At 73.3% G+C, this 56848-nt stretch carries 46 protein-coding genes (1 of these 46 running past the window's edge); 23 read left to right on the forward strand and 23 right to left on the reverse strand.

Features of this window, described 5'->3' with window-relative positions:
• The first annotated feature begins 181 nt into the window (after positions 1-181).
• From ACZ7G1_RS24310 to ACZ7G1_RS24340, 7 genes are all read left to right on the forward strand, one after another.
• Positions 182-1360: an aminotransferase class I/II-fold pyridoxal phosphate-dependent enzyme gene (locus ACZ7G1_RS24310; RefSeq protein ID WP_470875583.1), complete on the forward strand. Its 1179-nt coding sequence runs from the start codon at positions 182-184 to the stop codon at positions 1358-1360.
• Complete coding sequence (locus tag ACZ7G1_RS24315) at positions 1350-1883, forward strand: DUF6190 family protein (RefSeq protein WP_470875582.1); 534 nt, start codon at positions 1350-1352, stop codon at positions 1881-1883. Before ACZ7G1_RS24310 ends, ACZ7G1_RS24315 begins: the two co-directional genes overlap by 11 nt.
• A 92-nt stretch (positions 1884-1975) precedes the next feature.
• A complete protein-coding gene (locus ACZ7G1_RS24320) occupies positions 1976-2779 on the forward strand; it encodes a dihydrodipicolinate synthase family protein (protein ID WP_470875581.1) in 804 nt (267 codons plus the stop codon).
• A complete protein-coding gene (locus ACZ7G1_RS24325; RefSeq protein ID WP_470875580.1) occupies positions 2776-3642 on the forward strand; it encodes an iron-containing redox enzyme family protein in 867 nt (288 codons plus the stop codon). Before ACZ7G1_RS24320 ends, ACZ7G1_RS24325 begins: the two co-directional genes overlap by 4 nt.
• A complete protein-coding gene (locus ACZ7G1_RS24330; protein WP_470875579.1) occupies positions 3639-3953 on the forward strand; it encodes a Rieske (2Fe-2S) protein in 315 nt (104 codons plus the stop codon). The genes ACZ7G1_RS24325 and ACZ7G1_RS24330 overlap by 4 nt, the downstream gene beginning before the upstream one ends.
• Positions 3950-5401 (forward strand): purine-cytosine permease family protein, encoded by a 1452-nt coding sequence (locus ACZ7G1_RS24335; protein ID WP_470875578.1) that lies wholly within the window; start codon positions 3950-3952, stop codon positions 5399-5401. Before ACZ7G1_RS24330 ends, ACZ7G1_RS24335 begins: the two co-directional genes overlap by 4 nt.
• Before the next feature lie 4 nt (positions 5402-5405).
• The gene (locus tag ACZ7G1_RS24340; RefSeq protein WP_470875577.1) at positions 5406-6326 is read left to right on the forward strand and encodes a PDR/VanB family oxidoreductase; all 921 of its coding nucleotides are present in this window, start codon (positions 5406-5408) and stop codon (positions 6324-6326) included.
• A gap of 49 nt (positions 6327-6375) precedes the next feature.
• Here the strand turns inward: ACZ7G1_RS24340 and ACZ7G1_RS24345 are convergent, their stop codons facing one another.
• Positions 6376-7455 (reverse strand): Zn-dependent alcohol dehydrogenase, encoded by a 1080-nt coding sequence (locus ACZ7G1_RS24345; protein WP_470875575.1) that lies wholly within the window; start codon positions 7453-7455, stop codon positions 6376-6378.
• 18 nt (positions 7456-7473) lie between these two features.
• Positions 7474-8865, reverse strand: coding sequence for an aldehyde dehydrogenase family protein (locus ACZ7G1_RS24350; protein ID WP_470875573.1), 1392 nt, complete (start codon positions 8863-8865; stop codon positions 7474-7476).
• Between the two features lie 355 nt (positions 8866-9220).
• Here ACZ7G1_RS24350 and ACZ7G1_RS24355 point away from each other — a divergent pair, with 355 nt between their 5' ends.
• From ACZ7G1_RS24355 to ACZ7G1_RS24365, 3 genes are all read left to right on the forward strand, one after another.
• Positions 9221-11803, forward strand: a complete 2583-nt coding sequence (locus ACZ7G1_RS24355) for a S8 family serine peptidase (RefSeq protein WP_470875571.1) — start codon at positions 9221-9223, stop codon at positions 11801-11803.
• Positions 11803-14760: a PQQ-binding-like beta-propeller repeat protein gene (locus tag ACZ7G1_RS24360; RefSeq protein ID WP_470875569.1), complete on the forward strand. Its 2958-nt coding sequence runs from the start codon at positions 11803-11805 to the stop codon at positions 14758-14760. The genes ACZ7G1_RS24355 and ACZ7G1_RS24360 overlap by 1 nt, the downstream gene beginning before the upstream one ends.
• Positions 14761-14870: 110 nt before the next feature.
• On the forward strand, positions 14871-18236 hold the full coding sequence (locus ACZ7G1_RS24365; protein WP_470875567.1) for an ATP-binding protein: 3366 nt from the start codon (positions 14871-14873) through the stop codon (positions 18234-18236).
• Between the two features lie 93 nt (positions 18237-18329).
• Here the strand turns inward: ACZ7G1_RS24365 and ACZ7G1_RS24370 are convergent, their stop codons facing one another.
• From ACZ7G1_RS24370 to ACZ7G1_RS24405, 8 genes are all read right to left on the reverse strand, one after another.
• Positions 18330-19070: a class F sortase gene (locus tag ACZ7G1_RS24370; RefSeq protein ID WP_470875566.1), complete on the reverse strand. Its 741-nt coding sequence runs from the start codon at positions 19068-19070 to the stop codon at positions 18330-18332.
• Complete coding sequence (locus ACZ7G1_RS24375) at positions 19057-19716, reverse strand: hypothetical protein (RefSeq protein ID WP_470875565.1); 660 nt, start codon at positions 19714-19716, stop codon at positions 19057-19059. The genes ACZ7G1_RS24370 and ACZ7G1_RS24375 overlap by 14 nt, the downstream gene beginning before the upstream one ends.
• A 194-nt stretch (positions 19717-19910) precedes the next feature.
• Positions 19911-21332, reverse strand: a complete 1422-nt coding sequence (locus ACZ7G1_RS24380; RefSeq protein ID WP_470875563.1) for a CitMHS family transporter — start codon at positions 21330-21332, stop codon at positions 19911-19913.
• A gap of 119 nt (positions 21333-21451) precedes the next feature.
• Positions 21452-23653, reverse strand: a complete 2202-nt coding sequence (locus ACZ7G1_RS24385; protein ID WP_470875561.1) for a molybdopterin-dependent oxidoreductase — start codon at positions 23651-23653, stop codon at positions 21452-21454.
• Positions 23654-23919: 266 nt separating this feature from the next.
• Positions 23920-24744 (reverse strand): TetR/AcrR family transcriptional regulator, encoded by an 825-nt coding sequence (locus ACZ7G1_RS24390; RefSeq protein ID WP_470875560.1) that lies wholly within the window; start codon positions 24742-24744, stop codon positions 23920-23922.
• A gap of 37 nt (positions 24745-24781) precedes the next feature.
• Positions 24782-26227, reverse strand: a complete 1446-nt coding sequence (locus ACZ7G1_RS24395) for a hypothetical protein (RefSeq protein ID WP_470875559.1) — start codon at positions 26225-26227, stop codon at positions 24782-24784.
• A complete protein-coding gene (locus ACZ7G1_RS24400) occupies positions 26224-27027 on the reverse strand; it encodes a hypothetical protein (protein ID WP_470875557.1) in 804 nt (267 codons plus the stop codon). Before ACZ7G1_RS24400 ends, ACZ7G1_RS24395 begins: the two co-directional genes overlap by 4 nt.
• On the reverse strand, positions 27024-29225 hold the full coding sequence (locus tag ACZ7G1_RS24405; protein WP_470875556.1) for a right-handed parallel beta-helix repeat-containing protein: 2202 nt from the start codon (positions 29223-29225) through the stop codon (positions 27024-27026). The genes ACZ7G1_RS24400 and ACZ7G1_RS24405 overlap by 4 nt, the downstream gene beginning before the upstream one ends.
• Positions 29226-29461: 236 nt before the next feature.
• On the opposite strand from ACZ7G1_RS24405, the gene hmgA reads away from it, so the two are divergent.
• The 3 genes from hmgA to ACZ7G1_RS24420 all read left to right on the forward strand — a co-directional run bounded on the left by hmgA (position 29462) and on the right by ACZ7G1_RS24420 (position 32948).
• A complete protein-coding gene (gene hmgA / locus ACZ7G1_RS24410) occupies positions 29462-30799 on the forward strand; it encodes a homogentisate 1,2-dioxygenase (RefSeq protein WP_470875555.1) in 1338 nt (445 codons plus the stop codon).
• A 40-nt stretch (positions 30800-30839) separates the two neighbouring features.
• Positions 30840-31589: a GntR family transcriptional regulator gene (locus ACZ7G1_RS24415; RefSeq protein WP_470875553.1), complete on the forward strand. Its 750-nt coding sequence runs from the start codon at positions 30840-30842 to the stop codon at positions 31587-31589.
• A gap of 132 nt (positions 31590-31721) precedes the next feature.
• Complete coding sequence (locus ACZ7G1_RS24420) at positions 31722-32948, forward strand: type ISP restriction/modification enzyme (RefSeq protein WP_470875552.1); 1227 nt, start codon at positions 31722-31724, stop codon at positions 32946-32948.
• A 42-nt stretch (positions 32949-32990) separates the two neighbouring features.
• Here the strand turns inward: ACZ7G1_RS24420 and ACZ7G1_RS24425 are convergent, their stop codons facing one another.
• Positions 32991-33710 (reverse strand): TetR/AcrR family transcriptional regulator, encoded by a 720-nt coding sequence (locus tag ACZ7G1_RS24425; RefSeq protein ID WP_470875550.1) that lies wholly within the window; start codon positions 33708-33710, stop codon positions 32991-32993.
• Positions 33711-33773: 63 nt separating this feature from the next.
• Here ACZ7G1_RS24425 and ACZ7G1_RS24430 point away from each other — a divergent pair, with 63 nt between their 5' ends.
• The 3 genes from ACZ7G1_RS24430 (at position 33774) to ACZ7G1_RS24440 (ending at position 36766) form a co-directional block, all read left to right on the forward strand.
• Entirely contained in the window at positions 33774-34712 is a 939-nt protein-coding gene (locus ACZ7G1_RS24430; RefSeq protein ID WP_470875548.1) for an ATP-binding cassette domain-containing protein, read from the forward strand.
• Positions 34709-35485: an ABC transporter permease gene (locus ACZ7G1_RS24435; RefSeq protein WP_470875546.1), complete on the forward strand. Its 777-nt coding sequence runs from the start codon at positions 34709-34711 to the stop codon at positions 35483-35485. Before ACZ7G1_RS24430 ends, ACZ7G1_RS24435 begins: the two co-directional genes overlap by 4 nt.
• A gap of 84 nt (positions 35486-35569) precedes the next feature.
• Positions 35570-36766, forward strand: coding sequence for a CaiB/BaiF CoA transferase family protein (locus ACZ7G1_RS24440; RefSeq protein WP_470875545.1), 1197 nt, complete (start codon positions 35570-35572; stop codon positions 36764-36766).
• Between the two features lie 282 nt (positions 36767-37048).
• Here the strand turns inward: ACZ7G1_RS24440 and ACZ7G1_RS24445 are convergent, their stop codons facing one another.
• Complete coding sequence (locus tag ACZ7G1_RS24445; RefSeq protein ID WP_470875543.1) at positions 37049-37321, reverse strand: hypothetical protein; 273 nt, start codon at positions 37319-37321, stop codon at positions 37049-37051.
• 312 nt (positions 37322-37633) lie between these two features.
• Between ACZ7G1_RS24445 and ACZ7G1_RS24450 the strand changes: the two genes are divergently transcribed.
• Positions 37634-38725, forward strand: coding sequence for a serine/threonine-protein kinase (locus tag ACZ7G1_RS24450; RefSeq protein ID WP_470875542.1), 1092 nt, complete (start codon positions 37634-37636; stop codon positions 38723-38725).
• Here ACZ7G1_RS24450 and ACZ7G1_RS24455 read toward each other — a convergent pair.
• On the reverse strand, positions 38709-39515 hold the full coding sequence (locus tag ACZ7G1_RS24455; protein ID WP_470875541.1) for an SGNH/GDSL hydrolase family protein: 807 nt from the start codon (positions 39513-39515) through the stop codon (positions 38709-38711). The two genes, ACZ7G1_RS24450 and ACZ7G1_RS24455, sit on opposite strands and share 17 nt — an antisense overlap.
• 168 nt (positions 39516-39683) lie before the next feature.
• Here ACZ7G1_RS24455 and ACZ7G1_RS24460 point away from each other — a divergent pair, with 168 nt between their 5' ends.
• A complete protein-coding gene (locus ACZ7G1_RS24460) occupies positions 39684-40802 on the forward strand; it encodes a DUF5925 domain-containing protein (protein ID WP_470875539.1) in 1119 nt (372 codons plus the stop codon).
• 89 nt (positions 40803-40891) lie between these two features.
• On the opposite strand, the gene ACZ7G1_RS24465 is transcribed toward ACZ7G1_RS24460, so the two are convergent.
• Positions 40892-41266 (reverse strand): GntR family transcriptional regulator, encoded by a 375-nt coding sequence (locus tag ACZ7G1_RS24465; RefSeq protein ID WP_470875537.1) that lies wholly within the window; start codon positions 41264-41266, stop codon positions 40892-40894.
• Between the two features lie 74 nt (positions 41267-41340).
• Between ACZ7G1_RS24465 and ACZ7G1_RS24470 the strand changes: the two genes are divergently transcribed.
• Together ACZ7G1_RS24470 and ACZ7G1_RS24475 are read left to right on the forward strand one after the other, a co-directional pair.
• Positions 41341-42264 (forward strand): GNAT family N-acetyltransferase, encoded by a 924-nt coding sequence (locus tag ACZ7G1_RS24470; protein ID WP_470875535.1) that lies wholly within the window; start codon positions 41341-41343, stop codon positions 42262-42264.
• A complete protein-coding gene (locus tag ACZ7G1_RS24475; protein ID WP_470875533.1) occupies positions 42245-42724 on the forward strand; it encodes a ribonuclease FAU-1 family protein in 480 nt (159 codons plus the stop codon). The genes ACZ7G1_RS24470 and ACZ7G1_RS24475 overlap by 20 nt, the downstream gene beginning before the upstream one ends.
• Before the next feature lie 33 nt (positions 42725-42757).
• Here the strand turns inward: ACZ7G1_RS24475 and ACZ7G1_RS24480 are convergent, their stop codons facing one another.
• From ACZ7G1_RS24480 to ACZ7G1_RS24495, 4 genes are all read right to left on the reverse strand, one after another.
• Complete coding sequence (locus tag ACZ7G1_RS24480; RefSeq protein ID WP_470875532.1) at positions 42758-43174, reverse strand: DUF6299 family protein; 417 nt, start codon at positions 43172-43174, stop codon at positions 42758-42760.
• Positions 43175-43299: 125 nt separating this feature from the next.
• A complete protein-coding gene (locus tag ACZ7G1_RS24485; RefSeq protein WP_470875530.1) occupies positions 43300-44790 on the reverse strand; it encodes a tripartite tricarboxylate transporter permease in 1491 nt (496 codons plus the stop codon).
• 3 nt (positions 44791-44793) lie between these two features.
• Complete coding sequence (locus ACZ7G1_RS24490) at positions 44794-45288, reverse strand: tripartite tricarboxylate transporter TctB family protein (protein ID WP_470875528.1); 495 nt, start codon at positions 45286-45288, stop codon at positions 44794-44796.
• Complete coding sequence (locus ACZ7G1_RS24495; protein ID WP_470875526.1) at positions 45285-46268, reverse strand: Bug family tripartite tricarboxylate transporter substrate binding protein; 984 nt, start codon at positions 46266-46268, stop codon at positions 45285-45287. The genes ACZ7G1_RS24490 and ACZ7G1_RS24495 overlap by 4 nt, the downstream gene beginning before the upstream one ends.
• Positions 46269-46398: 130 nt before the next feature.
• Here ACZ7G1_RS24495 and ACZ7G1_RS24500 point away from each other — a divergent pair, with 130 nt between their 5' ends.
• On the forward strand, positions 46399-47067 hold the full coding sequence (locus ACZ7G1_RS24500) for a response regulator (protein ID WP_470875525.1): 669 nt from the start codon (positions 46399-46401) through the stop codon (positions 47065-47067).
• An 11-nt stretch (positions 47068-47078) separates the two neighbouring features.
• Here the strand turns inward: ACZ7G1_RS24500 and ACZ7G1_RS24505 are convergent, their stop codons facing one another.
• Positions 47079-47696 carry a hypothetical protein gene (locus ACZ7G1_RS24505; protein ID WP_470875524.1) on the reverse strand — a complete coding sequence of 206 codons (618 nt, stop codon included), beginning with the start codon at positions 47694-47696 and terminating at the stop codon, positions 47079-47081.
• A gap of 148 nt (positions 47697-47844) precedes the next feature.
• Between ACZ7G1_RS24505 and ACZ7G1_RS24510 the strand changes: the two genes are divergently transcribed.
• Positions 47845-48792, forward strand: coding sequence for a lytic polysaccharide monooxygenase auxiliary activity family 9 protein (locus ACZ7G1_RS24510; RefSeq protein ID WP_470875522.1), 948 nt, complete (start codon positions 47845-47847; stop codon positions 48790-48792).
• Here the strand turns inward: ACZ7G1_RS24510 and ACZ7G1_RS24515 are convergent.
• The 3 genes from ACZ7G1_RS24515 to ACZ7G1_RS24525 form a co-directional block, all read right to left on the reverse strand.
• The gene (locus tag ACZ7G1_RS24515; RefSeq protein ID WP_470875520.1) at positions 48789-49658 is read right to left on the reverse strand and encodes an esterase/lipase family protein; all 870 of its coding nucleotides are present in this window, start codon (positions 49656-49658) and stop codon (positions 48789-48791) included. The genes ACZ7G1_RS24510 and ACZ7G1_RS24515 overlap by 4 nt on opposite strands.
• Before the next feature lie 174 nt (positions 49659-49832).
• A complete protein-coding gene (locus ACZ7G1_RS24520) occupies positions 49833-50792 on the reverse strand; it encodes a DNA polymerase Y family protein (protein ID WP_470875518.1) in 960 nt (319 codons plus the stop codon).
• Positions 50789-54274, reverse strand: coding sequence for a DNA polymerase III subunit alpha (locus ACZ7G1_RS24525; protein WP_470875516.1), 3486 nt, complete (start codon positions 54272-54274; stop codon positions 50789-50791). Before ACZ7G1_RS24525 ends, ACZ7G1_RS24520 begins: the two co-directional genes overlap by 4 nt.
• A gap of 149 nt (positions 54275-54423) precedes the next feature.
• Between ACZ7G1_RS24525 and ACZ7G1_RS24530 the strand changes: the two genes are divergently transcribed.
• Positions 54424-55461 (forward strand): ABC transporter permease, encoded by a 1038-nt coding sequence (locus ACZ7G1_RS24530; protein ID WP_470875515.1) that lies wholly within the window; start codon positions 54424-54426, stop codon positions 55459-55461.
• 75 nt (positions 55462-55536) lie between these two features.
• Here ACZ7G1_RS24530 and adhE read toward each other — a convergent pair whose 3' ends face one another.
• Positions 55537-56848: the 3' portion of a bifunctional acetaldehyde-CoA/alcohol dehydrogenase gene (adhE, locus tag ACZ7G1_RS24535; RefSeq protein ID WP_470875513.1), read on the reverse strand. 1283 nt of this gene lie beyond the right edge of the window; the window shows 1312 of its 2595 coding nt (coding positions 1284-2595); its start codon lies beyond the right edge, outside the window; the stop codon is at positions 55537-55539.

Raw genomic sequence — 56848 nt, forward strand, 5'->3', positions numbered from 1 at the left:
CGGTCAGGCATTCCCTTTCGCGGAATGCCTGGCCGTCGTTTCTTTTTTCGCCGCGCAGAACATCGCGGTGATTATTAATTGCGTGACCCTGCCGTTATTCGAAAGGCAGGTCGAACCTCATACAGTCATTCCCGCCACCGGAATTCCGGATGGAGCTTCGTATCGAAATCGGGAGTTCTTCATGTCACTGACCGAGAAGGCGGACGTCAGCACCTTCGTCGACCTCACCCAGCACGAGATCGAGGCCCTCAAGACCCGGTTCAACCTCGCCGACGCGCACACCCACCAGCGGCAGTCCGCCTCCCAGGAGCGGATCGTCTCGCGGCTGCCCGAGCTCTGGCACGAGTCCGAGTCGAAGCAGCAGGCGCACTTCGAGCGCCGGTTCCTGGACGCCTTCTTCCGCCTGCACCAGCAGCCCACCGCACGGGCGATGGACCGCACGCTCCTGTCGTACTCCGCCAGCGTCTCCACCATGGTCGCCGGCATGTTCCTGAAGCAGCGCGGGATGTCGGTGCAGCTGGTGGAGCCCTGCTTCGACAACCTCGTGGACCTGCTGCGCAACATGCAGGTGCCGATCTCCCCGCTCGCCGAGTCGACCCTCCACGACAAGGACCTCATCCACCAGCGGCTCACCGAGCAGGTCGACGCGGACGCCCTCTACCTCGTCGACCCCAACAACCCCACCGGCTTCACCTTGCTCGCCGAGCAGCTGGAGGGCTTCCGCGAGGTCGTCCGCTACTGCGTGGACCACGGCAAGGTCCTGGTGATGGACTTCTGCTTCGCCTCCTTCGCCCTCTGCGACGAGGGGATCGGCCGGGTCGACATCTACCGGCTCCTGGAGGAGTCCGGCGTCACGTACATGGTCATGGAGGACACCGGCAAGACCTGGCCGATCCAGGACGCCAAGTGCGCCATGATCACCGCCAGCCGGGACATCCAGGAGGAGGTCTACAACCTCCACACCAGCGTCCTGCTCAACGTCTCGCCGTTCGTCCTCAACATGGTCACGGAGTACGTCGAGGACTCCATCGCCGACGGCTTCGCCTCCGTGCGCGACATCATCACCACCAACGGCGAGGCCGCCCGGGCCGCGCTGCACGGCACCATCCTGGAGTTCCAGGAGCCGGTCGTCGGCACCAGCGTCGCCTGGTTCCGGATCAAGCCCGAGCACCTGACCGCCACCCAGCTGCAGGCCGTCCTCTTCGACGAGGAGGTGTACGTCCTGCCGGGCACCTTCTTCTACTGGAACACCCGCGAGAAGGGCGAGCGCTTCCTCCGGCTCGCCCTGGCCCGCGAACCCGAGCTGTTCGCCGGCGCGATGGAGCGGATGCGGAAGGTGCTCGAGCGCTATGCCGGCTGACACGACTCCCGCCCTCTTCATCGACGCCACCCTCTTCATGGGCATGCACAGCGCGGACGAGGCCGTCCGGATCGCCTCCAAGGCCTTCTTCGCGGACCGGCTCGCCGCCGGTGACGCCGGCCGGATCGTCATGAGCTGGGAGCAGGTCGGCCGCTGCGACGACCTCGTGTGGTCCTATCCGCGCGCCGAACAGGACGCGTACTACCCCTTCATGGACGTCCTCCACACCGACCTGGCCGTCGACCGGGTCGGGTACGAGGAGGGGGACGTCCGCCGGGCCTTCACCGCACCCGGGCTCGACGGACTTCCCACTCATGAACGGCTCGTCCTCGCGCAGGTCATCGGCAAAGGGGGTCTGCTCCGCACAGCGAGCCCCCGGCTGCTCCGTACACCCGGACTTCCCGTCGAACCGATCGTGCGGGAGGGCGCTCGCGGCCCGGTGGAGGAACCCTCGTTCCCCGCGTACCTGGAGGAGCTCTACCAGCGGTCGCTGGCCCTGAAGGTCGCCTCCGCACGCCTCTGAACGGCCCGCGCCACCCGCCTCCGCGCGCCTCTGAACGGCCCGCGCCACCCCTCCGAACCACCTCTGGACCCATTCCGAAGGGCACCCCACTCATGCCTGGCACCTACTCAGGGACCATCGTCCCGCTGATCACCCCGCTCGACGAGCACGGCACCGTCGACGAGCGGAGCCTGGTCCGCCTCCTGGACCACGTCCGTCCCGAGGTCTCCGGCCTGATGCCGGCCCTGACCTCCGGCGAGGGCTGGAAGCTCGACGCGCGGCAGTGGCACGACGTCGTCGCGTACACCGTCGAGCACGCGGGCGGACTGCCCGTCCTCGCCGGCATCCAGCTCCCCGACACCGAGGCGGTGATCGAACGGGCCCACACAGCCGCAAGACTCGGCGTCGACGCCGTCGTCGTCACCACGCCGTTCGGCGCCGACGTGACGCAGGACGGGATCGTCGCGCACTACCGGGCCATCCGCGCCGCCCTCGACCTGCCGGTCTTCCTCTACAACGAGGAGGCGCTGTCCGGCAATCGCATCGAGTTCGACACCCTGATCCGCATCTGCAAGGAGATCCCCGGGATCGTCGGCATCAAGGAGTCCAGCGGCGACGCCGCCTTCACCCGCGAGACGGCCGAGGCCGGCACCGGGATACCGGTCTTCGAAGGCTGGGAGAACCTGCTCGTCGACGCCCGCGGCATCCAGGGCTTCATCGGCCCGCTCGCCAACCTCGAACCCGGACTGTGCAACGCCATGCTCGTCGACCCGACCCCCGACCGGCAGGCCGAGATCAACAGCGTCTGCGAGCGGTACGGGGTCTTCCGCGACGACTGGTACCGCTGGGTCAAGCGGGAGCTGCACCGGCGCGGCGTGATCAGCTCCCCCACCACGCACGACGAGGCCGCGGCATGAGCGCCGCCCCCTCCCCCGTCCCGGTGGCCGCGCACTCGGTCGCGGCCCCGGCGGCGACCGCCCAGCGCGAGCTGCACGCCCTCTACCGGCGCATGCCGAGCCTGGGCGACCACGGTTCGATGACGGCGATCGAGGAGCGCTGGATCCTGCCGAAGGCCCGCGCCTACGAGGCCTCCGCGCCCCGCTTCGGCTCGGCCGGCGAACTGCTCCAGGCGCTCAAGGAGTTCCTCGCCGAGGAGGAGGCCGCGCTCCCGGAGAGCGCGACCTTCCTCGCCGAGCACGCGACGCTCGGCCAGTTCAAGTCCGTGGTAAGGGAGTTCGCCCTCGACGGCCTCACCGAGTCGGAGTCGCTGCTCCCGGTGGTCCCCCGGCTGCCGTACCGCTCGGCGATGGCGGTCTTCCGCGTCCTCATCGACGAACTCGGCTGCGGCAACGAGGAGAAGGCCCACTCCCAGCTCTACCGCAACCTGCTCACCGAGCTCGGCATGAGCCTGCGCCTGGACGACTACGTCGACGGGACGAGCCCGGAGTGCTTCGCCTACGTCAACATGTTCCACTGGCTGGCCGGCCGGGCGCCCTCACCCCAGTACTTCCTGGGCGCCTACGCCTACTTCGAGACGAGCGTGCTGTACGCCTTCCAGAGCTTCGCGCGGGCGGCGAAACGGCTGGGGATCGTCCAGGACGCCTACTACACCGAGCACCTCTACATCGACGCCTACCACAGCAACCACATGCGGACCGCGATCCGCGCCCTGGAGGAACCGGACCTGGCGAAGATCTGGGCCGGCGTCCGGCTGGCCTCCGAGATCGTCGGCGAGGCCACCGAGACGGCGATCGCCCGGGCACGGGAGACCGTCGCATGACGGCCGTGCCCGCCGGGCGTCGCCGGGAGGGCGGCGAGCCCACCGTCCGCCAGGTGACCGAGGACCTGGTCCTGGTCGAGGCAGGCGGCCGCAAGGTCCTCGCGGCCGCCGTCTGCCCGCACCGCGGCGGCCGGCTCAAGTACGGCCGGGTCGACGGGGACAGGCTGCGGATCACCTGCCCCCTGCACCACACGGTCTTCGACCTGAAGAGCGGTGAGCGGCTCTCGGGGGCGGCCTGCGCCGACCTCCGGGTGGTCGACGTGCTGCCCGGCGACCCCGGCGAGCGGGACCGGGCCGGGGGCGCCCCATGACCACCACACCGACCGGGGCGGCGTCCACCGTGACGCCGCCCCGTGCGGCCGCCGGCCACGACGGGATCGACCCGGTGCCCGCGGTCGAACGCACCTCTGCACCGGCCGCGTTCGGCTGGATCTGGCCGTCCGCGCAGTTCTCCTTCGGCACCGTCGTCCTCGGCGCGCTGCCGGTGGTCTTCGGACTCGGCTGGTGGGCGTCGGCGAGCGCGATCGCGGTGGGCGTCGCCGTCGGCACGGCGCTCCTCGCGCCCCTCGCCCGGTTCGGCGTCCGGACCGGCACCAACGACCCGGTGGCGAGCGGGGCGCACTTCGGGGTGCGGGGCCGGGTCGTCGGCAACGCCCTCACCGTCGTGACCGCGCTCGGCTTCTTCGCCATCGCCGTGTGGACCGGCGGCACCGCCGTCATGGTCGCGGGCCACCGGCTGCTCGCCACCCCGACCGGCCCGGGCGCGCTGACCGTCGCGATGGCCGTGACGGCCGCCGCGGTCGCGCTGGTCGCCGTCCGCGGCCACGAGACGCTGGTCCGTACGTACCGGATCACGGCGGTCACCGGCGGGGCGGTCCTGCTCGGCACCGTCCTGGTCCTCGCGCCCCGGTTCGACGCGGGGTACTCCGGCGGGACGCTCGCGCTCGACGGCACCGCGCGCACCTGGCTGCTCGCGGCGACCGCGTCCGCGACCGTGCCCCTGTCGTACGCCACCTTCCAGGGCGACTACACGCGCTTCATGCCGGCCTCCACCCCGGCCGGCCGGGTGGTGCGGGCGAGCGGGATCTCGATGTTCCTCAGCAGTCTCGCCGCGCTGCTCACCGGCGCCTATGTGACGACCCTGTTCCCGGTGCCCGACGAGCCGTGGCTCCAGGGCCTGACGGACGCGGTGCCCGGCTGGTTCGCGGGCGCCGTCGTGGTCTTCGGCTTCGCCGGCACCCTGCCGCAGGCCGGACTCTGCCTGTACGCGGCCGGGCTCTCCGCCAACTCGGTGTTCTGGCGCGCCTCCCGGGCCGCCGTGACCTCGGTGGTCGCGCTGCTCGCGGCGGCCGTCCTCTACCTGGGGGCGGTGGTGTACGACGCCATGGACGCGATGACGGCGTTCGTGACGCTGCTCCTCACCGTCGTGGCCCCGTGGGCGGCCGTGCTCTCCGTCGGTTACGCGCTCCACCGGGGCCGGTACGACGCCGAGGCGCTGCGCGCGTTCGCCACGGGCGGCGGCGGGCGCTACTGGTACACGGCCGGGGTCAACCCGAGGGCCGTCGCGGCCTTCGCGGCCGGTTCGGCCGTCGGGGTCCTGTGGGTCGACAACCCGCTGTACTCCGGGCCGCTGACCGCCGTCACCGGCGGCGTGGACCTGAGTCTGCCGGCCTCCTTCACGGTCGCCGCCGGCCTGTACGCGGCGCTGTGCCTGCGCTGGCCGGAGCCGCTGCTTCCGCCGTCCCCCACGCCGAGGTGATGCCATGTCCGCGGTCCGGCTCACGGTCCGTTCCGTCGTCCGCGAGGCCGAGGGGGTCCTGGGCCTGCTGCTCGCCGACCCCTCGGGGGCCGAACTCGCGCCCTGGGAGCCCGGCGCCCATCTGGAGGTGACGCTGCCGTCCGGCGCGGTCCGCCACTACTCGCTCTGCGGCGACCCCGCCGAGCGGAGCGCGTACCGGCTCGGGGTGCTGCGCGAACCCGCGGGCCGGGGCGGCTCCGAGGAGATCCACACCAGCGTCGGCGCGGGCACCGTCCTCGGTGTGCGCGGCCCCTTCAACCGCTTCCCGCTGGTGCCCGCCGAACGCCACCTGTTCATCGCGGGCGGCATCGGCATCACCCCGCTCCTTCCGATGGTCCGCGCCCTGCCGGCCGGTTCGTGGTCGCTGCTCTACGGCGGCCGGAGCCTGGCGTCCATGGCGTACCGCGAGGAGCTCGCCGGACTCCCCGGGGTGACGCTCGTCCCCCGGGACACGGCCGGACCGCTCGACCTGGACGCGGCCCTCTCCGGACTTCCGGCCGGGACCGCCGTCTACTGCTGCGGCCCCGAGGGGCTGCTGCGCGCGGTCGCGGAGCGGTGGCCCGGCGCGCTGCACGTCGAACGGTTCGGTGCGGCTCCGGTGGAACGGGAGTCCGGCGAGGGCGGGTTCGAGGTGGAGCTGCGGAGGTCGGGGCGGTGGGTGCGGGTGGCGGCCGGGCGGAGCCTGCTCGATGCCGTGCGCGAGGTGGTGCCGGGTGTCGCGTACTCCTGTGGGGAGGGGTGGTGCGGCACCTGTGAGACGAAGGTGATCTCCGGGACGCCCGAGCATCACGACTCCGTGCTCGGCGAGGAGGAGAAGGCCTCGGGGACGACGATGATGATCTGCGTCGGCCGCTCGCGCGGCGGCCCTCTGGTGCTCGATCTCTGAACCGCGCGGGCCCGTGCCGGTGCTCCGGTACGGGCCCGCGCGCCGAAGGTCAGAAGACGACCAGGGCGCGGCCGCCCTTGCCCGCGAGCATGTTGGCGAAGGCCCCGGGGATGCCGTCGAGGGTGATCCGCTCGGTGACGAGCGCCCCGAGGTCGAACCGGCCGGCCCTGATGTGCTCGGCGAGCACGGGCAGGTCCTCGGCCGGGTTCGAGTTCCCGTACACGCAGCCCGACAGGGTGCGGCCCCAGTGGAAGAGTTCCAGGGCGTTGAAGGTGACCTGCTGGTCCTTCCCGCCGATGCCGACGACCGTCGTACGGCCGCCGCGCCGGGTGGACTCCCAGGCGGTACGGATCGTGACGGCGCGGCCGACGCACTCGACGGCCACGTCGACGCCCTGCCCGCCCGTCAGCTTCCGGATCTCCTTCGCCGTGGTCTCGGACGCGACCACGTACTCGGTGGCCCCGGCCGCCCTCGCCAGCTCCTCCTTCTCCGGGGAGACGTCGACCGCGACGATCGTCGACGCGCCCGCGATCCGGGCCGCCTGGAGCGTCGCCAGGCCCACCCCGCCCACACCGAACACCGCGACGGTCTCTCCCTCCCGCACCCGAGCGGAGTGGTGGACCGCGCCCCAGCCGGTGAGCACGGCGCAGCCGAGCAGCGCCGCGTCGGTGAGCGGCACACCGTCGGGGACCGGCAGCACGCACTTCGCGTCGACGACCGTCTCCTCCGCGAAGGCCGCGACGTTCAGTCCGGGGTGGAGCTCGGTGCCGTCCTCGGTCCGGGCGTGCACGTTCGCCGCGCCGGTCAGGGCGTCGGCGCAGAGCCAGACCTCGCCGAGCGAGCAGGGGTGGCAGCTGCCGCAGGACGGCGCCCAGTTGAGGACGACGCCGTCGCCGGGTGCCACGTGCGTGACTCCGGCGCCGACCGACACCACCGTCCCGGCACCCTCGTGGCCGAGGACGGCCGGGACCGGCACGCGCATGGTTCCGTTCGAGAGCGACAGGTCGGAGTGGCAGACCCCGGCGGCGGCGAGCCGGACGCGGACCTGGCCGGGGCCGGGCTCGGGGAGTTCGATGCCGGTGATCTCCAGGGGAGAGCCGACGGCGGGCAGGACTGCGGCGCGGATCACGCGTCTCTCCTCGGATTCCTAGAACTGCAGGGACTTGGTCTGGAGGTACTCGGCGAGGCCGTGCGCGCCGAGCTCCCGGCCCACGCCGGACTGCTTCCAGCCGCCGAACGGCGCGAGCGGGTTGAAGCGGCCGCCGTTGATGTCGACCTGGCCGGTGTCCATGCGGCGCGCGAAGGCGACGGCCGCCTCGGGCTCGCCCCAGACGGCGCCGGCCAGGCCGTAGTCGGTGCCGTTCGCCAGGGCCAGCGCCTCGTCCTCGTCCTCGTACCGGAGCATCGAGACGACCGGCCCGAAGATCTCCTCCCGGGCGATGGTCATGTCCGGGGTGACGTCCGCGAAGACGGTCGGCGAGACGTAGTAGCCGGTCTCGCGCGGGGCCTCCGGGCCGCCGGCGACCAGCCGGGCGCCCTCCTCCACACCCTTCTGGATGTAGCCGCGGACGCGCTCCTGCTGCTTGGCGTTGACCAGCGGGCCGACGCGCTCGCCGGGCACGTACTTGGCGACGGCCTCCGCCGCGAGCGCCACCGCCTCCTCGTACCGGTCGGCGGGGACCAGCATCCGGGTCCAGGCGCTGCAGGTCTGGCCCGAGTTGGACATGACGTTGGCGATGCCGACGGCGACGGCCTTCGGGAGGTCGGCGCTCGGCAGGATCACGTTCGCGGACTTGCCGCCGAGTTCGAGCGCGACCCGCTTGATCGCGCCACCCGCGAGGGCGCCGATGCGGCGGCCGACTGCGGTCGAGCCGGTGAACGAGACCAGGTCCACGTCCGGGTGCTCGGCGAGCGCCTGGCCCGCGACCGGGCCCAGGCCGGTGACCAGGTTGAACACGCCGGCCGGAATGCCCGCCTCGTGGACCGCCTCCGCGAACAGCTGCGCCGTGAGCGGCGTGTCCTCGGCCGGCTTCAACACGGTCGTGCAGCCCGCCGCCAGCGCCGGTGCCACCTTCGCGACGATCTGGTGCAGCGGGTAGTTCCACGGCGTGATCGCGGCGACGACGCCGACCGGCTCCGCGTAGACGGTCGAGTTCCCGACCTTCTCCTCGAAGACGTGGGTCGCCGCGAGCTCCGCGTACGTCCCCGCCACGGCGATCGGCAGGCCCGCGTGGACCGCCGCCGCGAGCTGCGGCGGAGCCCCGAGCTCGGCCGTCACGGTCGCGGCGATCTCCTCCGCGCGCGCGGCCAGCGCGTCACGCAGCGCGGCGATACGGGCTCCGCGCTCGGCGGGCGCGGTCGCCGCCCAGCCGGGCAGCGCCGCCCGCGCGGCCCGCACGGCGGCGTCGACGTCCTCGGCCGTCCCGGCCGGGACCCGGCCGATGACCTGCTCGTCCGCCGGATTGACCACCGGGATCGTCTCCGCCGAGGACGCCGGCCGCCACTCCCCACCGATGTACATCGCGTCGCGCGCCTTCATCCGCTCTCTCCTCACCTCGCCGCTTCCCCGTCCCCCTCAAACTAGCGCTGATAGTTTTTCCGCGCCAGGGCCGGTGGACGTGCCCCGGGTCTCACCCGCGGCCCTCCGCACCGTCCCACCCGCGCCCCGGTCCGTCCGGCCCCACGAGTGCCGCTCGATCGTGCCGCCCGCGCCGACGCTTTGTCCACGGGGGCCGGGCGTGCCGTCGCCCACCCCCGTGCGGGCCACCGTCCCGCAGGGCGGCGGGCGTCCAGTAATTCCCCAGTAACGGCCCGGTCCTAGCGTCCCCGACCGAGCCCCGCCCCGACCCCGGGGGCGACGGCTTCCCCCCGTACCAGCGATGGAGGAGCCCCACATGCAGCTGCCCCGCTCGCCGCTCCGGTCACCACTCCGGCGCAGAACCGCCACGGCCGCCGCCGCCGGCGCGGCCGTCGCCACCACGGTGGCCTTGCTGACAGCCCCGGCCGTGGCCGCCGCGCCCGTCGCGAGGGCCGCGGCAACCGCGGCAACCGCGCCCGCGCACAAGGCCACCGTGGACGCGGATCTGGCCGCGGCCGTCGAGGGCGGAGGTGAGGCGACGTTCTTCGTGGTGCTCGCGGAGCGGGCCGATCTGTCGCGGGCCCGGTCCCAGCGCGGTCACGAGAAGAAGGCGCGGGCGACGTTCGAGACCCTGCGCGGCGAGGCCGGGCGCAGCCAGGCCTCGCTCACCCGGTTCCTGGACGGGGCCAAGGTCGGCTACGAGTCGTACTGGATCGCGAACGCCGTCAAGGTCACCGGCGACAAGACGCTGGTGACGAAGCTCGCCGCCCGCACGGACGTGGCCGCCCTCCGCAAGGAGCGGCATTACGCCCTCGACACGGTCGAGCAGGCGTCCGCGGCCGCCGGGGAGTCCGTGACCGCCGAGTGGGGCGTCAAGGACATCAAGGCGGACCAGGTGTGGTCCCAGTACGACAGCCGCGGCGAGGGCATCGTCGTCGCCAACATCGACTCCGGCGTCCAGTTCGACCACCCGGCGCTGAAGGGCAACTACCGGGGCAACCTCGGCGACGGCACCTTCAGCCACGACTACAACTGGTACGACCCGACCGGCCAGTGCGCCGGCGGCACGCCCTGCGACAACAACGGCCACGGCACCCACACGATGGGCACCATCGCGGGCGCGGGCGGCATCGGCGTCGCCCCGGGCACCCGGTGGATCGCCGCCAAGGGCTGTGAGGCCCGCAGCTGCTCCGACTCCTCGCTGCTCAAGTCCGGTCAGTGGATCCTCGCGCCGACGGACCGCACGGGCCAGAACCCGCGCCCCGACCTCGCCCCCGACATCGTGAACAACTCGTGGGGCGGCGGGAACACCACCTTCTACCAGGACATCATCACCTCCTGGAACGCCGCCGGGATCTTCGAGGCCTTCGCCGCGGGCAACTCGGGCAACGGCGTCAGCTGCTCCACCACCGAGGCCCCCGGCGCCCAGGCCCCGGCCTACGGCGTAGGCGCCTACGACGTCAACGGCAAGATCGCCGACTTCTCCGGTTTCGGCCCCTCCCTCGTCGACGGCTCCATGAAGCCGAACATCTCGGCCCCCGGCGTCGACGTCCGCTCCTCCTGGCCGGGCGGCACCTACCGCGCCATATCCGGTACGTCGATGGCGACCCCGCACGTCGCCGGCGCCGTCGCCCTGCTCTGGTCCTCGGCCCCCTCCCTCATCGGGGACATCGACGGCACCCGCGCCGCGCTGAACGGCTCCGCCCGTGACGTCGACGACACGCACTGCGGCGGCACCGCGGCCGCCAACAACGTCTGGGGCGAGGGCAAGCTCGACATCCTGGCCGCCGTGGACCGCGCCCCGCACACCGCGGCCACCGTCACCGGCACGGTCACCGACCGGGCCACCGGCGCCCCGCTCGCCGGCGTCACCGTCTCCGCCACCGCCGACGGGTCCGAGCGCTCGGTGACCACCGACGCCTCCGGCGCCTACCGGCTGACGCTCGCCGCCGGCACGTACACCCTGACCGCCGAGGGCTACGGCTACCGCGCGCTCTCCGAGGGCGGCCTCACCGTCACCACCGGCCAGGCCCTCGGCCACGACCTGCGCCTGGACGCCGTGCCCGCGCACGCCGTCACCGGCACCGTCCTCGACGTCACCGGAAAGCCCCTGAAGGGGGCCACCGTCCGCTTCACCGACGCGCCGCTCGCCCCGGCCGTCACCGACGCCTCCGGCGCCTTCCGCTTCCCGGCCGTCGCCGAGGGCTCCTTCACCCTCAGGGCGACCCCGGCCGCGCCCGTCCTCTGCAACGGCGTCTTCACCTCCGCCGTCGCCGTGGACGGCGACGAGAACGTGACGGCCGCGCTGCCCGCCCGTACCGACACCGCCGGGAACGGCTGCCGGCCCGCCGCGTACGCCTGGACCCCCGCGACGACGAAGCTCGCCCTCTCCGGCGACGAGAACGCGAAGACGATCGCCCTGCCGTTCCCCGTCTCCTTCTACGGCGTGAGCTACGGCCAGGCGAGCGTCACCACCAACGGACTGGTGAACTTCCTGGCGCCCCGGCTCGGCGACTACGCCAACACCGCGCTGCCCTCGCCGGGCCAGCCGAACGGCATCCTCGCCGCCTACTGGGACGACCTGACCCTGGACGCCAAGTCGGCGGTCAGGACCTCCGTGAGCGGCACCACCGGCCAGCGGCGGTTCGCGATCGTCTGGGAGAACGCGGCCTTCGCCGCCGACACCGCCAAGCGCGTCACCTTCGAGGCGGTCTTCGAGGAGGCGACCGGAGCGATCGTCCTGCAGTACCAGTCGATCGGCGCGAACGCCCTGGAGGCGGGCGGCGGCGCGACCGTCGGCATCGAGAACCAGGCGGGCACGGACGCCCTCCAGTACTCCTTCAACGAGTCGGTCCTCGCGGACCGTTCGGCCATCCGTATCTTCCCGAAGGCGGCGTGATGACCCACCGTTCCCGGCGCGGACCGCGCCTCGCCTCCGCGCTCGTCGCGGCCGGCCTCGCGCTCACCGCGCTCCCCGCGACCGTCGCCCACGCCGACGACACCCCTGCCCCCCAGGTCCTCACCGGACCCGACGGCGCCCGCGTCCTCACCGACGCGCAGGCCGACGCCCTGGAAAGCCGCGCCGAGGCCCCGGAGCCGCTCGACATCACTCCGCAGATCAGCCCACAGAACACTCCGCAGGACAGTCCGCAGAACGCTCCGCAGGGCAGTCCGCAGAACGCTCCGCAGGGCCAGGAGTCCTCCGGGTCCCTCCTCGGGGCCGACTCCGGCAGCGCCGCCACGGCCTCCGGTGTGGCCGTCGCCCAGGCCTCCGCCGTGGAGACCTACCGGGGCCTGGCGGACACCGCCCAGCTCGGCGGCGGGCGCGGCGACTTCCTCGCCGTGCACAGCCTCGGCACCGTCACACGGCTCACCGAGGACGGCCGCACCGTCTGGAAGCGGGACAACGCCTCGCTGTACGCGGACTGGCAGGTGAAGAACATCCGGCCGTGGCAGACCGACCCCTACCCGGCGCGGATCACCACCGGCTTCCACGCCAACAGCCCGTTCGCGGACTCCTCGGACCGGGGCTGGGCGCAGGGCGACCTGACGGGCGACGGCGTCGCGGACGTCGTCTTCACCGCCGACGTCGGCACGAGCCCGTACCGCCCGTTCACTTCCCCCGGCTCGACCCTGACCACCGGCACCTTCGTCACGGTCCTCGACGGCGCCACGGGCCGGACGCTGTGGTCGAAGCTGTTCGCGGACGCCCAGCAGGTGACGCTGGCCGGCGACACCCTGCTCGTCGGCGACCAGCCGTCCACCAACCTCAACTCGGCGAAGGACGCGACCGCGTCCCTCCAGGCCTTCCGCTTCTCGTACGCCGACGGGAAGCTCGCCGCGACGGCCGTCTGGACGTACCGGACGGACCAGCGCCACGGCCGGTGGGGCTCCACCCTGCCGCTCGGGAACGGGCGCGTCGCCGTCTCCTGGTACGTGAAGAAGACCGCGACCGCCCCGGCGGCCGGTCACACCCTGGTCCTCGACACGGCCGACGGCACGGTGGCCTGGCGGACGGACGACGAGCTGTACTCGCGCCAGCTGGCCTACGACCCGGCCCGCCACCGGATCGTCGCCGTCGAACAGGCCGACTACCGCGACGGCGTGCGGTACGAACTCGCCGCCTACGACCCCGCCGACGGCCGCCGCACCACCCTGGACACCCGGGTCAACGCGCTCGGCGTCGGCCTGCGGATCGGCCAGCTGCGCGGGGACGCGGCGCCGGAGTACGCCGTCAGCGAGTCGACGCTCGACGAGTACCTGTACGTCAACACCGCGACCGTCCGGGCCCTGGACGGCGGCGAGGCGACCGAGCTGTGGTCGCGGACGGTCAAGCGCGGCGAGGACGACGCCAAGGACGGCGACTCCGCGCTCGGGCTGCGGATCGTCGACGGCAAGGTGCTCGCCTCGTACTTCACGACCGTGGGCAAGGACACCGCCGCCAACCCGGGCGGCGGCCGCTACGGCACCCTGACCGCGCTGAACGGCCGGGACGGCGAGGTGCGCTGGCAGCACCAGGGCGCGAACGCCTCCCCGATCTACGCCCAGCCGTACCGCGAGGACGACGAGTGGCGGGTGCGGACCGTCGACAGCGAGCAGAACATCCGCTCGTACCGGCTCGGCAGCGGGCGTCAGGCCTCCGTCACCCCGCTCCAGGGCGACCTGAGCACCGGACTCGCGGCCGATGTCGACGGCGACGGGAACGAGGACGTCATCGTCGGCGGCCAGTCACAGGGCCTGTGGGCCTACGACGGCCCCTCCCTGGCCGCCGGGAAGCCCCGGGTGCTGTGGCGGGCCACCCTGCCCGGCTCCGTGCAGGGCGACATCCTGATCGCCGACACCGACGGCGACGGGCGGCGCGACGACCTCGTCGTCGCGGCCGACACGGCGGCGGCGGTCGTCGACGCCCGCACCGGCCGCGTCCGCGCCACCATCGACGGCAAGGGACAGTTCGTCCGCTCCGTGACGGTCGCCGACCTCGACGGGGACCGCGACGACGAGATCCTCGTCCCCACCGACGCGGTCCGCGCCTACAGCGGCAACGGGCGGGCCCTCTGGGAGTACGCCCCCGCCCCCGGCCTCGCCTTCTCCGACCTCGCCGTCGCCGAGGGCAAGGTCCTGGCCTCCTACCAGACGCGCGGGGTGAGCGACGGCACCGCCACGGTCGGCGGGACCGCCCTCGACACCCGGACGGGCAAGGTCCTCTGGTCGGCCGACCCGTCCTGGACCGGCGACGCGGACACCAAGGTGTACGCGGCCCAGCTCTACCACGGCGTCTACGCCTCCCCCGCCATCCCGTACGCCGACGGGCACGCGGTCGTCCACTCCTGGATCGTGAAGGAAGGCGCCTACTGGACCACCTACTTCGAGTTCCGCGACCTCCGCACCGGACAGGTCGTGCACACCGCGACCGGCGGCGGCGCCTGGACGGTCGGCAACTGGTTCACCGGCGACGAGGGCCTGGTCCTCGCCGGCACGGCCTCGCTGCGCACCTTCGCCAAGGACGGTGCCCAGTACGGGATCTTCACCCTGCCGACCCTGCACCGGGCCGAGTTCGCCACCGGCCCCGGCGGCCGCCGGGTGATCGTCGGCGGCACCGAGGGCGCCGCCTACCTGTGGGACCCGTCCGTCCTCACCGCCGGCCGCAATTACCCCGACCACACGGGCAAGCTGAGCGGCTACGCCACCCAGAACCTGGTCGTCGCCGACCTCGACGGCGACGGCGTCGACGAGGTCGTCGGACTCGGCAAGGACGACACCGGCTTCGACCGCACCATCGAACTCTCCGGCGGGCGCTACCTCCTCTCCGACGACGCCCTGCACGGCATGCTGACCGGCCGCCTCACCACCGGCTGACCGCCTTCCGACCAGTCGAGACCCCCGCCCGGAGCTCCGGGCGGGGGTTCCCGGCTTCTCTGGACCGCACCATTCCGGTGCACGGGGCACCCATTACAGTGGGCGCCCTCATGAGCGCAGACATACCAGCGGTCGCACCTCCGGTGCTGCGGGTGCACCTCCTCGGCGGGTTCCGGGTCGACCGGGACGGCGGGCCGCCGCTCTCCGAGCGGTGGCCGCGCCCGAGCGCCCGGACACTGGTGAAGCTGCTCGCGGTCTCCCCCGGCCACAGCCTCCACCGTGAGCAGGCGATGGAGATCTGCTGGCCGGACGCGGACCCGCAGGCGGCGCTCGGCAGTCTGCGGGTGGCGCTGCACGCGGCCCGCCGGGCGATCGAGCCCGAGCTGGCGCCCCGGGCCGCCTCCTCCTATCTGACCGGTGAGGGCTCGCTGTTGCGCCTCGATCCGCGGACGGTACGGATCGACGCCGACGAGGCCGAGGCCCTCGCGGAGGCGGCGCTGGCCCACGGCGGACGCTCAGGACTCACGGCCGCCCTGGAAGCGTTCACCGGCGAGCTGCTCCCCGAGGACCGCTACGCCCCCTGGGCCGAGGCCCGCCGCGAACGCCTGGCCGCCCTGCGGGAACGCACCCTGGTCACGCTCGCCGCCGCCCACCTCGAAGCCGGCTGCCCCGAGGAGGCCGTCGCCGCGGCCGAGCAGGTCCTCGTCGCGGCTCCCGCCGAGGAGGAGGCCCACCGCATCCTGATGGCCGCGTACGTCCGGCAGGGCCTGCGCCGCCGGGCGGTCGCCCAGTACCACCTGTGCCGGGAGGCACTGGACGCGGAGTTCGGCGTACGGCCTGGGCCGGAGACCGAGCGGCTGCACCGGGACGCCCTGGCCACGCCCCCACCGGCCTCCCGGTCGGTGGGCCCCGCGCTGCCGGCCGTGGTGCGGCAGCCGCCCGGCACTCCCCTGCGCGGCCGGGACGACGTCCTCCCCGGCCTGCTTGCCGCCGGCTCCCCGCCCGTGCTCCTGCTCACCGGGGAGGCCGGACTCGGGAAGACCCGCCTCGCCGGGGAGGCCGCCCGGCGCGCGGCCGCGGAGGGCACGGCGGTTCTGTGGGGTGCGGGCCACGACGCGGAGGGCCACACGCCGTACGGTCCGTTCGCCGAGGCCCTGGACGGCTGGCTGGCGGACCGGCCGACCGGGGAGCGGGCCAGGACGGGCGCGGAGTATCCCGAACTGGCTTCGCTGCTGCCGTCCTTGGGGCGAGTGCCCGCCCGGAGCGGGCGCAGTCCCGAGGAGGAGCGGGACCGGCTGTTCCGGGCGACGGCGGGGCTGCTCGGGGAACTGGCGGCGGAGCGGCCCGTGATGGTGGTGCTCGACGATCTCCACGCGGGGGACGCGGGTTCGTTCCAGCTCCTCAGCCATCTTGCCCGCCGGGCGCGGGAGGGCGGAAGGGCTTGGCGATTTCTCGCCACCGTCCGCCCGGAGGAACTGCCCGCGGCCGACCCGCGCCGCCAGGTCCTCGACGCGCTCGTGCGGCAGTCCCTCGCCACCGCCGTCGAACTCCCTCGCCTGTCCCGCGAGGCCTGCCTGGCGCTGACGGCGGACGCGCTGGGCCCCGGCGGAGCCGTACCGGAGCGGGTGTGGGAACTGTCCCTCGGCAACCCGCTGTTCGCGCTGGAGCTGGCCCGCGCGGTGCGCGACGGGGAAGAGGAAGGGGACGGGGACGGGGACGGCAAGGTCGGCGCCCCGGAGGGCGTACGCCAGCTGGTGGCCGAACGTCTGGCCCGCCTTGATCCGGCGGCCCGCCGGGTGGTCGACGCCGTCGCGGTCGCCGGCCAGGACGCCGCCCTCACCGAAGTACTCGACGTGGCCCGGCACGGCGGTCACCCCCGGCTGTCGGCGGCGGAGGCCGCCGAGGCGGTGGAGGCGGCCGTCGCCGCCTCGGTCGTCGAGGAGCGGCGGGTGGTCTCCGAGGGCCGGCCCGTCGCGGGCCTCGCCTTCCGCCACCCACTGGTCAGGCTGACCTGCTACGACGGACTCTCCGCCGCCCGCCGCCGCCTCCTGCACTCGGCCTACGCCGAAGCGGTGCTGCGCCGGCGGCCCGAGGCGGTGGACACCCTCGCCGCCCATCTGGCCCGGGCCGACGACCCGCGCGCCACCGGCTATCTGCGGCAGGCCGCCGAGCGTGCGGCGGCGCTCTACGCGAACGACACCGCCGACCGCTACTACGCCGAGCTCACCGACCGACTCGACGCCCTCGCCGCCGACTCCGCCCGCGCCCGCATCGACCGCAGCGCCGTCCTGCGCCGCCTCGGCCGCTTCGACGAGGCGGCCCGGCTGCTCGTCGAGGCGCTGGACGAGCTGCGCCGGCGCGGCGACGCGGACGGCCGTGTCCTGGCGGCCGCGCGGCTCGCGGAACTCATGCCGAAGACCCGCGGCACCGACGAGGGCTTCCGCCTCCTGAAGGCCTGCCCGCCCGGTCCCGGCACCCCGGCGGCGGTGGCGAGCGCCCACCATCTGGCCCGCGGCGTGCTGTGCTTCGTCGCCGGCCGGTACGAGGAGGGCGTCACCGCCGCGCGGGCCGCGGAGGACGCGGCGCAGGCGGTGACCGGACCCGAGCGGCGCGGCCTGCTGGCCAGGGCCTTGGCCGCGCAGGCCACCTCGCTCGGCCTCGCGGGCCGGTTCGGCCAGGCGGGGCCGGTCGCGGACCGGGCGCTGCCGCACGCGGAGGCGTACGGCGATCCCCAGCTGCTCACCTCGGTGCTCTCGGTGCTGCGCGAGACGGCCCGGCGCTCGGGTCGCCTGCGGGAGGCGATCGAGACCGGGCGCCGGGCGCTCGCCCTCGCCGAGCGCTCCGGCGATCCGACGGCGACGGTCTTCGAACGGGCCAACCTCGCCGAACTCCACCTCCTCATGGAAGAGGTCTCCGAAGCCCGCGAACTCGCCGAGACGGCCGTCCGCGACGCCCGGTCCTCCACCGGCTGGTGCGCCCCCTACGCCCTGGTGGCGCTCGCCCGCGTCCGCATCCGGGCGGCCGAACCCGGCGGCGCCGAACTCCTCGATCCCGCCGAGCGGATGGCCCTGGCCCAGGGCGACCACCAGGCCGGGTACGAGGTGCGTTCGGCCCGCGCCGAACTCGCGGTCCGCGAGGGCAGGCCCGAGGAGGCGCTCCGGCTGCTCGACGGATACCGGGAGTCCGGCGCCGCGCATCTCACGGCCTGGGCGCTCCTTGCCTGCGGCCGGGCCGCGGAGGCCGCCGGCGCGGCCGGCCGCGAGGTGATCCGCGCGGAGCTGGCCGGGGAGCGCCTCGCCGAGACGGAGGCCCGCGCCGCGCACGCCGCCGCGCTCGCCGCGCTCGGCCGGCCCCATGACTCCGCGGCCGAGTTCGACCGCGCGAGCGCCCTGGCCGATGCCCTCCCCTATCCGGCGGGCGCCCGCCGGGTGGCCTGGGCCCGCCGGGGCGGACCCGGCGACCCGGGGCGGACCTGACCCTGCGCCCCGCCCGACGGAGCGGCTGGCTTCCGTCGGACGGGGCGCGGCACAGGGGCCTCGGGGGCCGGGGCACGGCGGTGCGGACCGGGGTCAGATCTTCTGGGCGAGATCGGTGAGATGGGCGAAGACGACGATGTTCGCCTCGTAGCCGTTGCGGCGGTCGAAGGCTCCGCCGCAGGTGAGCAGCCGCAGTTCGGGCCGCCCGGTCGGGCCGTACACCTCCTTGTCGGGGAAGTCGGCCTTGGCGTACGTCCGTACGTGGTCGACCGTGAAGACGGCGACCTTGCCGTCGGCGCGGGCGACCCGGATGGTGTTCCCGGCGCTGAGGGAGTCGAGGTTCAGGAAGACGGCGGGGCCGGTGCGGGTGTCGCGGTGGCCGACGACGACGGCGGTGCCGCGCTCGCCGGGGGTGACGCCCTTCGCGTACCAGCCGACGACCCGCGGGTTGTCGACGGGGGGTGTGGCGAGCCGTCCCGCGGCGTCGGTGCCGAGTTCGGTCACCGGGGCCTCGATGGTGATGGCCGGGACGGCCAGGGTGGTGGGACGCGAGCGGGACAGCGGCGCGGGCGGGGGCGTGGGCCGGGGTGGCGGGGTGGCCTTCGCCCGCGCCCTGGGCTTCGCCTTGTGGTCGAGGGCGGCGGGCGCCCCGGCCGCCGCCGGGCCGGCCCGGCCGGGGGCGGCCGGGCCGACGGCGAGCGGCTGGTCGGCCGGCTCGCCGTCGTCGGCCCACCAGATGCCTCCGGTGACCAGGACCGTGGTCACCGCCACGGTCCTGGTGAGCCGGAGGATGCGCCGCCTGCGACGCGTGAGGCGGGACCTACGCGGCGCCATTGTCGCGGCGGCGCGAGCGGCGGATCAGGACCAGTCCGGCCGTGCCGGCGAGGCCGGCCGCGACGGCCGCCCCGATGCCGAAGGCGGAGGAGTCGTCGGCGGCGATCTCCGCGCTGCCGCCGCCGCCCGCGCCGACCGGTCCGTGCGGGCCGTGCGGGGGCTTGCCGTGGCCGTTGCCGCCGGGGCCGCCGTTGGGGCCGCCGGTCGGCGGGTTGCTCGGGTTGGTGATGACGTCACCTGGGCATTCGACCTTGAAGACCTTGTGCTTTCCGGCCCCGTTCTCGCCCTCGAAGGTCCACACGAGCTTGTACTGGCCGCTCGGCAGCGACAGCTGGCCGGTGTGGCCCTTACCGGTCGTCAGGGTGATGTGGCCGCTGAGGTTCGGGTCGTCGGCCTTCGGTGGCTGGGGCATGATCTCCCAGTCGACTTCCTGGAGCGTGTCGAAGTTGAAGGCCGCCAGGTAGAACTTGCAGACCTTCGGCTCGTTGCTCTGGTCGTCGAAGGGCGTGCCGACCTTGTGGATCTTCACGTCGCCGTTGTCGCCGGGAGCGGCGTACGCCGTCGGCGCACCCGCGAGGGCGAGGCCGCCGACGGCGAGTGCGGCTGCTGCGGTGGCGGCGAGGGGCCGGGCGGTACGAGCGGGCATGCGGGTTCCTCCGGAGAGAGATCGTCGGACGGATTTACCGATAATCCGACCATCTGTCACGACACGACCACGGAGAGTGGCGACATGCGCACGCCACCCTCCGAAGTCGCCCGTCCGGCGCACACCCGACCCCTGAGCCGGACCCGAACCCGTAGCTGTGGCTGTGGCTGTGGCTACAGCTCTAGCCGAATCCGTCAGATGATCCCGAAGAGGATTCCCGCCGCGAGGACGACCAGCGAGGTCAGCGCGGCCCACTTCACCGTGAACCGGGTGTGGTCGCCGAACTCCACCTTCGCCATGCCGACCAACACGTACACGGCGGGCACCAGCGGGCTCGACATGTGCAGCGCCTGGCCGACCAGCGACGCCCGGGCGATCTCCAGGGGCGACACGCCGTGTGCCGCGCCCGCCTCGGCGAGCACCGGCACGACGCCGAAGTAGAAGCCGTCGTTCGACATGAAGTACGTGAGCGGGAGGCTCAGGACACCGGTGACCACCGCCATGTGCGGGCCCATGCCCTCGGGGATGGCGCCGACGAGCCAGTCGGCCATGTGCTTGACCATGCCGGTGCCGGTGAGGACACCGGTGAAGACGGCGGCCGCGAAGACCATGCCCGCGACGTTGAGGACGTTGTCGGCGTGGGCGGCGATGCGGGCCTTCTGCTCGGCCATGTTCGGGTAGTTCACGGTGAGCGCGAGGGCCGCGCCGAGGAGGAACAGGACCGGGATCGGCAGCAGTTCCAGGATCATCGCGGCGAGCAGCGCGACCGTGAGCCCGGCGTTGAACCAGTACAGCTGCGGGCGGAGCGTCGAACGGTTCGGGTCGAGACCCTGGAAGCCTTCGGCGGCGGGTGCGGTGCCGGTGGAGCCCGTACCGCCACTCGCGTCGGTGGAGCCCGTACGGGCACTGGCGTCGGTGGAGCCCGTACCCGTGGAGCCGGCGCCGCCCGCCGCGACCAGGACGGTCTCGGTCTCCGGCTGGAGGGCCTCGTCGAGGGTAAGGTAGCCGATCCGCTTCCGCTCGCGGCGGCCGAGGACGTACGCGAGGACGAAGACGAAGAGCAGGCCCACGGCGAGCGCGGGGATCATCGGTACGAAGATGTCGGCGGCGTCGAGCTTCAGCGCCGTCGCGGCGCGGGCCGTGGGACCGCCCCAGGGCAGGGTGTTCATGACGCCGTTGGCGGTGGCGGCGACACCCGTCATGACCACCAGGCTCATGCCGAGCCGCTTGTAGAGCGGATACATGGCGGAGACGGTGATCATGAAGGTGGTGGAGCCGTCGCCGTCCAGCGAGACGATCGCGGCGAGCACCGCCGTGCCGACGACGACGCGCACCGGGTCGGCCTTGCAGAAGCGCAGGATGCCCCGGACGATCGGGTCGAAGAGGCCGACGTCGATCATGACGCCGAAGTAGACGATCGCGAACATCAGCATCGCGGCGGTCGGCGCCAGCTTGCCGACGCCTTCGATGACGTAGTCACCGAGCTGGGCCCCCTGCCCGACCGCGACGCAGAAGAGCGCGGGGATCAGCACGAGCGCCGCGATCGGCGACATCTTTTTCATCATGATCAGCACCAGGAAGGTCGCGATCATGGCGAAACCGAGGACGGTCAGCATGGAGGACACCTCACGTTCACCCTTGAACTGCCGCCGAGCGGCGGTCCGGATGACGGTAGGTGCCCTCTTCCGCCGTTAACAAGACGTTGACGCGTGAGCAATACGAGCAAAACCCCAGGTCACGGCAGGGGCGACACCTCGACGGGGAATCCGTTCAGGACGGCGGTGCCGGAGAGGGGGTCGATCCGGGAGCCGTCGAGCAGCTGGTTGACGTTGACGCCGGGGCGGGCGGACGCCACGGACAGCCGGGTGCCGGGCCGGTCGTGGCCCCAGCCGTGCGGAAGGCTCACCACCCCGGGCCGTACGCCGTCGGTGACCTCCACCGGCACCTCCAGCTCCCCGCCCTCGCCCTTGACCCGGGCGAGCCCGCCGTCGGCGAGCCGCAGCCGCTCGGCGTCCACCGGGTGCACCTGGAGGGTGCACCGGTTCGAACCGCCGCCGAGCGCGGGGGTGTTGTGCAGCCAGCTGTTGTTCGACCGCAAGTGCCGCCGTCCGACGAGGTGGAGAACGCCCGGCTCCGGTACGGCGTGCAGCGCGGCCCGCAGCCGGGGCAGGTCCGCGGCGAGGGGGGCGGGGAACAGCTCGATCCGTCCGCTGCGGGTCTTGAGGAGCCCGGGGATCCGGGGCTTCAGCGGCCCGAGGTCGATGCCGTGCGGGTGGGCCTTCAGCTCGTCGAGGGTGAGCCCGTACGGGCCGAGGCGCAGCATCAGGTCGAGCCGCCGCTCGGGGCCGCTCTCACCGGAGAGGCCGGCCGCGAACTCCTTGGGATCGGCGCCGTACGCGGGCGAGTGCTCCTGTGTCACGGCCTTGGCGAGGGTCGCGTCGATCGCCGTCTCGTCCACGGCGGACGGCGGGGCGCCGTGCAGCCCGGACACGGCGAGGATCAGCCGGGCGTGGATCTCGCACTCGTCCATGCGGCCGGCGTCGAGGGGGACGGCGGCCGGGGTGTAGCGGGCCTGGTTGCGGACGGCGAAGCCGTTGAAGGCGAAGTCGAAGTGGGCGCTCCGGGAGGGCGGCGGCGGAGGCAGCACGACGTCGGCGTGACGGGTGGTCTCGTTGAGGTACGGGTCGACGGCGACCATGAAGTCGAGGGAGCCGAGGGCCGTGTCGAGCCGGTCCCCGTCGGGCGCGGACAGGACCGGGTTGGCGGCGACCGTGATCACCGCCCTGATCCGCCCCTCCCCCGGCGTCTCGATCTCCTCGGCGAGCGCGACCAGGGGCAGTTCGCCCTTCACCTCCGGGTGGCCCGACACCCTGCTGTGCCGGCGGCCGAGCGCGAACCCCTTGCCCGGCCCGGCGGGGCGCGGCGCGGGCGCGGTGGCGGAGAGCGGGAAGAGGGCGCCGCCCGGCCGGTCGAGATTGCCGGTGAGGACGTTGAGGACGTCGACGAGCCAGTTGCCGAGGGTTCCGTACGCCACGGTGGAGCTGCCCATCCGCCCGTACACGGCGGCGGTGGGCGCGGCGGCGAGTTCGCGGGCGAGCGTACGGATCGTGGCGGCGTCCACATCGCAGGCATCGGCGACCGTCTCGGGGCTGAACTCCCCTACCGCCGACCGCACTTCCTCCACCCCCTCGACATGGGCGGCGAGCGGACCGAGGTCGGTGAGGTCCTCCTCGAAGAGGGTGTGCACGAGTGCGGCGAGGAGCAGCGCGTCGGCGCCGGGGCGGATCGCGACGTGCCGGTCGGCGAGGCGGGCGGTGCGGGTGCGCCGCGGGTCCACGACGGTGAGGGTTCCGCCGCGGCGGCGCAGCGCCTTGAGCCTGCCGGGGAAGTCGGGGGCCGTGCACAGACTTCCGTTGGAGTCCAGCGGGTTGGCTCCGAGGATCAGCAGGTGGTCGGTGCGGTCCAGGTCCGGCACGGGGACGGCGAAGGGATCCCCGAAGAGGAGGCCGCTGGAGACATGCTTGGGCATCTGGTCGAGGGTCGACGCGGTGAACAGGTTCCGCGTCCGCAAGGCACCGATCAGCAGGGGCGGGTAGAGGGAGCCCGCGACCGTGTGCACGTTGGGGTTACCGAGCACGATACCCACGGCATCGGGCCCGTACTCCTCGATCAGCGGACGTATTCGCGCGGCAATCGTCCCGAACGCCTCGTCCCAGGTGGCCTCCTGGAGCTCCCCGTCCTTCCGGACCAGCGGGCCCCTGAGCCGATCCGGGTCCGCGTCGACCTCGGGAAACGCCGCGCCCTTCGGGCAGATGAACCCCCCGCTGAAGACGTCCTCCCGGTCACCCCGAGCCCCGGTGACCCGGCTCCCGTCGAGTGTCAGGGTCAGTCCGCAGGTCGCTTCACAGAGCGGGCAGATACGCAGGGCCGTGGACATGGCGTCTCCCTGGGGCGTCATCGGGTGGCGCCGAGCATACCGACCGGTAGGCACGTACGGGAGGGGGCGGGGGGACGCCGTACGGACCCCGCGCGTGCGGAGCCGCGTAGAGGATCTGCGAGCGGGGCTTTGCCGCGGATCTTGGCCTACGGGCGGGCCGCGGGGTACTGGGGGTCCCTATGGGCGAGTCGTGGGGCCCTGGGGGTCTCTACGGGCGGGCCGTGGGGCCCTTGGGGCCCCTAGCGGGCCGTGGGGTCCTGGGGTCCCTACGGGCGGGCCGTGGGGCCCTGGGGGGACAGCGAGGACGCCAGGTACCCGTGGAGCAGGTGGCGCGTCTCGTCCACCAGCGCCGGATCGCCCGCCGGGTCGGTGCGGAAGGCGAGCCGGACGAGGGCGTCGGCGGTCTCGACGCCGACGAGGACCTTCCGGCGCAGGTCGTCATCGGCGGTACTGCCGAGGTGGGTGGCGAGCAGGGCGCAGATCCGGTCGACGACGAGACGGTTGGGGTCCTCGGCGGCGGCGTCCTCGGCCGCGGGCCCCCCGGCGCCGCCGGACCCGTCGAGGGGGTCCTCTCCCGATTCTCCGGATTCCCCAGATTCCCCTTCCGGGCGCGCGCCCAGCTCCTCCCCCGAGCCCTCCCCTGAGCCCTCCCCTGAGCCCTCCCCCGGGGTGTCGCCGGGTGCGGCGGCGGGGACGCCGAAGTCGATGAGCGCGAAGCCCGGGACGGTCCGCTTCATCGCGATGAATTCGTCGAGGACGCCGTCGATCGCCCCGTGGGCATCGAGCAGCGGCGTGGCGGCGAAGCGGGCGGAGATCCGCTCGGCGTACTCGTCGAGGTTGCGGTGGGCGAGGGCGGCGACCATCGCCCGCTTGTTGCCGAAGAAGCGGTAGACGGATCCGATGGGGACCCCGGCGCGGGCGGCGACGGCACGGGTGCTCAGCTGCTCGTACCCGGTCTCGTCGAGGAGTGCGGCGCAGGCGTCGAGGATGCGGGCGAGCCGCTCCGCGCTGCGCTGCTGCACGGGGGTGCGGCGGAGCACCGGGGGCGTCTGCGGGGCGATGTGGGGAGTGGTGTGGGGCACGGGGACCATGATGCCGCTCCGATCGGGGGTCGGGCGAAGCCGGGCCTCAGGCGATGAGCAGGCCGATGCCGCCGAGGGTGTACGCGATCATCAGCACGAACAGCGGGAGTTGGCCGGCGACCGCCCGCTCGGGCGGGAAGAGGCGCACGGACCGGTCGTGGGCGGCGACGACACCGAGGACGTGGCCGGTGACGATGGCGACCACCTGGAGGGTCGCGAGGCCGCCCGGACCCAGTGGTGGGGCGGGCGAGAGGGCGTTGTCAGTGCCCCCTGCCATCATGACTGTGCGTGGTCCTTCGGTGACGAAAAGTGAGAAGTAGTGGGCGACGAGATAGCCGAGGGCGATGGGCAGGAGCGAGTGGGCGAAGGAGGTGAGAGGGGTGGTGAGGTCGCGTTGCAGCAGGCGGAGAGCGCCCGCGCAGAGGCCGTAGCAGGCGGCGGCGAGGGTGATGGCGGCAAGGAGTCCGAGGGTGGCGGTGACGGTGGGGCCGAGGGGTGAGGTCTGGAGGGTGGTGATCCAGCGGGGGTTGTCGGAGAGGCCGTCGTAGGCGGTGGAGCCGAGGAGGACGCAGACGGTGGCGACGAGACCGGGGGTCTGCGGCGTGGAGTCGAGGCTGTGGAAGGGGGAGCGCAGGACGAGCCGGCCGTCGGCGCGGCGGCCGAGCGGTGAGAGGTGGGCGAGGAGGGAGGAGTAGACCTCGAAGGGGTCGGCGTGGGCGAACCACCGTTCGCCGTAGCGGGCGGCGCCGAGGAGCTGGATGGCGAGGTGGACGGCGAGGGCGATGAGGAGGGTGGCGGTGGACGCGTTGTCTGGCGCGACGAGTTCGAGCCAGGTGAAGAGGAGGAGCCCGCCGGCGGCGGGGCGGATGCCGAGGGCGGCGGGCAGCGGACGTGGGTGACGCGGCGGGCGCAGCGCCTGGAGGGCACGCAGCGGGTTGAGGAGGCACCAGACGGGGCCGAGGAGGAGGGAGGCGGGGACGAGACCGACCCAGAGGAGGACGTAGAGCGCGCCGGGCGCGGGATTGCGGTCCGGGTCGTCGGGGCCGAGGAGGAGGTGAAGGAGGAAGAGCAGCGCGGCGGCGGAGCCGAGGATCCGCAGGGCCGTGCGGGTGGCCGGCGCGTCGGCCACCCGCTGGACGGCGGCGGGGAGCGGCTGGCCGGCTTGGTCGCCGCGGAAGCGGGAGGTGGACCAGAGGAGCCCGAGGGCGAGGAAGGAGACGAGCAGGGCAGTGAAGGCCCCGGCGTACGCGTAGAAGGGAGAGAGGGGCAGGTCATGCCGGGAGCCCACGCCGTGGGCGAGCGGGAGTCCGAGCGACTCGGCGTGGGCGTGGGCGAGCGGGAGTCCCAGTGACTCGGCGTGAGCCTGGGCGAGCGGGAGCCCCAGCGACTCGGCGGGGGCCTGGGCGAAGGGGAGGCCCACCGGCTCGACGTGGGCCTGGGCGAGCGGGAGTCCCAGCGACTCGGCGGGGGCGGCGGAGGGGGCGGCGGTCATCGGACGGCGAGTTGGGTCAGTACGAGTCCGGACTCGTGGGTCTCGACCTCGAAGAGACCGGTGCGGTCGGCCGTGAAGGTGAGGGTGGCGGGGGTGCCGCGAGAGAGGGGGAGTTCGCGGTCGTAGCCGTGCACGTGGACGGTGTCGGCGCGGTCTCCGGTGACACGGAGGGTGAGGCGCTCGCCCTTCTTCAACTCGATGCGGGAGGGAGGTGGTTCGACGGTCTTGCCGGTGATGGTGAGGGTGACCGTCCGGCCGGTGTCGGCCGGCGGGGGGCTCAGCGGCGCGGACGCGGGGGCGGTGGGGGTGCCGTCGAGGCGCACGGTGGCCTGGACGGGGGCGCCGGCGGCGGCCCACACCGTGCGGTCGTCCGCGTGGAGCCGGACGGTCAGGGTGTGGGCGCCGGGCGGCACGTAGCCCCACGGGCCGTACAGGCGGCCGGTCTCCCGGCCGTCGATCAGGAGGCGGGCGTGGCCCCGGCCCGGGAGGGCCGCGCCGCCGGTGCTCTCGGGGGTGAAGCGGAACCTCTCCACGGTGAGGTGGACGTTCCAACCGCCCTCGGGGTCCGGGCTGGCCTCGGCCTTCACGGTCGGCGCCTCCCCCGCCGGCAGCTCCCGCAGCCGGTGGCCGGCCTCGTCCTTGGCCGCCAGCAGCGTGCCGCTGCTCCCGCTGGCCTCCTGGTGGCTGGTGCCGGGCTTGTGATGCGTGGTGGCCCGGCCGCCGCAGCCCGCGACAGCGGGTACGGCGGCCACGACGGCCATGGCGGCGAGCAGGGAGGTCGCCCCGCGCGCCCGCCTCACGCCGCACCGTCCGCGGACGGCCCGGCGGTGGAGTTGCGGGGCGCCGCACCGTCCGCGGACGGCCCGGGCTCCTGCGCAGGCCCTGCGGGCGCCGGGGCGGCCGACTCCGCCGCCGGGTCGTCCGACGAGGGACGCTCCGCCCCCGGACCCTCGGGCGCCGGGTCACCGGAGACGGGGGCGGCCGGGGTGGGGCGTGGGGGGCGGGTGCCGGCGGCTATGACGGCCCAGAGGACCCAGATGACGCCGAGGAGGAGGCGGAACCAGGCGGGGCTGAGGGGGATGCCGGGCACCATGAGGACGGCCTTGTCGAAGGCGTCGAGGAGGGTGAGGGCGCCGAGGGCGACGGTGGTCCAGGCGAAGACGGGGCGGGTGGGCCGCAGGGCGAGGCCGATGAGGGTCCACCAGACGCCGGTGAGGAGCAGCGCGAGGGCCGGGACGACGGTCGGGGTGAGGGCGAGGGTGGAGCCGGCCACGTCGAGGGCGAGGCCCGCGAGGCCGAGGAGGGTGGCCGCGCCGGCGAGCCGGTTGCCGCGCAGTCGGCGCCACCACAGGGCGCAGCCGACGAGGGCGAGGAGGAGCGCGCTGCCGAGGGCGAGCTGGGTCTCGACGCGCTGGAGGCCGCGGGCGCCGTACCAGTCGCAGCCTGCCGGGAGGCGGCGCGCCTGGACGTTGTAGTCGGCGCAGACGAGGAGCTGGGCGAGCTTGACGGGTTCGCCGGCGAGGCGGTCGGTGTTTCCGGAGACGTCGCCGCGGCGGGTTCCGCAGCCGGGCAGGGCGCCGGGGCTGGTGGCGCCGGCGTCGGTCTGCCAGCAGTTGCCGCTGCCCTGGCCGTCCCACCAGACGTCGGAGCGGTTGGGCCGGGAGGTGCCGGCCTTGTCGACGCCGAGGTGGTTGCCGGCGTAGCGGTTGTGGTGGGAGGTGTCGGCCTGCTTGGCCCAGGCGGACTCGCCGCGGATGAAGGCGGGGACGGCGTTCAGGTAGAAGGCGGTGCGCTGGTGGCCGTAGATCCAGTTGTCCTCGTAGAGGTTCCAGTTCCCGCCGGCGGTGATGATGCCGCTGCCGGGGGGCATGGAGATCTGGGGGCAGACGACGCCCTGTTCGTAGCCGCGGTCGACGGGGGCCTTGGCGCAGGTGCCGTCGCGGACGTACCGGTAGTAGTTCTCGTTGTTGTCGTGGATGAGGTTGCGTTCGAAGCGGGCGTGGTTCTGGGGCAGTCCGGGGTGGCCGGGGAAGGCGGAGTCCATGGAGGCGCCGCCCATGTTGTGGTCGAACTCGTTGTCGTGGACCCAGACGGAGTCTCCGGCGGTTCCGGAGTAGCCGACCATGTTGTGGTGGCTGCGGCAGCCGGTGATCTCGATGGAGTAGCGGGGGACGTCGTAGCCGTAGCCGTCGTTGATGTTCGAGGCCGAGCCGGGGTAGATGCCGGAGTCGCCGTTTCCGTAGGACTCGCAGTTCTTGTAGAGGCCGTGGTCGGAGGCGAAGGTCAGGAAGCCGTACTCGTCGTTCCAGCGGGTGAGGACGTCGTCGATGACGAAGCCGTCGGCGGCGAGGACGTACAGCGAGTTGAAGGTGGTGCGCTGGGCGGTGAAGTTGCGGAAGTAGATGCCGTCGGAGCCGTCGGCGCGGAGGGCGTTGAGCTTCTGGTACTTGGCGTCGATGACGACGTCGAGGCGGGAGGCGCCGGTGCCTTCGATCTGGAGGTTCTTCTTGCCGAGGATGGCGACGAGGTTCTGGTTGTGGGGGCAGCGCCGCTGCTGTTCGTAGCTGAGGATCTGGTAGCCGAGCGAGGAGTTGGGGGCCTTGAGGGCGGCGCACTCCCCGGTGGGCTTGGGCAGGGAGGGCTCTTCCTCGTAGAGGCCGGGGAGGATCGCGATGGTCATGCCGGGCCGGTCGACGGCGTCGACGGCCTGCTGGAGGTGGCGGTAGCCGGCGCGTGCGCAGCGTGCGTAGAGGGCGAGGTTGCGGGCCTTGAGGTCGGCCGGGAAGGCGGCGACGCGGCGGTCGAAGTCGGCCCGGTCGGTCTTGCAGACGAGGAGGTCGGGTTCGCCGGTGCGGAGTTTCGGCACGGTGCCGGTGCCGTCGGGCAGGGTGACGGGCCGCTCCTCGTGGGCCTGGGCCCCGGGTGCGGTGAGCAGGGCCGCGGCGAGGGCCGCGAGCACGGCCGTGAGCGCGAGGACGAGTCTTCGGGTCCAGGACATGCGCGTGAGAGTAGAGCATTGTTCATCTTTTTTGACCCCCTCGCGCACGCCTTCGTAAGCACCCTCATGCACCCCCTCGCGCACGCCTTCGTAAACGCCCGTATGCACCCCCTCGCGCACGCCTTCGGCGCCGCCGCCGGCCGAGTGCCCCGTTGACGGGAGGCGCGCGGAATCCTACGGTCATCCATAGGATTCCCTTGTGGCCTCAGGCCAGGGGCTCAGGACAGGAGCGGGCGATGACCACGGAGCAGGCCAGGAAGACGGCCGAGGCGCTCACCTACAGCACCGGATTCGGCAACGAGCACAGCTCGGAGGCGGTGCCCGGGGCGCTGCCGGACGGCCGTAACTCGCCGCAGCGCGCGCCCCTCGGGCTCTACGCCGAGCAGCTCAGCGGCAGCGCCTTCACCGAGCCGCGGGCCCACAACCGCCGCTCCTGGCTCTACCGGATCCGCCCCTCGGCCGCGCACCCGCCGTTCACCCGGACCGACAACGGCGCCCTGCGCGGCGCCCCCTTCACCGAGACCGTGCCGGACCCGAACCGGCTGCGCTGGAACCCGCTGCCCGACCCGGCGCCCGGCACCGACTGGCTGGCCGGCCTGTGGACCCTCGGCGGCAACGGCGACGCGGCCCAGCGCACCGGCATGGCCGTGCACCTCTACCACGCCAACGCCTCCATGGAGCGGGTCTTCGGCAACGCGGACGGCGAGCTGCTGATCGTCCCCGAGCGCGGCGGTCTGCTGCTCCGCACCGAGCTCGGTCTGCTCGCCGTCCACCCGGGCGAGATCGCGCTGATCCCCCGCGGGGTCCGTTTCCGCGTCGAGCTGCTCGACGCCGTGTCCGAGGGCGGGCAGAGCCCGACGGCCCGCGGTTACGTCTGCGAGAACTACGGCGCCCCCTTCCAGCTCCCCGACCTCGGCCCGATCGGCGCCAACGGCCTGGCGAACGCCCGCGACTTCCGCGCCCCGGTCGCCGCGTACGAGGACGTCGAGGGTCCCGTCGAGGTGGTCAACAAGTACTGCGGCAACCTGTGGTCGGCGACGTACGGCCACTCCCCGCTCGATGTCGTCGCCTGGCACGGCAACCACACCCCGTACGTCTACGACCTGCGCCGCTTCAACGTCATCGGGACGATCTCCTACGACCACCCCGACCCGTCGATCTTCACGGTCCTCACCTCGCCCTCCGACACCCCGGGGCTCGCGGGCGTGGACTTCGTGGTGTTCGCCCCGCGCTGGCTGGTCGGCGAGGACACGTTCCGCCCGCCGTACTTCCACCGCAACGTGATGAGCGAGTACATGGGCCTGATCGAGGGCGCCTACGACGCGAAGGCCGAGGGCTTCGTCCCGGGCGGCGGCTCGCTGCACAACATGATGTCCGCGCACGGCCCCGACCGGGAGACCTTCGACAAGGCCAGCGCCGCGGAGCTGAAGCCGCAGAAGATCGACGACGGCCTTGCCTTCATGTTCGAGACCCGCTGGCCGATGACCGCGACCGCGCAGGCCGCGGACGCCGACCACCTTCAGAAGGGATACGACGACGTATGGCAGGGTCTGGAGCGCCACTTCCGGCCGTAATGTCTCGGCCGTAAGCCCGTAGCCTTCGTACGGAGATCCCGTGACCGCCTTCGCTCCCGACTCGCTGGTCCTGAACCGCAAGCTGCCGCTCTGGTATCAGGTCTCGCAGTCGCTGCGCGCCTCGATACTGGGCCGCACGCCCGACGCCTCGCTGCGGCTGCCCACCGAGGAGCAGCTCGCCGCCCACTACGGCGTGAGCGTGCTGACCATGCGCCAGGCCCTCAAGGAGCTGGAGGAGGAGGGTCTGATCAGCAGGCACCGGCGGCGCGGCACGTTCATCGAGCCGGGCGCCCGGCGGTCCACCCCGCGCCGGCTGCTCGGCTCGATCGACGCGATCGTGGCCCAGCAGTCCGGCGAGCGGACGACGGTCCTGGGGCACGGCCCTGAGCCGGTGCCGGGCGAGCTCGCGGAGTACTTCCCGGACGTCCCGGAGATCGTGGCGTACCGGCGGCTGCGCCGTGACGGGGAGAGCGACGAGCCGACCAACTGGGCGGAGAACGCGGTGCTGCCCGAGCTCGCCGCCGCGATCGACCCGGGCGATCTGGTCCGCTGGCCGATGACGAAGGTGCTGCGGGACGTCGTCGGGGTGCGGATCAGCCGCATCACGGACACGGTCGAGGCCCGCCTCGCCGACCCGGAGACGGCGGGGCTCCTCCAGGTCCCGCTGCTCTCCCCGATCCTCCACTACACCGGTGTGACCTACGACGAGGACGGCCGGGTCGTCGACGTCGCCCGCATCCGCTACCGCGGCGACCGCTTCTCCTTCACGGTCACCGTCGGCCCCCAGTGATCACCCGGTCACCGTCGGCCCCAGTGATCACGCGAGCACGCCGGCCCCCAGTGATCACCCGGGCACGCCGGCCCCGGTCACTGCCGATGCCGCGACGCCGATGCTGGAACCCCACGGACCGCCGTCGTTAGCATGCGGGGCGTGACGAGAGCCCCTGGATCGGAAGCCCGCGGAGCGAGTGACGCGCTGCCGCTGCTCGACGAGCTGATGCCGTGGTCCGTGGCACCGCTGCGGTTCGGGCGGTCGTGGATCGTCGCCCCCGACGCCCGTACGCTGCGGGCCCGCTGGGACCGGCTGACGGCGGCCGAGGGGGCCGAGCGGGAGGCCTTGTTCCGGCCGAGCCGGGCGCGGACGCCGGTGAGCGCGGTGGCCGCCCTGCCCGGGCAGCGGACCGGGACGGCCCGGTTCGCCCGTGAGTCAGGGCCGTGCCCCGAGCCGGTGCGGGTGGCGCAGGGGCCGTTCGACGAGCAGTGGCTGCTGCCCGACCACCGGCTGATCGACACCGCCCGCCCGGAGCTGTGGCGGGTGGCGGGCGAGCCGCAGCTGTTCGCGGTGGAGCAGGGGTACGTGCCAGGGGCAGCCGGTCCGGCGCTCCTGGTGACCGCCGCGCTGCCCGAGGGCCGTTCCCCGGCCGGCCGCCCGGGCCGGATCCGGCCGCTGTTCCGGCGTCCCGGGGGCCTGGAGCCCAATCTCGCGCCCGGCCTCCTCGATTTCCTCGGGGAGCGGTACGGGTGCGAGGTCGACGCCCATGACTGGCTGGCGTGGACGGTGGCGGCGGCACTCCCCTCCCCCGCCGGGTGCCGGGTCCCGCTGCCCGGGGACCCTGAGGTGTGGGCGGCGGGCGTGGCGCTCGGCCGTGAGCTGGTGGACGTGCAGGCGCGCGGCGCGCTGAGCGGGACGAAGCCTCGGCTGCCGGGCGGGCGGCGGCCCTATGTGCGGGCGGCGGTTCCGGCGCGGCCTGCGGCGCTGGCGTACGAGCCCGGGGACGAGGTGCTGGACATCGACGGGGGCCGGGTCTCCCCCGTGCCGGCGGAGGCCTGGGAGTACCGGGTCGGTGGGGTGCGGGTCCTGGAGCAGTGGTTCGCGCACCGGACGGCGCCGGCGGAGCCGGGGTCGCTGGACGCGATCGGGCCGGGCGAGTGGCCGCAGGAGTGGACCTCGGAGCTCCTCGACCTGATCACGGTGCTGGCGCTGCTCGGTGCGCGGGAGCCGGAGCGTGCGGCGTTCGCCGCCGGGGGGCTCGACCGGGCGGCGCTGCGGACCGCCGGGGTCCTGCCGCCGCCGGACCGGGCGCGCCGCCCGGCCTCGGTGCTCGACCATCAGGAGGAGGGCCCGGAGGGGCAGTTCGCGCTTCTCTGATCACGCGGCCGGGGCGAACGACTACGCGGTGGGGGCGAACGACTACGCGGCCGGGGCGAACGACTCCAGGAGGCGGGCGATGGTCATGGCGAAGATCTCGTCGGCGTCGACGGGGGCGGCCGGGGCTTCGGCGAACAGTCCGGCGAGGTGCGGGTAGCGTCCGCTCGCCAACTGTCCCATGAGGTAGGCGCCGCGCACCGCCTGTTCCTCCGCCTCGGACCAGGGCAGTCCGCGGGCCCGTTCGGCGATGGCCTGTTCGTTGGCGACGGTCGCCATGACGGTGCCGTTCACCATGGCGATGAGCTGCATCTTCAGCCCGGCGGGGACGTCCAGGGGCGTGAGGCAGCCGAGGCACCATTCGAGGAAGCGCAGGGCGTTGGGGCTGAAGCCGTAGGCGGTGGTCATCACCCGGGGGAGCCAGGGGTGCCGGTACATGATCGCGCGGCTCTGGTGGGCGATGGCGGTCATGTCGGCGCGCCAGTCGCCGGTGGGTTCGCCGTCGAGTTCGTACTCGCCGCTGACCGCGTCGACCATCAGCTCGTAGAGGTCCTCCTTGCGGGGGACGTAGTTGTAGAGCGACATGGTGCCGCAGCCGAGTTCGGCGGCGACGCGGCGCATGGAGACCGCGTCGACGCCGTCTGCGTCGGCGATGCGGACGGCCGCCGCCACGACGTCCCGCCGGCTGTACGCCGGTTTCGGGCCGCGGCCCGTGCGCTCGGGGCGCGCCCAGATCACTTCCGGTTCGGCCGCTCGGCCCGCCATCGATCATCACCTCGCTCACCATCGTAGTTACGTACACCGTACGTAGTGAGCTATGGTCGCCTCATGACAACTACGTACGCTGTACTTAGTGAGGGTCTGCAGAAGCGATACGGCGAGGTCCACGCCCTCCGCGGCCTCGACCTCGCCGTCCCCGAGGGCACCGTCTGCGGCGTCCTCGGCCCCAATGGCGCCGGAAAGACCACGGCGGTCCGCGTCCTCACCACCCTCGTCGCACCCGACGCGGGCAGCGCCCGGGTCGCCGGGCACGACGTGGTCCGCGACCCGGCCGGGGTACGGAAGCGGATCGCCGTCACCGGGCAGTACGCCTCCGTCGACGGAGACCTCACCGGCGCCGAGAACCTGCGCCTCTTCGCCCGCCTGCTCCGCGCCCCGCGCTCCCGCGCCGACGAGCTCCTGGAGCGGTTCGGCCTGACCGCCGCCGCCGACCGGCCCGCCCGCACCTACTCCGGCGGCATGCGGCGCCGCCTCGACCTGGCCGCCAGCCTGCTCGTACCGCCGCGGGTCCTGTTCCTCGACGAGCCGACGACCGGCCTCGACCCGCACAGCCGCAACGAGATCTGGGACGCCGTAAGGGAGTTGGCGTCCGACGGCACCACCGTGCTGCTCACCACCCAGTACCTGGAGGAGGCCGACCAGCTCGCCGACGACATCGTGCTGATCGACGAGGGGCGGGCCGCGCAGCACGGCACCCCGGCCGAACTCAAGGCGCTCGTCGGCAGCTACGCCGAGGTCGTCGTCGCCGACCCCTCCTCCCTCGAAGCGGCCGCGGCCGTCCTCGATCGGCTGACCGGCTCGGCCCCCGTCCTGGACGCCGAGCGGCGCACGGTCGGCGCGGTCACCACGGACACCACGCTCACCCTCCCCCGGATCGTCCGCGCGGTCGACGCCGCCGGGGTCCACATCGTCGACGCCTCGCTGCGTCCGCCCACCCTCGACGAGGTGTTCCTGCGCCTCACCGACCCGAAGGAGCTCGTCGCATGAGTGCCCTCGCCCACGACGGGACCGCCGTCCTCGGCCGCCACCTCCGGCGGATCAGGCACGCGCCCGCGATCACCGTCATGACGCAGACGATGCCGATCGTCTTCCTGCTCTTCTTCGGATACGTCTTCGGCAGCGCGCTCGCCACGCCCGGCGCCGAGTACCGCGCCTTCCTGGTGCCCGGCATGCTGGTCGCGACCGCGGCGGGCGGCCTCATGACCGGCATGTTCCAGGCCGCGCAGGACTCCCACCGGGGCGTCATGGACCGCTTCAGGACCCTCCCCATCAGCCGGTCCGCCGTCCCCCTGGGCCAGGCGCTCGCCGACCTGCTCGCGAGCGCGGCCGGCACGGTCCCGCTGATCCTCGTCGGGCTCGCCATGGGCTGGCGCGTCGAGGGCACCCTCCCGCAGGCGCTCGGCGCCTTCGGCCTGCTGCTGCTCTTCCGCTTCGCGACCACCTGGGTCGGCATCCTCCTCGGCCTGGCCTCCCGGAGCGAGGAGGCGGCGGGCCAGCTGGGCAGCGCCACCTTCATGCTGCCGCTGCTCTCGAACGCGTACATCCCGACCGCCGGCATGCCCGGCTGGCTGCGGACGATCGCCGAATGGAACCCGATCTCGGCGGTCACCACGGCGGTCCGCCACCTCTTCGGCAACGCGCCCGTCCCCGTCGACGCGGCCTGGCCCGTCGCCCACCCGGTCGCCGGATCGCTGCTCTGGTCCCTCGGCCTGATCGCCGTCTTCGCCCCGCTCGCGGTCCGCAGGTACGCGGCCCGCTGACGGCTTCGTCCGGCGGGCGGCCGGCACCGGCGTGACACAGCCCCTGATGACAGGAGCCGCCCCGGCAGGGTAGGCAGGGCTGTCATGAGCACCCAGCCACTCCCCCTCGAAGGGGTCACGGTCGTCGCCGTCGAACAGGCCGTCGCCGCCCCCTTCGCCACCCGGCAGCTCGCCGACCTCGGGGCCCGCGTCGTCAAGATCGAGCGTCCCGACGGCGGGGACTTCGCCCGGGGTTACGACACGGCGGCCCGCGGCCTCGCCTCCCACTTCGTGTGGTGCAACCGGGGCAAGGAGTCCGTGGCGGTCGACCTCAAGGACCCCCGCGGCCTCGCTCTCGTCCGGCGGATGGTGGCCGGCGCCGACGTCTTCGTGCAGAACCTCGCCCAGGGCGCCGCGGCCCGCCTCGGGCTCGACGCCGCCACCCTCTGCGCCGCCCACCCGTGGCTGATCGCCGTGGACGTCTCCGGATACGGGTCGACGGGACCGTACGCGCACAAGCGGGCCTACGACATGCTCGTCCAGTGCGAGGCGGGCCTGGTGTCGGTCACCGGCACCCCGGAGCAGCCCGTCAAGTCCGGCATCCCCGCCGCCGACATCGCGGCCGGGATGTACGCCTTCTCGGGCGTCCTCGCCGCCCTGGTCCGGCGCGGCACGACCGGCCGGGGCGGCCCGGTGGAGATCTCCCTGCTCGACTCGCTCGCCGAGTGGATGGGGCACCCGCTGCACCACGGGTCGCACGGAGGCGCCGCCCCGGCCCGCACCGGGCTCGCCCACGCGGTCATCGCCCCCTACGACGCCTACCCGACGGCCGACGGGGGCCTGGTGCTGCTCTCCGTGCAGAACGACCGCGAATGGCGGCGGCTCGCCGACCAGGTCATCGGCCGGCCCGGTCTCGCCGACGACCCGGCCTTCGCGACCAACACGGCACGGGTGGCGGGACGCGCGGCGACGGACGCGGTCGTCGCGGCGGCGCTGGCCCCGCTCACCACCGCCGAGGCACTGGCCCAGCTCGACGCGGCCGGCATCGCCTGCGCCCGCCTCAACTCGGTCGCCGAGCTCGCCGACCACCCCCAGCTGACGGCCCGCGACCGCTGGCGGGAGGTCGGGTCACCGGTCGGCCCGCTCCGCTCGCTGCTCCCCCCGATCGTCTTCCCCCACGCACCTGAGCCGCGCATGGACCGCATCCCGGCCCTCGGCCAGGACACGGACGCCGTACTCGGCGAGCTCGGGGTGCCGGAGCGGGAACGGAAGGAGCTGCGGAGCGAGGGCGTGATCGCCTGACGGAGCCGAGCGGAAGCCGAGCGGGAGTCGGGCGGAAGCCGAGCGGAAGCCGAGCGGAGGCCGGCCCGGCGCCGCGTCGACGCCCGGCCACGAGGGCGGGGGCACGGCATGGCTCCGGACATGACTGAACGCCTGAAGGCCGGCGGCACGGGATGGCTCCGGACACGACTGAACGCCTGAAGGCCGGCGGCACGGGGCGGCTTCGGACATGACTGAACGCCGGACGGGCGGGGACACGTCCGGCGGGGTCGCAGTCGGGGCCGTACGGGCGGCCCGGGGTCGCTAGCGGCGGGCGCCGAAGAGCGAGCGGCGCAGTCGGCGGAGCGGGGCGAAGAGCGAGACCCGTGCGCTGCGGCTGCGGTGACCGTGCACCGGCGCCTCGTGCGTACGCGTCGTCAGTTCGCGCATCAGCAGCGTCGCCTCGGCCACCTCTCGCTGGGGCACGGCGGGGCCGCCGAGCACCGCGAGATGGCGGTCGAGCCGCGAACTGGTCGCGCTGCTCCCGCAGGTGATGGCAGGCACACGCGGCCTGCTGCGCATTGCTATCTGTTCCATGTCACTCCCCACCCGTACAAGGGCACCCGGCCCGGGCAGGTTAACCCTATCGCCCCACCGTGACACGCGTGTATCCCGGCGGCGGGATTCACCGCACTCGTACGGGGGTTGACGATCACTGTCCGAATACGTCTGATTCCAGGGCGAGTTGGACAGCGCTCGAACACCTGCCGAACCGTCACGAACCATCCTGCACTCCCGACCCACCCCGGCGGACGCGCGGGCCGGTGTGATCTCCGACACCAAGATCGTCGGAGGGTTCCCGCCGCCGGACCGGGGGCAGGAGGGCACCCCTCGGGCTACCGTGGATCCATGACGGTGATCGCGGGTCGTTACCGGCTTCTGGACGTCCTGGCCGAGGGGGCGACGGGCACCGTCTGGCGCGCCCTGGACGAGACGAGCAGGCGCGAGGTCGCGCTCAAGGAGCTCCGGCTCCCGGACGGCGTGCCCGCCGACGACATCCCCCTCCTGTACGCGCGCCGCGAGCGCGAGGCGCGGGCGGCGGCGCGGCTCTCCCACCCCGCGGTGGTGAAGGTCCACGGCGTCGCCACCGAGGACGGCCGCCCCTGGGTCGTCATGGATCTCGTCCGCGGCCTCACCCTCGCCGAGACCCTTGAAGCCGACGGCCCCCTCCCGCCGCGCGAGGCCGCCCGCGTCGCCCTCGACGTCCTCGGCGCCCTCCGTGCCGCCCGCGAGGCGGGCGTCCCCCACCGGGGCGTGACCCCGGACCACGTACTCCTCGGCAACGACGGCCGTGCCGTCGTCACGGGCTTCGGCACCGACCCGGCCGCCGGCCCCACGGACTCCTCCGGCCCCACCGGCACGTCCGCCCGCGCGGCCGACGCGCGCTCGCTCGGATCCCTGCTCGCCACCATGACGGGCGGGGCCCCGACCGGACCCCTGGCCTCCCTGATCGAGGAGCTGCAGGGCGAGGACCCGAAGGCGGACCACGTCGAGGCGGAGCTGCGGCGACTGGCCGGGCGGGCGTCCGGGCCGCCCACGCCCGGTGGCGCGGCGAGCGGGCCGGACGCCAAGAGGCGTACGAGGAGCGGCGGTTCACCTGCCCAGGAGCCGGGTCGCGAGTCCGGTCGCGAGTCGAGCCGTGAGTCGAGTGGTGAACCGGGCGGCGAGCCGACGCGCCGACCGGGCGGCCGCGGACCTGACGGCACCTCCGGGCCGGGCCCCCGTTCCGAGGGCCCGGCGACGAGAACCGGCCCCCGCCGGGGTCCGGTTCTCGTCGCCGGGCTCGTGGGCGCGCTGTTGATCGCGGGGGTGCTGGTGTATCAGGCGGTGCGGGGGGACGGGGAGGGCACCGGGCCTGGGCCGGCGGGGGTGACGAGCACCGCTCCGGCCAGTCCCGGTGCCACGGGTACGGGCGAGGGCCCGGTTACACCGCGCCCCTGAAGGAGGGCAGGTAGCCGCCGGACTGGCCGGAGGCGGTCGGGTGGTAGGACTCGCCGATGTTGAGCCAGTTGACGCTGTGGAGCCAGGCGGAGCCGGAGCAGATCTCGTGTCCGGTGAAGGCCGGGACGACGCTGGCGAAGGCGAAGCCGTGGTCGGCGGCGCGCTTGGCGACGGCCGCGTTCAGGTAGTCGGAGGCGCCGTTGATGGCGGCGCGCTCGCCTTCGCTGAGGCCGGCGACACAGCTGCCGCTCAGCTGGTAGAAGCGCGGGTAGCCGAGGACGACGACGCGGGCGGAGGGCGCCTTGCCCCTGATGGCGTTGTATACGGAGTCGAGCTTGCCGGGAAGCGTGGTGTCCACGTAGCTCTTGGCCTGGTTCACGCGGCTGATGCAGGTGGACTCGGACTGGAGTACGCAGGTGGTCATGACGTCGGCGAAGCCGGCGTCATTTCCCCCGATCGTGATCGACACCAGGTCGGTGGCGGCGGAGAGGGGGCCGAGTTGATTGGCGGTCACATCACCCGTTCGGGCGCCCGAGCAGGCGGTGAAGGCGAACGAAGAGGGGGCGTTCGCGTTCTTCCACAGCACGGGGTAGGCCTTCGTGGAGCGCTTGCAGTCACCGCTGGCGCTGTCGTAACTCCCGGCGCCGACACCGGAGGAGTACGAGTCCCCCAGGGCCACGTAGTCGAGTGCGGCGGTCTCGGCGGCCTGTGCGGCGCTCGCCCCGGTGAGGGCGAGGACGGCACCGAGCAGGAGCGAGGACGAGAGTGCGGTGAATCTGGACAGTCTCATGTGACCTCCTGTAGCAGGGTCTCTGCGTTACCAGGTAGTAGCATCGGAACGCTTGCGCCGGAAGTGTTCATGTCAAAAATGGGAGTCGAGAGGGGCTGATCCTCCGTCACCGGGCGGGGAGAACGTCCCGTTCAAAACACGGTGCACGGAATGCCCGGTTGCCGGATCATGGGCGCCATGGCTGACACCCCACCAGCACCGTCCGAGCCGCAGCGGTCGCTGCCGATCCGGCTCAACCTCGACGACAGCGACTCCCCCTCGGACGTCGTCGACGCGCTGTTCCTCGGCCGCTTCGCGACCGGCGAGCAGCCCCACTCGCACAGCACCACCGTGGACCGGGTCAAGCCCGAGGCGACGCTCCTCCCGGCGGGCGCCCGGGTGCTGCGGGCCGCGAAGGACGACGACCGCAGCGCCCTGCTCGCCGAGGGCGAGGGCTGGACGCTGCTGGTCTCCCGCTGGAACCGCGGCGCGGACGTCACCGTGACCGCCGCCGACCCCGAACTCGCCGAGCGGATCCTCAAGGAGGCCACCGACGGCGCGAAGGACGAGCCCGAACCGCAGCCCGAGAACGTGACGATGGGGTTCTGGTACGTGTCCCCCCGGCGCGGCCCGCACCGCACCACCCGCCAGATCAGCGCCGGCACCTGGGACGAGGTCAGGCCCAACTACTCGGCGCCGGTCGCCGAGTCCATGGACCGCCTGATGAAGGTGACCCCCGAGTCCATCGCCGGCCGGCTCCTGCTCCTGCACGGCCCGCCCGGCACCGGCAAGACGTCCGCGCTGCGCACGCTCGCCAGGTCCTGGCGCGACTGGTGCCAGGTGGACTGCGTCCTCGATCCGGAGCGGCTCTTCAACGACGTCGGCTATCTGATGGACATCGCCATCGGCGAGGACGAGGGCACGGCGAAGGGACGCTGGCGGCTGCTGCTCCTTGAGGACTGCGACGAGCTGATCCGGGGCGAGGCGAAGCACACGGCGGGCCAGGCCCTGTCACGGCTGCTCAACCTGACGGACGGCCTGCTCGGCCAGGGGCGCAACGTCCTCGTCGGCGTCACCACCAACGAGGACCTGGAGCGGCTCCACCCGGCCGTCGTCCGGCCCGGCCGCTGCCTGGCCCGGATCGAGGTCGGGCCGCTGACCCGGGCCGAGTCGGTGGCCTGGCTCGGCCGCGAGGAGGACGTGCCGCGCGAGGGCGCGACGCTGGCGGAGCTGTTCGCGCTGCGCCGCGGCACGCCCCCCGCGGACTTCCCGGAACCCCGCACGGCGGGGGCGGGGCTGTACCTCTAGAGCCCCTGAAGGCCCTGCCTCGGTGTCCTCGTCTCAGTCGTCGTCAGTCATCGTCAGTCTTCTTCTCGGTCGTCTTCTCGGTCGTCTTCTCAGTCGTCGTAGGCGGCGCGCAGCGCTTCGCTGAGCGCCGCCTCGGCCGCCTCGCGGCTGAGACCGAGGCGGCGGGCCTCCTCGGCGAACTGCGCGGCGGCGGAGGCGGCCCGGCGGGTCGCCGCGTCCCCGGCGGCGGCGACGAAGGTGCCGTGACGCCCGCGCGTCTCGATCACCCCGTCCGACTCCAGTGCCTTGTACGCCTTGGCGACCGTGTTCGCCGCCAGGCCCAGCTGTTCCGCGAGCCCTCGTACCGTCGGCAGCTTGTATCCGACCGGCAGTCTGCCCGACCGGGCCCGCTCCGAGATCTGGGCACGCAGCTGTTCGTAGGGAGCGGTGGTGGATTCGTGGTCCACGGCGATGGTGAGTGTCACCCCGCCGATTCTGCCCCCACCCCACCGGAAAATGGGAGGCGGCGGCGCACCCCCGGCCCGTAGCGTCCGACCACATGACTGTGATCGTCCGTGATGTGACGCCCGAGGACGCCGAGGGCTTCGCCCGGGTCCGCCGTGCCGCTCTCCCCTTCATGCTGGCCACCGCCGAGCAGGCCGCGTTCGACTGGGCGCACGCCCACCCCGCGGCCCACGAGCGTCCGCTGGTGGCGGTGACCGAGGAGGGTGAGGTCATCGGGACCGTCCAGCTGCGGATCGCCCACGACGCCCCGGAGCCGGGCATCGGCTCCGTGAACGTGTACGTGGACCCCGCGTACTTGGGGCGGGGCGCCGGCACCCTGCTGCTGCGCACCGCCGAGGAGCATCTCGCCGAGCACGGCGCCCGGACCCTGTACAGCTGGGTCCTGGACGCCCCGGAGAACCTCGCCTGGGCCGAGCGCCGCGGCTACTCCTCCCGACGCTCCGCGTACTTCCTCCGGCTCGACCTCGCCGGCGCGGAGCTGCCCCCGCTCCAGGCGCCGCCGGCCGGTGTCGAGCTGCGCACGGCCGCGGACTTCGCCGCCGACCCGCGGCCGCTCTTCGAGCTGGACGCGCTGACGACCGCCGACGAGCCTGGCGACGTGGGGATGGAGCTGGACGACTACGCGCACTGGCTGGCGACCACCTGGGAGCACCCGCTGTTCGACCGGGGGCTGACGACGGTCGCGGTGGTGGACAGCGTCCCGGCCGCGTTCAGCGCGGCGCAGACCGACGGTCTCGGCCGGTACAGCTCGGGGATGACGGGCACCTCGCCCGCCTTCCGGGGCCGCGGTCTCGCCAAGCTCGCCAAGAACGCCTCGCTGCACCTGGCCCGCGCGGCCGGCTGTACGGAGGCGTTCACCGGGAACGACACCGGCAACGAGCCGATGCTGGCGATCAACAAGTGGTTCGGTTACGAGGTCGCGGCACGGGAGGTGCGGCATGTCCGGACGATCGGTTGAGGTCACCCTGACGAAGGCGGGCCGGACGAAGATCCGCTACCCGGCCGAGGTGCTCGCGGAGGACGGCGTACGTCTTTCGGTGCGTGCACCGTGGGCGGCCGAGGGCGTACGGGACTTCGGCTTCGTGCGGTTCGAGCCGGGTGACGTCTTCGTGGAGCACTACTGGCGCGACCGCTGGTTCACGGTCAAGGAGGTGTGGTCCGCCGACGGTTCCCTCAAGGGCTGGTACTGCGACATCACCCGTCCGGCCGTGATCGACGGCGCCGGGGTGGTGGTCGAGGACCTCGACCTGGACCTGTGGGTGTCGGCGGACGGCAGCGAGGTGCTGCGGCTCGACGAGGACGAGTTCGCGGCGAGCGGCCTCACCGCCTCCGACCCGGAGGCGGCGGCCCGCGCGGTCGTCGCCCTCGACGAGCTCGAACTGCTCGGCCGCGAGGGCCTGATCGCCCTGCTGCACTGAGCTCGCCGTGGTGCGGCTCGGCTTTCCTCGGGCTCAGCCTTCGTGCAGCTCCACGTCCGAGGAGTCGGCGGCGAGGAAGCCGGGGGTGGGCAGGCCCGTCTCGCCGGTGGTGAGCTGCATGAGGGTGGCGCGGACGTGGGCGGCGCCCGGCTGGTAGGCGGGCTCCTTCACGACGGAGGTGTTGACCCACTCGTGGACGCGCCCGTCGCAGACGGCCCGGGTGCCGCCGATCCCGGCGGACCGGCTCCCCTGGACGAGGGTGGAGCTGACGAAGACGGGGCCCGCGCTGTCGTCGAGACAGGTGTACGTGCCGGACAGGGTCACCGTGCTGTCGGCGGCGACGATGCCGTGCGCGTCGACGGAGAGGCCGTCGGCGCCTTCCGCGTGGGCGAGCGGGGCGACGGCGGCGGCGAGCAGGGCCGCCGCGGCGAGGGCGATGCGGACGCGCATGAGGGGATCCCTTCGGGGTGTGGGGGTGGTGCTGCCCGCCAGGGATACCGGATCAAGCCGCCCGCTGTCCGAAACTCACCCCATCGGGGGCGAGTTGGACAGCGGGCGCGCATACCGTCGTACGGTCAGTGCGGGGTGCGCCGGGCGGTCGCCTTCCGCACCAGCGGCCAGGCGAGCAGGAGCACCACGACCGCGTACACCGTGATCGAGAACGGTGTGTTCACCAGGCCCGTCAGCGATCCGTCGCTGATCTGGAGCGCGCGGCGCAGCTGCTGCTCGGCGGCCGGGCCGAGGATCACCCCGATGACGGCCGGCAGCACCGGCAGGCCGTAGCGCCGCATCCCGAGCCCGAGCAGCCCGATGACCAGCAGGACGACCAGGTCGAGCGCCTCGCCGCCCACCGCGTACGCGCCGACGGCGGCGAAGAACAGGATGCCGGCGTAGAGGTACGGGCGCGGGATCCGCAGCAGCTTGGCCCAGACGGGCGCGAGCGGCAGGTTGAGCGCGAGCAGCAGCACCATGCCGACGAACAGCGAGGCGATCAGGCCCCAGACCAGCTCCGGTTCCCGCTCGAAGAGCAGCGGGCCCGGCTGGATGCCGTACTGCTGGAACGCGGCCAGCATCACCGCGGCGACGGCCGTCGTCGGCAGGCCGAGCGTCAGCATGGAGACGAGCGTGCCCGCGGCGGAGGCCGAGGCCGCCGACTCCGGTCCGGCGACGCCCTCGATGGCGCCCTTGCCGAACTGCTCCTTGTGCTTCGAGAGGCGCTTCTCCGTGACGTACGAGAGGAAGGTCGGGATCTCCGCGCCGCCGGCCGGGATCGCGCCGAACGGGAAGCCGATCAGGGGTCCGCGCAGCCAGGACTTCCAGGTGCGCCTCACGTCGTCCCGGCCCAGCCAGGGCCTGCCGACGGGGATGGCCTCGCCGGCCGTGCGGCGCAGGTGCGCGGCGACCCAGAGGGCCTCGCCGATGGCGAAGAGGCCGACCGCGACGATGACGACGTCGACGCCGTCGGCGAGCTGGAGCGAGCCGAAGGTGAGGCGCTGCTGCCCGGTCATCTGGTCGAGGCCGACCAGGCCGATCGTCAGCCCGATGAGGAGGGAGGCGAGGCCGCGGATGCGGGACGAGCCGAGGACCGAGGTCACCGCGATGAAGGCGAGGACCATGAGCGCGAGGTAGTCGGGGGCGCCGATGTCGACGGCGAGCGCGGCGACGGTCGGGGCGAGGACGACGAGCAGGATCGTGCCGATCATGCCGCCGGCGAAGTGGCCGATGGCGGCGGCCGCGAGGGCCTGGGCGCCGCGTCCCGCCTTGGCCATCGGGTTGCCCTCGATGGCCGCGACGACGGCGGCGCTCTCGCCCGGGGTGTTGAGCAGGATCGAGGTGGTGGAGCCGCCGAACATGGCGCCGTAGTAGATGCCCGCGAACATGATGAACGCGCCGGTCGGTTCCAGTCCGTACGTCACCGGCAGGAGCAGGGCGACCGCCATCGCGGGTCCGATGCCGGGCAGGACGCCGATGGCGGTGCCGAGGAGCACGCCGATCGCCGCCCACAGCAGGTTCATCGGGGTGAGGGCGGTCCCGAAGCCGTCGATGAGGGAGTTCAGGGAATCCATGGGTCAGATCACTCCCATCAGCGGGCCGCCGGGCAGCGGGACGCCGAGCAGCTGGTCGAAGACGGCGTAGGTGAGGAGCGAGAGGCCGGCCGCGATCAGCGGGTCGCGGGTGAGGTGGCGGCTGCCGAGGGCGTAGGCCGCGCCCCAGAAGAGCAGGGCGCCGGCGACGGGGAAGCCGACGGGGCCGATGAGGACGGCGAACGCGAGGAAGACCCCGGCGAGGAGCAGGACCGTGCGCCAGTCGGCGGGCTCGGTCAGGTCGACGTCCTCGCCGGTCTCGGACTCGCCGCGGCCACCGCGCAGCACGTCGACGGTGAGGAGCACGGCGACGAGCAGCAGGCCGCCGCCGACGACGAGGGGGACGGTGGCGGGGCCGACGGGGCCGCGGCCCGTGACGTCGGCGTCGAGGGTGAGGGCGTCGGTGAGGACGAGGATCCCGAGGAGGAACAGGAGGGCGCCGACGCCGAGTTCGGACCTCCCGCGCAACAGAGCCTTCACAGTCCCAACTCCTTGAGGACGGAACCGACCCGCCGGTCCTGCTCGGTGAGGAAGGTGCCGAACTCCTCGCCGGGCAGGAAGGCGTCGTTCCAGCCGTGGGTCTTCAGCGACTCGCGCCACTGCGGGGAGTCGTGCAGCTTCGTCACCAGGCCGACGAGCTTGTCGCGCTCGGCGTCGGAGAGGCCGGGCGGGGCGACGACGCCGCGCCAGTTGGTGAACTCGGTGTCGAGGCCCGCCTCGCGGAGCGTGGGGGCGTCGAGGCCGGGGACCCGCTTCGGTCCGGTGACGGCGAGCAGCCGCAGCTCCCCCGCCTTGATCTGGTCGAGGTACTCGCCGACCCCGGAGACTCCGAAGCCGACCTTGTTCCCGAGGATGGAGGCGAGGAGCTCACCGCCGCCGTCGAACGGCACGTAGTTGACGTCCTTCGGGGCGATCCCGGCGGCCTGCGCCATCAGCATCGGAGCGAGGTGGTCGGGACCGCCGGGCGAGGAGCCGCCGCCGACGGGCAGCTTGCCGGGGTCCTTCTTCCAGGCGGCGAGCAGCTCCTGGACGGTCTTGTACGGGGAGTCCTTTCCGACCACGACGATGTCCTGCTCCTCGGTGAGCCGGGCGATCGGGGTGGTGTCGGCGAGGGTCCTCGGCGTCTTGTTGGTGTGGACGGCGCCGACGACGCCGAGGCCCATGGACATCGCGAGGCGGCCGTTGCCGCGCTCGCCGACGAGCCGGGTGAGGCCGACGGTGCCGCCCGCGCCGGGCAGGTTGAAGACCTCGATGTCGCCGGTGAGGCCCGCCTCCTCGGCGTTCTTCGCCGCGGTGCGGGCGGTGATGTCGTAGCCGCCGCCGGGCGTGTTGGGGACCATGAAACGCAGGCCGGGTATCTGTGTGCCGGTGTCGGAGCCGCTGCCGGGACTGAGCAGCGGGGGACCCACCAGCACGAGCAGCGCCGCCCCGAGGAGGGCGAAGGGGGTGCGCAACCGCACGGGAGCCGCCTCTCAGGTAGAGGGATGGGGGTGTGAGGTGGCCCACATGTTGCCGGTACGTGAAGAAGCTGTCTCTCTTCCGCAATCAACGGACGTTGTGGTCGTTGTGGTCGGGACCTAGCGTGTCGGCGTGACGAATGTGCTGGTGGTGGACGACGACTTCATGGTCGCCAAGCTGCACTGCCGCTATGTGTCGGCCGTGCCCGGCTTCCGCGTGGCCGGCGTCGCGCACAGCGGCGCCGAGGCCCTGCGCGCCGCCGAACGGCTCCGCCCCGACCTGGTGCTGCTCGACGTCTTCCTGCCCGACATGGACGGCGTCCGCGTGCTGCGGGAGCTGCGGGCCGCCGGTCTGGGCATGGACGCGCTCTTCATCACCGCCGCCCGGGACGTCGGCACCATCCGCTCGGCCCTCCGCGCCGGCGCCCTGCACTACCTCATCAAGCCGTTCACCCAGGCCGCCCTGCACGAACAGCTCCGCCACGTCGCCTCCCTCCGCACCCGCCTCGACGAGCTCGACGAGGCCCGCCAGGAGGACGTCGACCAGATCTTCGGCACCCGCCCCCGCGGCTCCCGCGAACTCCCCAAGGGCCTCGCCGCCCACACCGCCGACCTCGTCGACTCCGTCCTCCGCGCCCACCCCGACGGCCTCTCCGCCACCGAATGCGCCCAGGCCGGCTCCCTCTCCCGCGTCAGCGCCCGCCGCTACCTCGAGTACTTCGCCTCCACCGGCCGCGCCGAAGTGACCCTCCGCTACGGCGGCACCGGCCGCCCGGAACGCCGCTACCGACGCCTGGGGTAGGTCAGGCCCGCTCAGGAACCGGCCGCGTCCTCGCGGAGGGCCCTGCGGATCGCGTCGCGGGCATCCGCGTCGATGGACGTGTCCTCGGCCAGGGAGACGAGGGCGGCGCGGGCGGACGGGAGCGCGCGGACGACGACGAGGGCCAGGGTGGCCTGTTCGACGGCCATCCGCCGCCGGATGTAGAGCGCGGCCAGCTCGGGGAACCAGGGATCGAGGGCGTCGAGGTCGTCGGCGATGCCGCACCAGTACAGGGCCGGTTCGACGACGAATCCGGCGATCCGCCACGTCCAGCGGCCCTCGCGGAAGTCAGTGGTGTCCAGGCCGTCGGCGGCACAAGCGGCCTCGACCTCGGTCAGCTGCCCGACGGTGAGGCGGGGCAGGTCCTTCACCTTCTCGCGCAGGATCTCGTGGCAGAACCAGTCGTCCGACGGATCCTCGTCGTCGGCGAAGAACTTGAGGTCCGGGTAGTCGCGCGGCTCCGGCGTGTCCAGCCGGGCGGGCGGCAGTCCGGCCTCCAGGACGCCGCGGACGAGCGCCCACCGTTCGGGCGTCTCCTCGTCGGGCCAGTGGCCCCAGCTCCTCGGGAGCGCCCGCAGGCCCTCGGGGAAGACGGGGGTGTCGTCGGCCATCCGGCCCCTTTCTCCGCGGTTCAGGGCGCTGTTCCTCAGTCGCCTCTTACCTGCGCCTTAACGCCGCCCTAAAGGCCGTCATGCGGGCTTCCTCCGGGGCTAGTTTGCTGGGCATCCCCCCCACACCACCCTCATGAAGGAGTGTTCCATGACCTCTCGCCGTACGACCACGGCCGCTCTCACCGCGACTCTCGTCCTGTCCGGTGTCGCCGCCGCGCCCGGGGCGTTCGCGCACGGGTCGATGACGGATCCGGTGAGCAGGGTGGCGGCCTGTTATGCGGAGGGGCCGGAGGCGCCGAGGTCGGCGGCGTGCAAGGCGGCGGTGGGGGCGAGTGGGGCGCAGGCGTTCTACGACTGGAACGGGGTGAACATCGGGGACGCGGCGGGGCGGCACCGGCAGTTGATCCCGGACGGGAAGCTGTGCAGCGCGGGGAACGAGAAGTACCGCGGGCTCGACCTGGCGCGGGCCGACTGGCCGACGAGTGCGATGAAGTCCGGTGCGCACACGTTCCGTTACAAGGGGACGGCGCCGCACAAGGGGTCGTTCGCGCTGTACGTGACGAAGGACGGGTACGACCCGTCGAAGCCGCTGAAGTGGTCGGACCTGGAGGAGCGGCCGTTCGTGACGGTGACCGACCCGGGGATGCGGGACGGCGACTACGTGTTCCAGGGGACCGTGCCGAAGAAGTCCGGGCGCCACCTCGTCTACTCGATCTGGCAGCGCTCGGACTCCCCCGAGGCGTTCTACACCTGCTCCGACGTGGTGTTCGGGCAGGACGGCGGGGGTACGGCTCCGGTCCCGGCGCCGAGCGCCCCGGCGTCCGGCGCGTCCGCAGGAGGGCATTCCCAGCACTCCGGGCACGCGACGACCGCGCCGGCCACCACCGCCCCCGCCCCCGCCACCACCGCGCCCGCCGCCGGTGAGTCGGCGAACGCGCCCGTTCCCGCCGCCGGTTCGGGTTCCGGGGTGGAGCTGGCGGAGACGGGCGGGGACGGGAGCACCTCGTATCTGGCGGTGGGGGGTGCGGCGGCGCTGGCTGCGGGTGCGGTGGTGCTGTTCGGGGCGGCGAGCAGGCGGCGCCGGGCCCGGGGCTAGCCGATCACCGAGAGACAGGTGGTGGGGGTGGCGTGGGCCGGGTCGAGGGCGTTGGCGACCTCGTGGAAGGTGACCCGGTCCACGGTGCCGATGGCCACGTGCTCGGAGAGGTCGAGGGCGCACTTGTCCTGGATGAGGACGTTGGTGACGTTCGGGCCGCTCAGGAACTGGGAGCGGTAGGGGGTGACGACCTCGTCGTACTGGCTGGCGATGACGTGGTAGCGGACGCCGGGGACGGTGTCGCCGCCTTCGTTGAGCTTGGTGATGAAGGCGGAGCCGGCGATCTGGTCGGCGAGGCCCGGGGTCGTGGAGCTGATGACGTCCTCGGCGCCGGGGAAGTACGGCAGGAGCTTGGTGAGGCCGAGCAGGGTGGTGCCGTGGTTGTCGGGGGCGATGCCGACGAGCGTGTTCACCTTCTCGGCGCCGCCGAGGAACTTGAGGTACCAGCGGGGCATCATGCCGCCCTGCGAGTGTCCGACGAGGTCGGCTTCGGGGGCGCCGGTGGCGGCGAGGACCCGGTCGACGTAGGTGTCGAGCTGTCCGGCGGAGGCGGCGATGGGGCCGAGCCCGTTGAAGAGGGGGACGCCGGGCAGTTGGCCGTAGTCGAGCGAGAAGACGCAGTAGCCCCGGTTGACCAGGTAGGGCGCGAGGGCCAGCCAGTTGTCGATGGAGTTGCCGAAGGTGCCGTGGACGAGGACGACGGGGCGCGGGTGTTCGGCGGAGGGCTTGCAGGAGAAGTCGTTCCAGCCGCGGCTGGGGGCGGTGCCCGCCTGGGCGGCGGCGGTGGGGGCGAGGGTGGCGGCGGCGGTCAGGAGCAGGACGGACAGCGCTCTGACCGTGCGCTTCCAGGACTTCGCGGACAGCATCGGGCGATCTCCTTGCGGCTCAAGGGGAAGGTGGGGGTGCTGTGCCCTGCGGTCCGGACCACAAGTGGGGATGGCGCGATGGGTATGGTCGCGCTTCAGCCAAGCTACGCACCGGTAGCCTCGGCTGGGAAGTTACGCGTCGGTAAAAAGTGATGTGTCGTCACGGAGGCGCGATCAGGCCGCCAGTGAGCCCGGCAGGATCGCGTTCGGGCCGAACCTCGCCCGTGCCCGGTCGGCGACCGCCTCGATCCGCCGGGCCTTCTCGTCCGCCGGGTCGAAGGACAGCTGGTGGGCGGCCCCTTCGGCGTCCGTCAGGCCCTCGGCGCGGAGCGCGATGCCCCGGACCCGGGCCCGCTGGAGGCCGAGGGAGTCGTGGAGGGCGTACGCGAGGGCGGTGAGCGCGGCCGAGTGGGCGGTGGGTTCGGGCAGGGTACGGCTCCGGGTGGTCGTGGTCCGGTCCGCGTACCGCACGGTGACCGCGAGCGAGCGGCACACCTGTCCTTCGGCGCGGAGCCGGGCGCCGAGCTCGGTGGCGAGCGAGAGGAGGGCCCTGCGCTGCGCCGGCCGGTCGGTCTCGTCGTGCGGGAAGGAGCGCTCGGCGGCCGCCGACCGGGCGGCGGCGTTCGGGACGACGGGGGTGCGGTCGATGCCCTGGGCGCGTTCCCACAGCTCGCGGCCGGTCTTCGCGCCGACGAGCCGCTGGAGCACGGCGAGCGGGGCGTCCGCGACGCGGCCGACGGAGTCGAGTCCGTAGCCGCAGAGGGTGCGGGCGGTGGCGCGGCCGACGCCGTCGAGCAGGGTGACGGGGCGGTCCCGCAGGAAGGCCGCCGGGTCGTCGACGACGAGGGTGACGCCGGGCCGGGCGTCGCGGGCCGCCATCCGGGCCAGCATCGGGTTGGGTCCGGCGCCGATGACGCAGTCGACACCGTGGAGGGCGAGCGCGCGGACCCGGATGATCGCGGCGAGTTCGGCCGGGCCGCGGCCGAAGTAGCGCAGCGCGCCGGTCATGTCGGCGAGTGCCTCGCAGGGCGGGGCCGCTTCGACGACGGGGGTGAACTCGCCGAGCAGGTCCACCAGTCGGGGCAGTACCGCTTCACCGGCGGGTTCCAGCCGGAACCGTACACAGAGGATCATCCCGCGCTCCCCGGGCTGCTGTGCCAGAGTTTCCGCGCCGGTGTGGCGGCGCCTTCCCCGGCCGGTCTGAGGTCGGCCCAGGGGTTCATCTCGTAGCCGGTGGGCATCGTGATCCGGCGGCCGGGGTCGGTGTTCCCCCCGGTGGCCGGCGTGGAGGCGGCCAGTCGTTCTCCCACCGCTTCCAGGCCGCCGGAGGCCCGTAGTTCGGTCAGTTCGGCGAGGTTCCAGGCGGCGGAGCCGACGACGCTGAGGCTGCGCGGGCCGCGCCGCTGCACGACGCCCCTGACCAGGAGGAGCCAGGAGTGGAAGACGGTGTGGGCGCAGGCTTCGTGGGCGTCGTCGAAGAAGGCGAGGTCGACGAGGCCGGTGCCGTCGTCGAGGGTGCTGAAGATGACGCGTTTGCCGGAGCGGATGGGCGGGGTCTGGGTGGCGGCCTTGGCGCCGGCGACGAGGACGGTCTGGCCGTGCGCGGCGGAGCGCAGCCGCTGGGCGGTGACGACGCCGAGTTCGCGGAGGAAGGCGTGGTGGTCGCTCATGAGGTGGCGGGAGGCGTCCATGCCGAGGATGCCGAGTTCGGCGCTGAGGCGTTCGGTCTCGTCGAGGTCGGGGAGGCCGACGGGGGCGGTCTTCCCGCCCTGGGCGAAGGGGAGTTGGCCGCCGTGGGAGGCGGCTCCGCGCTGGATGCGGCGGAGTTCGGTGAGGTGGAGCAGCAGGTCGCGGCGGTTGGCGCCGAAGGCGTCGAGGGCGCCGACCTGGGCGAGCCGTTCGGCGACGGGGGTGCGGGGGCGGGCCCGTTCCCAGAAGTCGAGCAGGGAGGCGTAGGGCTGTCCGGCTTCGATCCGGCCGCTTTCGGCCTCGCTGATGCCGTGGACGTCGGTGAGGCCGAGCCGGAGTCCCCACCGCACGGGCTCATCGGACACCAGTTCGATCCGGTGGGCGACCGCCGACCGGTTCACATCGAGCGGCAGCACGGGCACCCCGCGCCTGCGGGCGTCCGCGAGCAGCAGCCGTTTGGGGTACATGCCGGGGTCGTGGGTGAGCAGCCCGGCGTAGAAGGCGGCCGGGTGGTGCGCCTTGAGCCAGGCCGACTGGTAGGTCGGCACGGCGAAGGCCACCGCGTGCGCCTTGCAGAAGCCGTACGAACCGAAGGCCGCCACGATCTCCCAGGTGCGGGCGACGACCTCGGGGGCGTAACCCCGCTCCGCCGCCGCATGGGCGAACCAGGCCTCGATCCGGCCCTGCGAGCCGGGGTCGGAGAGCCCGCGCCGGACCTGGTCGGCCTCGGCCCGGTCGCAGCCGGTCATGATCCGGACGATCTCGATGATCTGCTCGTGGAAGACGACCACGCCGTACGTCTCCTTCAGCGTCTCCTCCAGGTCGGGGTGCGGGTAGCGGACGGGGGCGCGGCCGTGCCGGGCCTCGATGAAGGGGCGGACCATGTCGGCGGCGACCGGGCCCGGCCGGAAGAGCGAGATGTCGACGACGAGGTCGTGGAAGGTGGCGGGCTGGAGCCGGCCGACCAGGTCGCGCTGGCCCGGCGACTCGATCTGGAAGCAGCCGAGGGTCTCGGTGGAGCGGATGAGGCGGTACGTCTCGGGGTCGCCCTCCGGGACCGCGTCGATGTCCGGCCGGGTGCCGGTGGCGCGCTCGACCTCGGCGACGGCGTGGGCCATCGCGGACTGCATCCGCACGCCGAGGACGTCGAGTTTGAGCAGCCCGAGCTCCTCCACGTCGTCCTTGTCGAACTGGGACATGGGGAACCCCTCGCCGCTGGTGGGGACCACGGGGGTACGGGTGAGCAGCGAGGCGTCCGAGAGCAGGACCCCGCAGGGGTGCATGGCGGTGCCGCGGGGCAGCGCGTCGAGGGCTTCGACCAGCTCCCAGAGGCGTCCGAACTTCTCGCGTTCGCCCGCGAGTTCGCGCAGTTCGGGCAGTTCGTCGAGGGCGGCGAGGGCGTCCCGGGCGCGGATGTGCGGGAAGGCCTTGGCGATCCGGTCGATCTCGGCCGGGTCCATGGAGAGGGCGGCGCCGACGTCCCGTACGGCGTGGCGGACCCGGTAGGTCTCGGGCATGGCGACGGTGGCGACCCGTTCGGTGCCGAAGCGGCCGATGATCGCCCGGTAGACCTCCAGGCGGCGGGCGGACTCCACGTCGATGTCGATGTCGGGCAGGGCGGTGCGGCGTTTGGAGAGGAAGCGCTCCATGAGCAGGCCGTGCTCGACCGGGTCGGCGTGGGCGATGCCGAGGAGGTGGTTGACGAGGGAGCCGGCGCCCGAGCCGCGGGCGGCGACCCGGATGCCCATGTCCCGTACGTCGTCGACGACCTGGGCGACCGTCAGGAAGTAGGTGGCGAAGCCGTGGTGGGCGATGATGTCCAGCTCGTGGTGCATCCGGTCCCAGTAGGCGCGCCGCTTCTCGTACCCCTTGAGGATCATCCCGGCGGCGGCCCGGGAGGCGAGGACGCGCTGGGCGGTGCGGTGCTCGGCGCCGACGAGGTACGGCTCCGGGAAGTGCGCGGAGCCGATGCCGAGGTCGTCCTCGGGGTCGACGAGGCAGTCGGCGGCGACGGCCGCGGTCTGCGCGAGGAGCCGGTGGGCGGCGTCCCGGCGGAAGCCGGCGGCCTCGACGATCCGCTCGGCGGCGGCCAGCATCCCTTCGGCTCCCCCTGAGCCCTTGGCGCCCTTGGTGTTCTCCAGCCCTTTGAGCCAGGCCTCGCCGCTGTCGAGTTCCTTGCGGGGGTCGACGGGGACGAGCCGGCGGGCGGAGTCGAGGACGTCGGCGACGGGCCCCTGGCCGGGGTCGGCGTAGCGGACGGCGTTGGTGAGGACGGGGCGGACGCCCTGCTCGGCGGCGAAGCCGACGGTACGGGCGGCGAGCCGCAGCGAGCCGGGGCCGGCGCCGGGGCGCCCGTGGTGGACGGCGGCCAGGCGCAGCGCGTCGCCGTACCGCTCGCGCCAGGGGGCGAGCAGCCGGGCGGCCCGGTCGGGGCGGCCGGCGGCGAGGGCGCGGCCGACGTCGGAGTCGGGGCCGAGGAGCACGGTCAGGCCCTCGTCGGCCAGGCCGTGCGGGGGCAGCAGGGGGCGGTCCCCTCCCCCGGTGTGGGCGGCGGTGACCATCGCGCAGAGCGAGGCCCAGCCGGCGCGGGAGCGGGCGAGGAAGAGGGCGCGGGGTGCGGACTCGTCGACGAAGGCCCCGCCGCGTACGGGCACCCGCCGGGTGGAGCCCTGGCCGGCCCCGCCGCTTCCCGTCCCTTCCCCCTCCTCCGGTGCGCGGTAGGCGAGGTCCACGCCGAAGAGCGGGCGGACGCCTTCCCTCGCGCAGGCCTTGGCGAAGCGGACGGCGCCGGCGAGGGTGTCGCGGTCGGTCAGGGCGAGGGCGTCCATGTTCCGCTCGGCGGCGCGTGCGGCCAGCCGTTCGGGGTGCGAGGCGCCGTAGCGCAGGGAGAAGCCCGACGCGGTGTGCAGGTGCGTGAATCCCGGCATGGCGCGCCTCCCGCCTCTCCCGCATCGAATTCGTACGTACGTTCCCACCCCCTGAACCCCAGCGTAGCCTACTTTCGAACATCCGTACGATAACTCGTTCGGCCCCTCCCCACCTGCGGAAACACCGCCCTCCCCCGAGCCTGGGGGGCATGAGTCTCGTCGATGAACTGAAAAGCGCCGTCACCCCACGAGCCGCCCTGCTCGTCGTCGGCGTCTTCGCCCTCCAGCTGCTGTTCATCACCTCGTACGTCGGGGCCCTGCACCATCCGAAGCCGACCGACGTGCCCTTCGGCGTCGTCGCCCCGCAGCAGGTCTCCGCCCAGCTCGTCGGGCAGCTGGAGAAGCTCCCCGGCGACCCCCTCGACGCGCGGACGGTCACCGACGAGGCGGAGGCGCGGAAACAGATCCTGAACCGGGACATCGACGGCGCCCTGATCGTCGACGTCACCGGCCGCACCGACACCCTGCTCGTCGCCTCCGGCGGCGGCACCGTGCTCTCCTCCGCCCTGGAGAAGATCCTCACCGCGGTGGAGGCGCCCCAGCAGCGGACCGTGAAGACGGTCGACGTGGCCCCCGCGTCACCACAGGACTTCGACGGGCTCTCGGCCTTCTACCTGGTCGTCGGCTGGTGCGTCGGCGGCTACATCTGCGCCGCGATCCTGGCGATCAGCGCGGGCTCCCGGCCCGCGAACCGCGAGCGCGCGATCATCCGCCTCGGCGTCCTCGCGCTCTACTCGGCCCTCGGCGGTCTCGGCGGCGCGATCATCGTCGGCCCGATCCTGAACGCCCTGCCGGGCAGCGTCGCCGCCCTGTGGGGCCTGGGCACCCTGATCGTCTTCGCCGTCGGCGCCGCGACCCTCGCCCTCCAGTCCGTCTTCGGGATCGTCGGCATCGGCCTGGCGATCCTGCTGATCGTGGTCGCGGGCAACCCGAGCGCGGGCGGCGCCTTCCCGTCGCCGATGCTGCCCCCGTTCTGGCGGGCCATCGGCCCCGCCCTGCCACCGGGCGCGGGCACCTGGGCGGCGCGCTCGATCGCGTACTTCAAGGGCAACGACATGACCGCCTCGATGCTGGTCCTGTCGGCCTGGGCGGTCGTCGGCTCGGTCGTCACCCTGGTGCTCTCCTCACTGAAGCGCAAGCCCGAGTCGGAGCCGATCGCCGAGGAACTGGGCGAGGTCAAGGCCTAGAGGTGTCTTGAGCCCGGACACGGAGCAGGCCCCCGCCGGTCGGCGGGGGCCTGCTCCGTGTGTGGGCTCCGGGGTCTACTCGCCGTAGTACGCCCGGGTCATCAGTTCCTTCATCTCGTCGATCATCGGCATCCGCGGGTTGGCGGGCGCGCACTGGTCGGCGTAGGCGTTCATCGCCTGCTGCGGGAGGGCCTCCAGGAAGGCCGCCTCGTCGACGCCCTCCTCCCGGAAGGAGGCCGGGATGCCGCACTTCTCGCGCAGCTCCTCCACCGCGCGGGCGTAGGACTCCACGCCCTCCTCCGGGGTCGCGGCCGGCAGGCCGAGCATCCGGGCGATCTCCTGGAAGCGCTCCGGGGCCCGGTAGACCTCGGCCTTCGGCCACGGCACGGCCTTGTGGGTGACGGTGCCGTTGTGGCGGATCACGTGCGGGAGCAGCAGCGCGTTGGTGCGGCCGTGGGCGACGTGGAAGGTGTTGCCGAGGGTGTGGGCCATGGCGTGGACCAGGCCGAGGAAGGCGTTGGCGAAGGCCATGCCGGCGATGGTGGACGCGTTGTGCATCTTCTCGCGGGCCTCGGGCGCCTTGGCGCCCTCCGTCACGCAGGTCTCCAGGTTCTCGAAGATCAGCTTGATGGCCTGGAGGCACTGGCCGTCGGTGAAGTCGTTGGCGTAGGCCGAGACGTACGCCTCGGTGGCGTGGGTCAGGGCGTCGAAGCCGGAGTCGGCGGTGACCGTGGGCGGGAGGTGGAGCGGGAGGACCGGGTCGACGATGGCGACGTCGGGGGTGAGCGCGTAGTCGGCGAGCGGGTACTTCTGGGCGGCCTCGGGGTCGGAGATGACCGCGAAGGGGGTGACCTCGCTGCCGGTGCCCGAGGTGGTGGGGATCGCGACCAGCTTCGCCTTCTCCCCCAGCTTCGGGAAGCGGTAGGCGCGCTTGCGGATGTCGAAGAACTTCTCCTTGGTGTCCGCGAACTCGACCTCGGGCCGCTCGTACATCAGCCACATGATCTTCGCCGCGTCCATCGGGGAGCCGCCGCCGAGGGCGACGACGGTGTCCGGGCGGAAGTCCCGCATGGCGGCGGCGCCGGCCCGGACGGTGGCGAGTTCCGGGTTGGGCTCGACGTTGTCGATGACCTGGATGGTCACCGGCTCCTGGCGGCCGCCCAGGATGTCCGTGACCTTCCGGACGAAGCCGATGGCGCCCATCGTCTTGTCGGTGACGATCGTGACCCGGTGGATGTCCTCCATCTCGCCGAGGTAGCGGATGGCGTTGCGCTCGAAGTAGATCTTCGGCGGGACCTTGTACCACTGCATGTTGGTGTTGCGCCGTCCGATCCGCTTGACGTTGATCAGGTTGACCGCGGTGACGTTGTTGGAGACGGAGTTGTGT

The organism is Streptomyces sp. NPDC037273 (assembly GCF_055603625.1).

Coding starts and splice junctions, on each gene's coding strand:
- ACZ7G1_RS24310 (WP_470875583.1), top strand. CDS start 182: ATGTCACTGACCGAGAAGGCGGACGTCAGCACCTTCGTCGACCTCACC.
- ACZ7G1_RS24315 (WP_470875582.1), top strand. CDS start 1,350: ATGCCGGCTGACACGACTCCCGCCCTCTTCATCGACGCCACCCTCTTC.
- ACZ7G1_RS24320 (WP_470875581.1), top strand. CDS start 1,976: ATGCCTGGCACCTACTCAGGGACCATCGTCCCGCTGATCACCCCGCTC.
- ACZ7G1_RS24325 (WP_470875580.1), top strand. CDS start 2,776: ATGAGCGCCGCCCCCTCCCCCGTCCCGGTGGCCGCGCACTCGGTCGCG.
- ACZ7G1_RS24330 (WP_470875579.1), top strand. CDS start 3,639: ATGACGGCCGTGCCCGCCGGGCGTCGCCGGGAGGGCGGCGAGCCCACC.
- ACZ7G1_RS24335 (WP_470875578.1), top strand. CDS start 3,950: ATGACCACCACACCGACCGGGGCGGCGTCCACCGTGACGCCGCCCCGT.
- ACZ7G1_RS24340 (WP_470875577.1), top strand. CDS start 5,406: ATGTCCGCGGTCCGGCTCACGGTCCGTTCCGTCGTCCGCGAGGCCGAG.
- ACZ7G1_RS24350 (WP_470875573.1), bottom strand. CDS start 8,865: ATGAAGGCGCGCGACGCGATGTACATCGGTGGGGAGTGGCGGCCGGCG.
- ACZ7G1_RS24355 (WP_470875571.1), top strand. CDS start 9,221: ATGCAGCTGCCCCGCTCGCCGCTCCGGTCACCACTCCGGCGCAGAACC.
- ACZ7G1_RS24360 (WP_470875569.1), top strand. CDS start 11,803: ATGACCCACCGTTCCCGGCGCGGACCGCGCCTCGCCTCCGCGCTCGTC.
- ACZ7G1_RS24365 (WP_470875567.1), top strand. CDS start 14,871: ATGAGCGCAGACATACCAGCGGTCGCACCTCCGGTGCTGCGGGTGCAC.
- ACZ7G1_RS24370 (WP_470875566.1), bottom strand. CDS start 19,070: ATGGCGCCGCGTAGGTCCCGCCTCACGCGTCGCAGGCGGCGCATCCTC.
- ACZ7G1_RS24375 (WP_470875565.1), bottom strand. CDS start 19,716: ATGCCCGCTCGTACCGCCCGGCCCCTCGCCGCCACCGCAGCAGCCGCA.
- ACZ7G1_RS24380 (WP_470875563.1), bottom strand. CDS start 21,332: ATGCTGACCGTCCTCGGTTTCGCCATGATCGCGACCTTCCTGGTGCTG.
- ACZ7G1_RS24385 (WP_470875561.1), bottom strand. CDS start 23,653: ATGTCCACGGCCCTGCGTATCTGCCCGCTCTGTGAAGCGACCTGCGGA.
- ACZ7G1_RS24390 (WP_470875560.1), bottom strand. CDS start 24,744: ATGGTCCCCGTGCCCCACACCACTCCCCACATCGCCCCGCAGACGCCC.
- ACZ7G1_RS24395 (WP_470875559.1), bottom strand. CDS start 26,227: ATGACCGCCGCCCCCTCCGCCGCCCCCGCCGAGTCGCTGGGACTCCCG.
- ACZ7G1_RS24405 (WP_470875556.1), bottom strand. CDS start 29,225: ATGTCCTGGACCCGAAGACTCGTCCTCGCGCTCACGGCCGTGCTCGCG.
- hmgA (WP_470875555.1), top strand. CDS start 29,462: ATGACCACGGAGCAGGCCAGGAAGACGGCCGAGGCGCTCACCTACAGC.
- ACZ7G1_RS24420 (WP_470875552.1), top strand. CDS start 31,722: ATGCGGGGCGTGACGAGAGCCCCTGGATCGGAAGCCCGCGGAGCGAGT.
- ACZ7G1_RS24425 (WP_470875550.1), bottom strand. CDS start 33,710: ATGGCGGGCCGAGCGGCCGAACCGGAAGTGATCTGGGCGCGCCCCGAG.
- ACZ7G1_RS24430 (WP_470875548.1), top strand. CDS start 33,774: ATGACAACTACGTACGCTGTACTTAGTGAGGGTCTGCAGAAGCGATAC.
- ACZ7G1_RS24435 (WP_470875546.1), top strand. CDS start 34,709: ATGAGTGCCCTCGCCCACGACGGGACCGCCGTCCTCGGCCGCCACCTC.
- ACZ7G1_RS24440 (WP_470875545.1), top strand. CDS start 35,570: ATGAGCACCCAGCCACTCCCCCTCGAAGGGGTCACGGTCGTCGCCGTC.
- ACZ7G1_RS24445 (WP_470875543.1), bottom strand. CDS start 37,321: ATGGAACAGATAGCAATGCGCAGCAGGCCGCGTGTGCCTGCCATCACC.
- ACZ7G1_RS24450 (WP_470875542.1), top strand. CDS start 37,634: ATGACGGTGATCGCGGGTCGTTACCGGCTTCTGGACGTCCTGGCCGAG.
- ACZ7G1_RS24455 (WP_470875541.1), bottom strand. CDS start 39,515: ATGAGACTGTCCAGATTCACCGCACTCTCGTCCTCGCTCCTGCTCGGT.
- ACZ7G1_RS24460 (WP_470875539.1), top strand. CDS start 39,684: ATGGGCGCCATGGCTGACACCCCACCAGCACCGTCCGAGCCGCAGCGG.
- ACZ7G1_RS24470 (WP_470875535.1), top strand. CDS start 41,341: ATGACTGTGATCGTCCGTGATGTGACGCCCGAGGACGCCGAGGGCTTC.
- ACZ7G1_RS24475 (WP_470875533.1), top strand. CDS start 42,245: ATGTCCGGACGATCGGTTGAGGTCACCCTGACGAAGGCGGGCCGGACG.
- ACZ7G1_RS24480 (WP_470875532.1), bottom strand. CDS start 43,174: ATGCGCGTCCGCATCGCCCTCGCCGCGGCGGCCCTGCTCGCCGCCGCC.
- ACZ7G1_RS24485 (WP_470875530.1), bottom strand. CDS start 44,790: ATGGATTCCCTGAACTCCCTCATCGACGGCTTCGGGACCGCCCTCACC.
- ACZ7G1_RS24505 (WP_470875524.1), bottom strand. CDS start 47,696: ATGGCCGACGACACCCCCGTCTTCCCCGAGGGCCTGCGGGCGCTCCCG.
- ACZ7G1_RS24510 (WP_470875522.1), top strand. CDS start 47,845: ATGACCTCTCGCCGTACGACCACGGCCGCTCTCACCGCGACTCTCGTC.
- ACZ7G1_RS24515 (WP_470875520.1), bottom strand. CDS start 49,658: ATGCTGTCCGCGAAGTCCTGGAAGCGCACGGTCAGAGCGCTGTCCGTC.
- ACZ7G1_RS24520 (WP_470875518.1), bottom strand. CDS start 50,792: ATGATCCTCTGTGTACGGTTCCGGCTGGAACCCGCCGGTGAAGCGGTA.
- ACZ7G1_RS24525 (WP_470875516.1), bottom strand. CDS start 54,274: ATGCCGGGATTCACGCACCTGCACACCGCGTCGGGCTTCTCCCTGCGC.
- ACZ7G1_RS24530 (WP_470875515.1), top strand. CDS start 54,424: ATGAGTCTCGTCGATGAACTGAAAAGCGCCGTCACCCCACGAGCCGCC.